Origin of the sequence: Vibrio sp. MMH1-50, assembly GCF_022347645.1 — a bacterium.
GTDB classification, from domain to species: domain Bacteria; phylum Pseudomonadota; class Gammaproteobacteria; order Enterobacterales; family Vibrionaceae; genus Vibrio; species Vibrio harveyi.
In genome coordinates, this window is the sequence record NZ_JAKRGG010000003.1 from 1 (window position 1) to 57,671 (window position 57,671).

Below are 57,671 nucleotides of genomic sequence, written 5' to 3' on the forward strand. Positions count from 1 at the left end.
AATCGGGTCAATGACACGCTCCCAAAGGGCGAGCTGCCTTGGCTTGTATACTTTGTTGCCGATTCTTGATTTAGACCCACTAAACCTTTAAATCGCCGCTGCGTCTACAAACCAAGTCAGTCTCGCTGAACCTAGCATCTTGAGGTTACTTGGGTATATACCACCCCTCCTATCTTTCGACTTAATAAAGATAGCCGTTTTATCTTACCAAAGATTCATCCCATGCAAATCGAGCAAACAACTGCTGCCAAGTCTCATCGATATTGGCTTTCATCACGATTTCTTCATCAGTGAACGGATGCACAAAGCGCAGCGCTGATGCATGCAACAATAAGCGATGGGAATCAAATTCCGTGCGATAAAGTTTGTTGTGTTTACCGTCACCATGCGTCGTATCCCCAACAATTGGATGACGCAGGTGCGCCATGTGGCGACGCAATTGATGCTTACGCCCTGTCTTTGGCTTCATCTCCATCAAACAGTAGCGTGTAGTTGGAAACTTACCCGTAGAGTATGGCACTTCCACTTTCGCTAACGGTTTGTATGCCGTTACGGCGTCTTGCGCTTCTTTCTCTTGTGAAGCGAACTTATCAGCGATCTTATCCAGCTCAACTTTCAAGGCGTAATCAAGAACACCTTCTTCTTCAATCCAGCCTCGAACAATTGCATGATAGGTTTTCTCCATCTTATGCTCAGCAAACATAGGCATCACTTGCGATGCGACTTCACTGGATAAAGCAAAAACCAGTACACCTGAAGTTGGGCGGTCCAACCGGTGCAATGGAAAAACATGCTGACCAATTTGATCACGCAATGTTTGCATCACAAACTGAGTTTCGTGCTTATCCAACCAACTTCGGTGTACCAACATACCCGCAGGTTTATTAACCGCGACAAAATACTCGTCCTGATAAACGATCTCTAGTACCACTGGCTCAACCGATGGTGATATTTCTTGTTCTGACATTGAGGTTACTTACATAGTTCGTCGATGGTTCGAATGGTTACCAGTAGCTCGGCGTAATGCGGCTCTTGTTTCCATACTTCTGCAAAATACGGCTCGATAGAAAAGCCTCGAGGTAAAGGTTGATTATCTTCAACTAACGCACGCATACGGGCAATAAAGATCCATTGTAACCACTCATGTGGATGCAGCGTGTCAATCGCGAAAGGTTCTGTACTCTGTAGCGCGTCTGCAGAGGGCATAGTTTGTTGCCACAACTCATGATGCTGCAGTTGTGCCTCAAGTTGTTGAAGTAAGTCGACCAATTGGATGTTTGTTGCCATTAATTCCGTCTCGAACCTTGAATTAGCCAAGAATGATACCATTTCTTGTGAAAAGAACATTAGGATGTCGTATTTAATGGAAAACATTCAAACCCTCACTCAGTTGCTAAGCAACAGTCAGTGTGAGTATCAAATCTTCGACCTTGGTCGTCGTATCAAGACCATCGAGCCACAAGTATTTGCTGACGTGGAAAAAGGTCAATGCCCATACCCATTCCCAATGCAGCGAAAAGCACACTTGGCGATCGCATACTGGAATGAGCAAAAGCAACCTTGGATTTGGTTCTTAAAGTTCGAGCTGGATGAGCGAGGTCTGCTAAAGCAAGCGGATATTGGCAACTTCATTAAATACGTCGTAGAAGCGATGGGTACTCGCCTAAGTGAAGAAATGACAGAAGAGCAGCAACAAAAGCTCTCTAACAACCCATACACCTTCAAACCCGCAGAAGAAAAGATGGCAGTCTTCCATAGCCAAGTTCGCGCAAACTTGGACTTACCCACCAGCCAATACTACGAGCATACTCAGCACTACTTTACGGGCGGTTTAGGCTGGGAAAACTGGCAAACAGTTGGTCTGCAAGGTATTACTGATATGGCAGCTCGTCTGGGTAAAGAGCAAAATGCCGTGACTTTGCGTAAAGCCCTTAACTACTTACCCAATGAACCGCTATACGCCCTACTTGGTGCGTTAGAGCATGTTGATTTGCAAGAACGTTTGGCTAAGCGCATTGCAGAGAAAGCGCAGCAAGAGATCGAAAGTAACGAGCCCGATCTGTTCTTACTCTCAGCTTTAATCCGCTCTTTAGCAGGCGCACCAACCGAGATTTCCTTGTCAATCTTGAAGGCAATTTTACAAAGCCCACGCTTAAGCCATCAAGAAGTACTAATCGGTATTGCAGGTCGTACGTGGCACCTACTGGCTGATGCTAGTATTGCTGAACAATTTTTATTGCGCCTCGCACAAACTGGTAATCAGGCTTTATTTAATCAGCTATTTGCCGATTTAGTTATGCTGCCAGAGCTAAGAATGGTATTGCTGCCTTTGCTGCACTCTAGCCCATCGGAAGAGCTAGCGACTGCATTGGTGAAACTGCAGCAAGCAACAAAGGGATAATGAAGGATTAGGGATGATCGGTGACCTATTAGCCATTTTAGGACTGTGCTTTTTCTGCTTTTTGTTTTGGCAACAACGACGTCAATCAGAGTTGGCAAAAGCGGCGATTACGCGTAAATGTGAGCAGTTAGATCTTCAACTGGTAAGCATCGCTTTTGGTGCCCATAAACTGAAAACGCCAGACGGAATCTGGCGTTGGCATACAGTGTATCAATTTGAGTTTTCATCTCTTGGTGATGATTGCTACCAAGGTGAATTGACGATGATCGGGTTTAGGCCGCTGAACTTTCACCTACCGCCACATCGCTTGTAAATTCCATTTCAAAGTAAGGGCCGTAAAGGTCCTTGCTCTCTCTCGTCTTTATAAATCCTAGTTTTTCCAGTACTGCCATGGATGCTTTGTGATGGCTATTCACATTTGCTTTGACTTTGTGTAGCCCAAGCTCACGGCATGCTTTCGGGAAAAACGCCTTTAGCGCTTCTGTCGCTAACCCTTTACCCCAATAAGCTTTATCAAAGATAAACCCTAGCTCAGGTTCATGATCTAGGTTTGAAATGAACACGTGTCCCATATAATCACGGCTGGTACTTTCAAGCACCGCCATACTGTGGACATTCTCGTCATCCAGAATCTTCTCAAACAGTTGTTTGGCAGAAGACACCGTATGAGGTCCATTCATCTCTGCGCGATTTTTAGCACAGCAATTCAACATCACGAACTCTAGTTGCAACGACTCATTGTAGGGTAGAAGAAGCATTCTTCTGGTTACTATGGTCACATCTGTTCCTTGATTACAGCAAACTTAATTTATCCACATAACAAAAGTTCAATAGCTTTGAACATGTTATGCGGCACATAACGCCTTTTTGAGAAGCCGAAAGTTAAACCAACTGATTGGAAAGGATATTGATCTGGATTGTTTTTTATTCAGTGTTATGAGGAATTTATAAATAATGTGATATTGCCACTTTCAATCATCCCAAAATATGAAAGGGCTTAAATAAGAAAGACCCCGACACAAGCGTATCGGGGTCATAGTCTTACTCGCAGCAGTCCGGCTACTAATTAGTGCTCCATGCATCATCCATAATAGTGGCTGATTCCGTCAGCTTAGTCCTTACGTCGCCGTCCTAGCGGTGTCCTTATCATCCTGATAGCTAACATTCCCCGTTAGCGCACATCACTTGTTCCTTGAGCGGTGTCCCTTGCATCATCCTGATGCTGTCCCTACCTCAATCCTATGAGGGGTCCATTGTCTATCCTTAGTCATCAACATCCTATTGATGATTGTGTCCTTACAATGTCCTACGCTCCTTGCTTGACCATTCATCCTGAATAACCAAATCGTCTTCCTGACGATAACCAAATCCTTGGTGCTTTCCTGTTCCATGTCTGCTTCCTGCCGACAAGGTTTAATTTACGCTTTTCCCTTCAAATCACAATCTACCCTAGAAAATCTTTTGGCAAAAAACTTAGTTAAAAACATGTTAAAACCACATTTTTCAATAACTTAGCTTAAATATTTTCTATTTAACTGATGACGAAATCGTTTTCTCTCACAACCACTGTGAGAGATCTCGCACAAGGCTCTGCCGAAATTGCTATTCGCTAAAATCGACCGTGCAAAGTATGATGATAGAAGTCATTTTAGTATGGATAAATTATGTTAACTCAAGACGTCACTAAAGAGCTTGAAGCCGTGATGGAGCAACTGCAACAGCAGGGTAAAGAACCCACTGTAGCTCTGGTAAAAGCTCGCATGAAAACACCTGTGCCTATGCCAGCACTGATTGCGACTATTAAAAGTTGGAAGAGCGCAAACCGCATTCCGAAAGTTGAAGTCGCAGTCCAAGAACCAAAAGAAGAGGATCGCATTGCTGCACTTGAAGAGACAGTAGCCAAATTGACTGCTCGTGTTGAAGAACTCGAAGCGAAATTGAGTGAGAAAACATCATGAAATTATGGGTAGATGCGGATGCCTGTCCGAAAGTTATTCGCGAAACAATCGTACGCGCGGCTGAACGTACTGGTGTTGAATGTACATTTGTGGCAAACCATGTAGTGCCAGTACCCAAGCGTGCCAATATTCACTCTCTGCAAGTACCAGCGGGCTTTGATATTGCCGACAATGAAATCGTTCGTCGTGTAGAAGCCAATGACTTGGTGATTACCTCTGATATTCCATTGGCAGACGAAGTGATCAGCAAAGGAGCTCAAGCATTAAGTTCACGAGGCGAGTTATATACTAAAGACACCATCAAAGCGCGTTTGAACATTCGTGATTTCATGGACACCATGCGCTCAAGCGGTATTCAAACAGGCGGTCCTGCGGCTCTGTCTCAAACTGAACGCAGAGAGTTTGCTAACCATTTGGATCGTATTTTAGCCAAATTTAAGAAGTAAAACTCTCACCTTTTAAATTGAGCCAGTTGATCAACACCTGGCTCATTAGTGAATATTTTGTACTCAGTCTTGCATACAAAGCGTGTTATCGCTCCCATTCGCATTGTCTCACTTATTTTTTAACCTTTTCGATATAGACCCAATATGCAACTTAAATTATTTTGAACGGCGTTTTTAATAACTTTGTAGAAAATAATGGGCTTTAATATCCTTTCCAGTGGAAGCTATCTGCCAGTCAATCAATGGTCAGATCGGGAGATGGATCGCTTCCTAAAATTACCCTCAGGGACTTGTCGAAACAAATTTGATGTTGAATATCGTCATGTAGCCAGCACGAAAGAAACCGCTGTATATATGGCAATGCAAGCGATAATGCAATGTCTCGGCAACACACACTCGCTAAGTTCTGTTGACCTCCTTATTTATGCCAGTGGCACACATCATCAGGCTTTACCTTATGATGCTTCAGCAGTTTTAGCTGCATTAGACGCCCCGACATCGCTAGAAAGTTTTGATTTAAACAGTACCTGTTTGTCTTTTCTCTCAGCTCTCAATCTTGCTCAGAACCTTTTCATAGCAAAACGCTACCAACGTATTATTATTGTCACCAGTGAGCTCGCTACGGGCATCACACTGAATCGCAGCTTCACACTCAAACCTGAAGTTGCGACCTTATTTGCCGATGGTGCAGCAGCGTTTTTACTAGAGCAAACAGAGAATGAAGGGCTGATCACAAGCCACTTTGAAACGTATCACGCTGGGTATTCATTCTGTCAAATTAAGGGGGGAGGCAGTCATATCAACCCGCATACTTCAGAGCATCAAGCCTATTTGAAAAACTGCCAATTTGAGATGGAAGGCAAAGCACTGTTTAAACATGTGCGCAAAACTTTGCCAGCGTTTCTTGAAAAAGGCTTTGGCTCCTCTCCAGTCACTCTTCGCGATATTGACTACTTTCTTCCACACCAAGCAAGTGCTCACGGTTTAAAGAAGTTACCCTCACTTGTCGGTTTACCAAAAGAAAAAACCGTTAATCACTTTTCTACTTTGGGTAACCAAGTCGCTGCGTCACTGCCGATAAATTTGCACTGGCTACGCAACCAACCAGGCACACAAGGGAAACATGTGTTATTGGCGGGCACTGCTGCTGGGCTCTCGTTGGGGATGGGCGTACTTAAATTATGAGAATATTAGTCACAGGTGGCAGTGGTATGCTGGGCAGTGCGATTCTACGAATGTTTCACCAGCAACATGAACTGCACTTTACTGCGCGAAATACTGTCATCGCAAAACAACTCACAGACCAATTCAATGTCACACCGCATTTAATCAATTTAGAGGATAAATCAGCGGTTCATGAAGTGTGCCAAGGTATGGATGGGATCATCCATTGCGCTGCACTCTCAAGCCCTTGGGGTAAGTGGGAAGCATTTTATCAATCCAATGTAGATGCCACAAAAAACCTTATCTGCGCAGCGAATGCACATCAGGTACCACGTTTTATCCATATCTCCTCCACCAGCGTCTATTTTGACCACAAAGACAGGTGGAACATCCGAGAAACAGACGATATTGCTTCGCGTTGGTGTAATGATTACGCGCACACTAAATACTTATCTGAACTTGAAGCCATACAAGGGCACAGCAAAACAATCATTTTAAGACCTCGTGGTATTTTCGGTCCGAACGATCGCGCGATTATCCCAAGGGTACTTAAAGCGATAAAAAACGACACACTACTTCTGCCATCCGGGCGAAATCCAGTTGTTGATCTGACTTATGTCGATAATGTTGCCCATGCTGCCATGCTTGCTTGTACTCAAGCGGAACAACTTCAACATGGTGACATCTTCAATATATCCAATAATGAGCCAATGCCGATTGAGACCGTGCTAAGAGCTTTATGTGAAGCATTGGACATAAACGTTAAATTAACATCACTCCCATACCGCTTTGTGTTGCCGTTATTAAAACTCAGTGAGCAAATACGGATGCGCTTACCACACCAACCGGAGCCAAAGCTCACTTCATACAGCGCAGGGCTATTTAACTATCACCAAACTCTAGATATCAGTAAGGCGCAACAAAAGCTGAATTACCAACCACTTTTTTCAGTTCAAGAAGGAATCCAACAGTATGCAGACTGGTCTAAAAATAAAAATCTTTGAGGCTGGGCACTGCGTACACCCTGGTTTTGTCGTCAAGCCCGGCTCTGGGTTAAAACCAAGATCGTTTCCAGCGGCTGTCGCGTTAATTCAACACCCAACTCAAGGTAACATTCTGTTTGACACGGGGTATCACGAGCATTTTTTTCGTGCCACTCGCCCCTTCCCTGAACGCTTTTATGCTTGGACAACCCCATGTCACTATCAAAAAGAGCACGGAATTGTGGCTCAGTTAGCAAAAGAGAAAATCGGACCTCATGAGATTGAACACTTGGTTCTTTCTCATTTCCATGCCGATCACATCGCTGCCGTGTCTGAGTTTGCGCACTCTCAACTACATTGCCAACAAAAAGGAGTGGACGCCCTAACTAAGAGTGGTCGAGTGGGAGGCGTAAGAAAAGGATACCTAAAAGCGCTACTCCCTCAACAACTCGAATCCAACTTGGTCATGCACCGTGATTTTTCCATACCAATTGGTGAAATCCTTCCCCATTGCCAAGGCGTTGATCTGCTTTGTAAAGATATGTTCAACGACGGCTTAATTTATATGGTGAGTTTACCCGGGCATGCAGCTGGTCAAGTAGGGCTTTTAGCGAAGAGAGAGCAAGGTTGGCTGTTCTTATTAGCAGATGCCTGTTGGTTAATCGAGAGCTTGAGTGAAAACATCGATCAACATTGGCTCGCGAACATGCTTTGCGATGATACCCAAGCTTACAAACAAACACTCTCTGAGTTGAGAAATTGCTACCAGAATACCCATCACTTTGTGCGCTTTGTGCCTTCTCATTGCCAAGCGACAATCCAGCAGTTAATTACAGAAGGATGGATAGTGTGAGAACTTTTCTCTCTGAGTTTTGGCGTACACGCTACCGCCCTTTTAGCTCAAGAACACATGTTGAAAAGTGGCAACAAAAACAGATAACACAACATCTGGATTGGGTGTGTCGTCATTCTCCTTATTATCATTCATTTCAAGGAGCGTCACTCTGTGATTTCCCAATCATGAATAAGCAAACCATGATGGAAAATCTTTCTGAGTTAAACACAAAAGGTTTGGATGCAAACTCATTAATGCAACAGGCGTTAGAGGTAGAACAATCACGTAATTTCGCAGCTTCAAAAGTTGACTATGTAACTGTTGGATTGTCTTCGGGCACCTCTGGTATGCGTGGATTGTTCCTCGCGGATAAACAAGAAACACAACTCTGGGCAGGCAACATTTTGGGTCGCCTCTTACCCGGCTTGTGGGGAAAACATCGAATTGCTCTTGCCCTGCGAGCCAACAGCCCGTTGTATAAATCCGTAGCAAAAGGTCCCGTTACGTTCTTTTATGCTGATTTAAACAAACCTTACCAAGAGTGGATAAAGGAACTAGATGAGTTTCAACCCACGCTTTTGGTTGGTAGCGCTCAAGCCCTTCAACTCTGTGCTCAATTCAGTGGTCAGTTTGGTCAGCCAGCGATCCAGCCAAAGCGGATCATTTCTGGAGCAGAGGTGCTAACCGAGAGCGACCGTCACTATATTTCTCAAAAATTCGATAGTGAATTGCATGAAGTCTATCAATGTACTGAAGGTTTTCTTGCGTGCACGGACCAACAAGGACAAATGCGATGGAATCAAGATATTGTCTATATTGAAAAACATTGGCTAAACGCTGAACGCACTCATTACAGCCCTATAATCACTGATTTTCGTCGTAAAACTCAGCCAATTATTCGCTACCAGCTTGACGATATCATTGAGAGCAAACAGGACGACGGCGTATTTGAACCACTCGGAGCCATTGCCGGGCGATGTGGCGACTGCCTAACATTGAACGCAAGCCAAGTACCAGTGTCGGTGCTGCCTGATCTTATTTACCGATCCATCACTTTAGAAATTCAGGATCGTGTCGATTACCGAATCACCCAAACCGGAGCGCAGGCTATTCAAATCGAGGCGGATGTTTACCACCACCCGAGCATTTATCGAGCCCTAGTAAAACTGTTTGATCAACTAAAGCTTGATCCAGTCACATTCAATTATCGCCCCGCTCCGATTTGGACTCCGATGAACAAACAACGACGAGTGGTGAATACATGCGGATTTTAATCACTGGCGCCCGAGCTCCCGTCGCATTAGAGTGGGCAGCAATGTGTATGAACCATGGACACGATGTCGTTCTCACTGATTCATTAGCACAACCTCTGGGGGCGTTTTTACGAGGCATTGAGCATTACGTAAAAACGGCTTCACCTCGATTTTCGTTTCCTACTTACCAGCAACAGATCCTCAATTTACTAACTCAGCAGCGCATTGATATGGTGATACCGACTTGTGAAGAAGTGTACTATTTGGCACACATCGCCCAACAGTGTCCGAGAGTCCATTTTTTTCTACCCAATTCGACATTACTGCGCTTACTGCACAACAAGTTTACCGTCTTTGACCAACTTCGAGATTTACCCGAGATTTCCCTACCTAAAACTCGTTTGGTTACCGATAAACATGACATTGAGATTGATGCTGGCTCAGTACTCAAACCAGTTTACTCTCGATTCGGCGGTGAAGTGATACGAGATATTACCCGTCAGTCTATTTCCACTCTCACGATGTCGACTCAACACCCTTGGGTACAACAAGAAAAAATCCACGGAGCACCTATTTGCAACTACGCGATTTTTGAACATGGTCAAATGAGAGCGCACCAAGCTTATTTACCCAAAAACTGCGTAAATGGCTCTGCCGCTAGTGCATTTCAACCAGTATTTGATGATCGATTAGATGTATTTATGACTGCTTTTGGACACCGGCATCGCTACCATGGTCAAGTTTCATTCGATTTTATCCAGACAAACAATGAGCTATATATAATCGAGTGCAACCCAAGAGCCACTAGTGGTTTACACCTGCTCTCACCGCAATGTATTCAATTGTTTCCCGAACTTGCGTTCTCTTTTCCTACAAAACCGCAGTTACACCATCTAGGTGCGGTTTCGCTTATCGCACAAGGCTTATTATCTCTCTTTAAAACAAATACTTGGCGGGATTGGCTATCTGGCGTCAACGTAATGCAGCAACACAACTTACCGATCAGGAGCCAAATGTTGAGCGTTTTTGAACTGCTTCAATTAGCAAGGAAGAACAAAGTGAAATTGGCTGCGGCTTCGACTGTTGATATAGAGTGGAATGGTGAAGAATTGCCTTCATAATGCCTTTCCATCAAAACAGGTTATCAAGTGAGGAAATGGTCTCGTCAGTTAGCTCCTTATCAAACGTAAAGCGACGCCTACTTCTCCGTTGTAATAATTCACCAATGAAATATAAATCCGAAAACTCCGTTCTCTGTAGTTATAACAAGAATGGAGTTTTATTTATGAATGCACGGATCGTCCTTCCCCTATCATTACTTTTTGTCTCTGCCACTTCACTTGCCAATCAAGAATCTTTTGGCATTGTGGGAGGCAGCGTTACCTATGGCGAAAACGTCTTTTCCGTCAAAGACAAACCTCAGTTTGGTGCCACCCCTAACTTGTTCTATTCCGGTCCTATCGGTTTTGTCGATGGTAGCTTAGCAAACTGGCAAGCGTTACCTTATGTGGGGCTATCAGCAAACTGGCGTTTCGCGGAAGTCTCCGATACGTTTGCCGATCTGCCAAACGGTATTGACGATCGTGGTGGGAATGGTGAGCTTGGTATTACTTTAGGCACTGTTGGCGCGAGATTGACTTATCTGCATGATGTCACCTCAGAACATAATGGCTACGAAGTTCAACTGCATCTCGGTCGGACGCTAGAAACTTGGTTACCACCGTTTACCCTCACCCCCTTTCTAGAAGTCGATTACCGAGATAAAAAACTCTCTAACCATCTGTACAGTGTTTCAGCACAAGAAGCGGCAGCATCAGGACTAAAAGAATTTAAGGCCGATTCTACTTTTGTTTATCAAGCCGGAGTTATTGGTTTGTATGAGTTCACACCATCTTGGATAGGCATTACAAAGGCTGAATTCATTCATCATGATAGTGAGAGTCCTTTGATTCAGCGTGATGTCGGTTGGTCATTGGAAGTCGGGCTGACGTATCGTTTTGCAGGGCTATAAGTAGACAAAAGCCTGCGATAAACGCAGGCTTTGATTGAGCTGAGTGAAGCTTCTAGTTAAGGCGTGTAATACGTTGCTGCACCTGGACCTACTGGTAGACCGAATACGAATACCCATAGGTAGAATAGAACGCTCCAGCCAACAATGAAGACAATTGAGTAAGGTAGCATGGTCGCAATCAGCGTACCGATACCTAAGTTCTTCATGTAGCGTGTTGCTACCGCAAGGATAAGACCGAAGTAGCTCATCATCGGTGTAATGATGTTCGTTGTTGAGTCACCAATACGGTAAGCCGCTTGAATAGTTTCAGGTGCGTAGCCCACCAGCATCAACATAGGTACGAAGATTGGCGCTGTTACTGCCCACTGTGCTGATGCCGAACCAATCATCAAGTTGATGAAGCCACACATTAGGATGAAGGCGAAGAACAGCATTGGACCAGTTAGACCAATTTCCTGCAGGAAGCTTGCGCCCGCAACCGCAAATACCTGACCAAAGTTTGTCCACTTGAAGAAAGCAACAAATTGAGCGGCGAAGAATACCAAAACAATGTACATGCCCATTGAAGACATTGACTTCGACATTGCATCAATCACATCGCGATCATTCTTCATGGTGCCTACAACGCGACCATAAACAAAGCCTGGTACTGCAAAGAAAACAAAGATAAACGCAACAATACTCTTTAGAAATGGAGAGCCCGCAACCGTACCTGCATCAGAACGCAGAACACCATCAGCCGGAACGATAGTCCATGCCAATAGTGCAGAAACGACCAGTACTGCGATACCCGCCAGCTTAAGACCTTTCTTCTCGACGTCAGTCAAACCACCCATTTTATCTTGAGATAGGTCTTCTGCCGCTTCTTCATCATTGTATTGGCCAAGTTTTGGCTCAACGATTTTTTCAGTTACAAATGCGCCTGTAATCGCGATGAAGAAGGTAGAAACAAACATGAAGTACCAGTTTACTTCTGGACCAACGGTGTAAGTTGGGTCAATCATCTGTGCTGCTGTTTCAGTAATACCAGACAACAGAGGGTCAACCGTACCGATAAGTAGGTTGGCAGAATAGCCGCCAGATACACCAGCAAACGCAGCGGCTAGGCCAGCAAGTGGATGACGACCTAAAGAGTGGAACAGCATCGCCGCTAGTGGAATCAGTACCACGTAGCCAAGCTCAGAAGCCGTGTTTGAAATGATACCAGCGAAAACAACCGTTACTGTAACCATGCGCTGAGATGCGCCCATTACAAGACCGCGCATTGCAGCAGAAAGTAGACCAGAATGTTCTGCAATGGCAACACCAAGCATCGCAACCAGTACGGTACCTAACGGTGCGAAGCCTACGAAGTTTTTCACTAGGTTAGTTACAATCAGTTGTAAACCTTCAGCATTTAGCAAACTTACAACTTGGATCATGCCATCTGCAGCGCGACCCGGAGCACCTTCAGGGCGAGGGTCAACAACGGAAACTTCAAAGTAACCAGCAATGCCGGACATAACTAGGATTGCGAGACAGAAAATGGCGAAAAGTGTGATTGGGTGGGGTAATAGGTTCCCCAAATATTCAACTGTATCTAAGAAGCGCGTAAATAGTGGCTTCTTTGGCGAGTTTTGTTTCATTGAAGCAGATGAACTCATCTGTTCCCTCCTTGTATTTATTCCTGCGCGTTTGTGACAAAAATGTCACAAAGCTTGCGCAGGGTACTCGACACAAGGGTTAAGTGAAAGTTCAAAACGTTACAGAATGTAACGAACAGTCGAACTTATGACCTATAATCGATAAAAATATAGTTATATCACCCACATATAGATCATAAATCAGAATTATAACTCATCGCATTCCATAAATTACCACCATATTTATGGTTATTTCTGCACCGCCTTAAAACGTGGATTCGTTTTGCAAATCACGTATAAACGCCCTCTTCTTTTGACGATTTGACAATCAGGATGGCGGTTTTTTGCACTCTTTAATGACTTAACGACTTTCATCTCTTAATCCTTATCTTTGCCAAATTGCCCAAAACGACGATTGAAGTTCGCAATACGACCTTCTGCTTGTACTACACGTTGCTTCCCGGTATAGAACGGATGAGACGCAGACGATACATCGAGTGTGAAATATGGGTAAGTTTTGCCATCTTTCCATTCAATCGTTCGGTCGGTTTGCAACGTTGAACCCACAACAAAATATTCATCTACGCTAGTATCATGAAATACCACAGGTCGATATTCAGGATGGATACCTGGTTTCATATAACTTGTCCTTTTGATTAACTGTTATGTTATAACATTTTAATTAATAATCATTCTCAACAATAAAAGCAAGCAAAATTTGTGATACTTTGCTCCTTAAACCCCAGTTAAAGATCCTACTCATGTATTCCATTGAGCCGATTGGCATTATCGAAAGCCCTTATAAAGAGAAATTCGCCGTTCCTCGCCAGCCTCGTTTGGTACCCGCAGCACGCTCGCGCGTTAAACTACAAGGTGCGGCAAATAGCCCCGAAGCCGTGCGTGGATTAGAGCAATTTTCTCACGTATGGTTACTGTTTTTGTTTGATCAGAATTTAGAAGCAGGATGGAAACCGACGGTACGTCCCCCTCGTTTGGGCGGAAACGAACGTATTGGCGTGTTTGCTTCACGTTCTACCTTCAGACCCAACGGTATCGGCATGTCCGCAGTGGAGGTCAAAGGTATCAGTAAGAAAGGCGACCAGATCTATTTAGATCTTGGTAACGTAGACCTAGTCGATGGCACACCAATTATCGATATTAAGCCATATATCCCTTACTCGGATTCGATTACAGAAGCACAGGGTGGTTACGCAGAAGAAGAGCCTGAAACATCTCAGGTAGACTTCTCTTCCATTGCACTGGAAACACTCGAAAAGCGTAACGATACTGGGTATGTGAAAACAGTTCTCGAGCAAGTTCTGGCACAAGATCCTCGTCCGGCTTACAAGAAAAACAAGCCTGACAGCAAGGAATATGCGGTAAATTTGTTCGATTTAAACGTCAAGTTCACGGTTAGCGATAACTTAATAACAGTTACTGCGATTGAAAGCTTTTGACAAAGGCATTTGGCTGATATTATAGGCGGCTAACAATTTTCCCCTCGTGGGACCTTCATACTCCTGCCCATTCTGGCTTGAGTATCTAACTTTAATAAACGGATAAATTTAATGCGTACCAGTAATTATCTTCTTTCTACTCTGAAGGAGACTCCAAACGACGCAGAAGTAGTGAGCCACCAGCTCATGCTACGCGCGGGTATGATCCGTAAGCTGGCTTCAGGTCTTTACACCTGGCTGCCTACTGGTCTACGTGTGCTGCGTAAAGTCGAAAACATCGTTCGTCAAGAAATCGACAATGCAGGTGCAGTCGAAACTTTGATGCCCGTTGTTCAGCCGTTTGAACTATGGGAAGAGACAGGTCGTTCTGAGAAGATGGGTCCTGAGCTACTTCGCTTTACTGACCGTCATACTCGTCCGTTTGTTCTTAGCCCTACAGCTGAAGAAGTGATCACTAGCCTTGTGCGTAACGAAGTGAGCTCTTACAAACAGCTTCCGCTAAACCTGTACCAAATCCAGACTAAATTCCGTGATGAACGTCGTCCACGTTTCGGCGTAATGCGTGCACGTGAATTCTGCATGATGGATGCATACAGCTTCGACATCGACAAAGAAGGTCTAGAGAAATCTTACCAAGCGATGCACGATGCTTACTGTAAAGCATTCGATCGCATGGGTCTTGAGTACCGTCCAGTACTTGCTGACTCTGGCGCTATCGGAGGTAGCGGCTCTCAAGAGTTCCACGTACTTGCTGAAAGTGGCGAAGACCTAATCGCATTCTCTACTGAGTCTGATTACGCAGCGAACATTGAAAAAGCAGAAGCAGCAGCGCCTGCAGGTGATCGCGCAGAGCCAACTCAAGAGATGACACTGGTTGATACACCAAACGCAAAAACAATCGCGGAACTTGTAGAGCAGCACGGTCTACCAATCGAGAAGACGGTTAAAACTCTATTCGTGAAAGCGTCTGACGAAGTTGATGCTGACATCATCGCTCTTATCGTTCGTGGTGACCACGAGCTAAACGAAGTAAAAGCAGAAAACCTACCTCAAGTTGCTTCTCCACTAGAGATGGCATCAGAAGAGGAAATGCGTGCACTTATCGGTGCTGGTGCTGGTTCTCTAGGCCCTGTAGGTCTTAAGCTGCCATTCATCGTTGACCGCTCTGTTGCTGTAATGAGCGACTTCGGCGCGGGTGCAAACATCGACGACAAACACTACTTCGGTATCAACTGGGGTCGTGACGTTGAACTAGGTCAAGTTGAAGATCTACGTAACGTAGTAGAAGGCGATCCAAGCCCATGTGGTCAAGGTACGCTAATGCTTAAGCGTGGTATCGAAGTTGGTCACATCTTCCAACTAGGTAATGTTTACTCAGAAGCAATGAACTGTGGTGTTCTTGGTCCTGACGGTAAAAACGTAATCCTAGAAATGGGTTGCTATGGTATCGGTGTTTCACGTGTTGTTGCTTCTGCAATTGAGCAAAACCACGACAAATACGGCATCATTTGGCCAGACGCACTAGCGCCTTTCCAAGTAGCTATCGTTCCTATGAACATGCACAAGTCTGAAGAAGTGAAAGAAGCGGCTGAGAAGCTGTACGCTGAACTGACGGCTATGGGTATCGAAGTACTATTCGATGACCGTAAAGAGCGCCCAGGCGTAATGTTCTCTGATATGGAACTTATCGGTATTCCTCACACTATCGTGATCGGCGATCGTTCAATGAAAGAAGGCAACTTCGAGTATAAGAACCGCCGCACTGGTGAGAAAACCGCAGTTGCAATGGCAGACATCGTTGAGCACGTTAAAGCTCAACTTCAATAAGCTGCACTAAGCACATTGTGCTGAATACATAGCGATGAAAAGGGTTGGCTTCGGTCAGCCCTTTTTTACGTCTGTTTTTATGGGTATAGACCCTCTCTGATATTTGCGTTGTTAATCTTTGGTTCAGATTCATCACCTTACACTGGATTTAATCTAGTAAGGAGGTCACTCATGGATCTAAAAAGTCTTCTTAACCAAGCGCTCAAATCAGACCTACTCAAGCAAGGCGCCGATGCTCTTGGTAAACAAACTAACAATGTCAAATCTTCATCGAGCTCTAACCAACTGAAAACACTTGGTGTGGGTGCAATTGGTGGCGGTCTTATCGGCATGCTAATGGGCTCTAAGAAAAGCAAAAAGATGGCGAAGAAAGTGGGCACTGGAGCTCTAAAAGTCGGTGGCGCAGCGGCGTTAGGTGCTCTGGCTTACAAAGTCTACAACGATTGGCAAGCGAAGCAGGATACGCAAGGCGTCAACGAAACCTTCGATCCTGATGACAACAAACACGCGAAACTGATCCTTAAAGCCATGATTGGTGCAGCCAAAGCTGATGGTCATGTCGATGAACAAGAAATGGCTCGTATCGAACAAGCCCTGACAGAGATGGGCGCGGACGAACACGTAAGACAACTGGTTCATCGAGAACTTCACAAGCCTCTTGATCCTGCAGAAATTGCGCGCTTGGCAACATCACCGCAACAAGCATCAGAAATTTATCTCGCGTCATTGATTGTGGCAGATGAACAAAACTTTATGGAAAAAGCCTACTTACAAGAGCTTGCGAAACAGCTCAATCTTTCTCCAGAAGTCACACTTCAATTGGAAGCACAATTACAGTGATGAATGTTTGCTCAAGTTGTCTGTGAATTTGAGCCAAAACAATTCTCTGCTTTGAGTTTCAAAACGGCTATGTGTATATTTGAGAGCAGTTATCATTTATTAAGGATTTAGCCATGCAAGTATACGGCTGTTGTGATTTGGTTCGTGAGCTTTACGCTCAAATTGGTAGTGGCGATCAAGCTTACGTTCCTCAAGCAATCTCATGTGCAGTAAGAGCACTAAATGATGTTGCTGCTGACGAGTCTTTACCAAAAGACGTTCGTGATAAAGCAGCATTTGCTGCAGCAAACCTACTGATCTCTGATTTCGAGGATAAGTAATGAATCTAACGAACTTCGAATCCATGGATCCAATCATGCTGATGAGCATCGTCAACATGAAGCTGCGTGATGACTTTGGTGGTGATCTGGATAAGTTGGTTGCATTCTTTGATATCGACCGAGCAGCACTTGAAGCAAAACTAGCTACGGCGGGCTTTGACTTTCTGCCTGACGCTGGTCAGTTCCGTTAATCGCTAACCAATACGGACAACGTAAGCAACGAATAGAAAAAAGGGCTTGATGCATTCATCAAGCCCTTTTCTTTTGTGCTTTGCGTAAGCTGATTAGCCGAACGAAGCCCAGATAACTGTCGCGACCAGAATCGGACAAACAAACTTCACGTATGCCGGCCACAGCTTACCGAACCAACCTTGAGTGAACTCCGGACAGCCTTGCTCAAGTTCTTTAATCTTCGAGTGACGGTTCCATACCCAACCACCAAATAAACAGAACAATAGCGCCGCCATAGGCTGTAAGTATTGCGTTGCGATAGTCGCAACCATGCCAAACAGAGCACCAAAGTTAAATACGATAACCACACTAAATAGCGCAATCAGACCACCTAAAACCCAACTCGTCGTGCTACGTTTGGTGTTAAATCGCTCACCCACCAATGCCACTGGGCATTCAAGCATCGAGATAGATGATGTCAGTGCCGCAATCGTCAGTAGTAAGAAGAAGACGATTGAGAACAGTTGACCAAGCAAACCTAAGCTATCAAACATCAATGGCAGAACAGTAAATACCAGCGTATCAGAACTCAATAGCGAACCATCTTCTGCGTAGATTTGAACGCCTTTTTGCATCGCAACGAACATCGCAGGCATCACCACTAGACCCGCAATAAAGGCAACTGCGGTGTCTACCATGGTTACGTTCATTGCCATCTTCGGTAGGTTCTCTTTCTTGCTTAAGTAAGAGCCGTAAATAAGCATCGAGCAGCCACCAATGGTCAGAGAGAAGAAACCTTGTCCCATTGCTGCAAGAATAAGCTTGCGATCCCATACTTTCTCGAAATCAGGCACTAGGTAATGCTTCAAACCTTCCATCGCACCGTTTTGCGTCATGATGTAGATGAACAGCAGACCAAATAGAACAAACAGTGCAGGCATTAGTCGTGTAGACCATTTCTCAATGCCTTGCTTCACGCCGCCTTGTACGATCAAAATGGTTAATACATAAAATGTAATCGTACCAAACAAATTGCGCTCAACACTGAAGCCTTTCAACCATTGTGTTGCTGCCTCCATGCCCATAATGTCGGTAATAGCCCCCAACATAAAGCAAATCAACCAGCCGCCAACAATCGAGTAAAATGCCAAAACGGCACTTGGCACACTCAGACCAATCCAACCAACAAGACCACCAAGCTTTTTGCCTATTGGGTTGCCTGTTAGAGAGCGCATACTATCAACTGGGTTGGCTTGACCATGACGACCGATCGCCATTTCAACCACCAGCATTGGAAATGCAACGATAAGAATCATCACCAAGTAAACCAACAAGAAGGCACCACCGCCGTTACTTGCTGCTTGAGTAGGAAAACCCCAAATGTTACCTAGACCTACCGCAGCACCAGCTGCCGCTAAGATGAATCCAAGACGAGAGCCAAAATGCTCACGAGGCTGAGAAGAAGTTTGTTGTGTCATACCACTCACACAAAATATCAATGAACTAGCTGACTAGTACACTATAGCAATATCGTCTACTCAACAAGAGTGATTAGGTTAATTACTCGACAATCGGATCAATTAGCAGACATTCAGTTTGTAAATTTCCACGTACATCTCATATTCACCACGTATCCGTTTTTGTCCTTTTGATGAATTTATAAATCAGCGTGAAGTGAGCCGAAAAATAATGAGTCGGCTTGTAAAGCATGAATAGTTCAGCGTGATTTCGTGTTGAAAAGTGAAACATAACGCTTCGATTTTCTCTCCTGAGGTCTATTTATCAACTAGTTATCTAACTATATCTGTTCATGTTCTTGCGAACATCGAGTAACTCAAGGAGAGAAAAATGAAGTTCACTCTACTGCATGGTGCAGTGATAGCGACCCTTAGTGTTAGCTATCAAGCTCAAGCCTACAATTGCCAAACTTTACCTGTATGGGATAACACAACGGTTTATAACTCCGGTGACCAAGTGCAAACCAAAGGGGCTGCGTATGAAGCGGCGTACTGGACACAAGGTAATGATCCGGTAAACAATTCAGGTCCATGGGAGGCTTGGAAAGGTCTTGGTCAATGTGATGGTGGCAGTACAAACCTACCTCCTACGGTGTCCTTCTCTTCTCCCGCGAATAATGCGCAAATCCCAGAAGGCAGCGTGATCACTTTATTAGCCAATGCCGCAGATGAAGATGGTCAAGTCGCTCAAGTTGAATTTCTTGCCGGGAACCAAACCGTGGCTATTGTAACCCAATCCCCGTTTCAAGCTGACTGGACAGCATTGGAGGGGGTCTCTCAGTTAACGGCGATCGCAACCGACAATGAAGGTGCCGTAACCACAACCAATGTGTCTATCTTCGTTCAACCACAAACCGAACTACCACCGCCAGTCGTTTCTCTAACGAACCCAACAGGCACAGAAACACCAAGTGTAGGTGACACTATTTCGGTAACCGCCGATGCAGCAGACAGCGATGGTTTAGTCACCCAAGTTGAGTTCTTCATAAACAACCAATCGGTTGCCGTCGATACCACTGCACCGTACGAATACGTCTGGACTGCAGCAGTTGGAACTCATACCTTTAAAGCGCAAGCAACCGACGATTCAAACCTATCGACCATGAGTCAAGAAGTCTCACTCGTCGTGAGTGACTCCAACTCTGGTGGTTGTGCAGACGCCGTGCCTTATGTTGCCGGTAACCGCTATGAAGTCGGTACACTAGTCTCTAACCTCAACCAGAAATACCGTTGTGATGTTGCAGGTTGGTGTTCTTCTGATGCAGCCTGGGCTTATGAACCGGGTGAAGGTTTGTACTGGCAAGATGCGTGGACTGGCTTAGGAGCCTGCTCAACGCCGCCTCAAGTTGCTATTACCGCACCAAGTGAAGGTCAAGTCTTACTTGCTGGTAGCAATGTTGAGATCTCAGCAGATGCCAGTGATGCAGATGGTAACGTGAGTCAAGTTGAGTTCTTTGCTAATAGCACCAGCTTAGGCGTGGTCGCTCAAGCGCCATATTCCGTTTTATGGAATGCAACGCTAGTTGGCACAAATCAACTTAAAGCCGTTGCAACAGACAACGATAATAATATTTCCGAGTCTGTTGTTAACGTGACAGTGAGTGACCAAGACTTGGTGATTTCATTGACGTCACCGAGTGCAGGTCAAACCGTAGGTTTAGGTAAAAATCTCGTCCTAAGCGCGGATGCAACCTCATTAACCTCTGGCGTTAAACACGTCGACTTTATGGTGAACGGAACAATTGTCGCAACAGACACGACAGCACCTTACTCGACGAACTGGACACCAGCCGCGATAGGCAACTTTACGGTAAGCGCTCAAGCCACCGACCTTTCAGGCACAACAGCACTTTCTGATGCCGCTTCTATTGCCGTGGTCGAGAAAACCGAGAAACGCCACAAGTTGATTGGCTACTGGCACAACTTCGTGAACGGCGCAGGCTGCCCTATCCGCTTAGCTTATATGTCTGATGCATGGGATGTGATTGATATTGCCTTTGCAGAAAATGACCGCAACAGCGATGGTACCGTACATTTCAACTTGTACTCTGGAGACATCTATAGTGATTGTCCTGCATTAGATCCAACCCAGTTCAAACAAGACATGGCTGCATTGCAAGCCAAAGGTAAGAAGTTTGTTCTATCTCTTGGTGGCGCTGAAGGTACGATTACACTGAACACCGACCAAGATGAAGCAAACTTTGTATCGAGCCTGACCGCACTGATTGCCGAATGGGGCTTCGATGGTTTGGATGTGGATCTAGAAAGTGGCTCTAACCTACTGCATGGTTCGCAAATCCAAGCGCGTTTAGGTCGAGCTTTGTTGCAAATTGAACAGAACATGGGCGGCGATATGTACCTCACCATGGCACCAGAACACCCTTACGTGCAAGGTGGCTATGTGGCTTACAGCGGCATCTGGGGCGCATACATTCCAGTGATCAATGAGACGCGCAGCACGCTCGACCTACTACACGTACAGTTGTACAACAATGGTGGTTTGCCAAACCCTTACTTACCAGGATCGGCACCAGAAGGCTCAGTGGATATGATGGTGGCGCAATCTAAGATGTTGATTGAGGGCTTTGAATTAGCAGATGGCACCATGTTTGAGCCACTACGTGATGACCAAGTCGCGATTGGCTTGCCATCGGGACCGAGCTCAGCTAACTCTGGTCAAGCACCAACACAGAACATCCTTGATGCGTTAGATTGCTTAACCAAGGGCACTTCATGTGGCACAGTGAAACCAGCGTTCAACTACCCGAACTACGCTGGTGTGATGACATGGTCAATCAATTGGGATGAGCACGATGGCTTTAACTTCTCAAAACCAGTGGGTGACAAGTTAACTCAAATGAATGCTGAATAACTCGAATAGATACTGAATAGTACCCATGTAAAAAGAGCGCCGATAATAGGCGCTCTTTGTTGTTTCTGCTTCGCAAATTAAATCGTGAAGACTTGATAGTCTTTTAGCTCTGGAATTTTCTTCAGCAGATCCTGTTCTTCACCAGCCATATCATCCAGTGATTCACACAAATCTTCCGCTTGTTTCTCTACGTCTTTCGAGTGCTCTGCTAGGCGTTCTTGTACCTTAGCTTGCAGTTCTGTCATGCTTTCAGACAGTGCAGTTAAATTCAAACCACCATCTTCTTTCATCTTGGCAGACAACGCATCAAAAGCGCTGGCTAGGAATTCTTTGTTGAAAATTTCTTGTGCCTTCTCGAAGTCCTTTGACCACGATTCTGTCATCGACTCAAAGCTGTCAGCAGGCAGAATAAAATCACCATCTTTGTAGTAACGCGCTTCCACATCTGCGAAGAAGTCCTTTATCGCGACTTTAACATTATCAAACGAGTCTGGCGCATCAAGACTGACCGCAATGTCATCAATAATGTCGTTCGCTAATGCTAAGCCATCACTTGCCAGTTGTTTTGCTTGGGGAATATAAGCATTCATCTTTTCGCGGTAATTCTCGATTGCCGCTTTCTGATCATCATCAAGCTCAATCAGTTCGCCTTTAATGAACAGGTTATTGTCTTCATCGACAACCGCTTTTTCACCATTGGTATGTACGATTTCTAAGTTCTGACCATCCATACGAACTTCGTTGTTAATATCGACGCGACACTGGGCTGCATAGCCACTGGCGCTGATGGTCAACAATGAGAGTGTGAGCAGTTTCTTCATTACTTTCTCTTTTTTCATGATTATTCCGCTTAACTATAACAACCAACTATGGATACGATGTCAGCAAATCGTCACGACTTCATAACAATTTGTTTTATCACCAATTTTCACATCAATCTCTTCCCCTTCTTCTCTGCCAATCAAAGCACGACCAAGGGGAGATTTTGGAGTAAGTACAAATACCTCTTTGCCTTGCCATTTAACAGTCAGTCCACCAGAGCAAGGACCGATAAAAAAGGTTTTTTCAACATCGTTCTCGTCGACTAATTCCACATAAGCACCAACCGCGATACGAGCATCGACAAAGTCACGTAGGACAAGAGCACGGTACTGACGAAGCTCTTCTTCACTTTCTTGCACACGCATCGCTTGCCCGTGCGCCAGATACGAAGCTTCAAGTGCTAGGGTGTCGTACTTGTGCTCTGGCACTGTTTCTTCATCGGTCGCGGCGTCAATGGCTCTTTGTGTCGAGGCGTGAGCAACGTGCAATTTATCTTCAAGTTGTTGAATGATTATTTGGACTAAATCAGCTTTGTTCATACTTTTAGGGCGCGCGTTAGGCACTCAGGGTGTGTTAATGTAACCCAGTTTATCATCAAACCAAGGTTTCCCTATTATGCAAAGTGCCTCGCTTCAGCAAACGCTTCAATCTGTGTTCGGATTTGACTCATTAAGACCCGGTCAACAGCCGGTGATTGAAGCAGTAATGAACGGACACTCGGCAGCAGCCATCTTTCCGACTGGTTCGGGGAAATCACTTTGCTACCAACTTCCTGCAACCCAGTTACCACACCTAACACTGGTGATTTCACCACTTCTTGCTCTGATGAAAGATCAGCTCGGTTTCCTGCAAAGTAAAGGCATAGCTGCGGCATCTATCGACAGTAGCCAAAGCCGAGAAGAAGCGCAGCAAGTTATGGCTGGCGTGAAGAATGGGCAGATTAAGATTTTGATGATTTCGGTAGAGCGGCTCAAGAACGAGCGTTTTCGTGAATTCATTCGTCAGATTCCGCTCTCTTTGATGGTGGTCGATGAAGCACACTGTATCTCGGAATGGGGTCATAACTTCCGTCCTGACTACCTTAAACTGCCACAATACCAACGTGAACTGAATATCCCTCAAACGCTCTTGCTAACCGCAACGGCAACGCCAGCGGTTATCGAGGACATGCAAAACAAGTTTAATATCGCTGGTGAGTACATTACGGTTACTGGCTTCTATCGTCCTAATCTCGATATTTCTGTGGTGCCTTGCGACGAAGAAAATAAGCAAACGCAACTGAATGACATCATTGCTGCAACACCTAAACTACCGAGCATCGTGTATGTCACTCAGCAACAGACCGCTGAGCAAGTTGCCAGCTCTCTTATCCGTTTAGGCATCAATGCTCACGCTTATCATGCGGGTATGAAGAGCGACATTCGTGAAAAAATTCAACAACAGTTTATGGACTCGCAAATCGACTGCATTGTCGCAACAATCGCATTTGGGATGGGGGTAGATAAATCTGATATTCGCCGTGTTATTCACTTCGATTTACCAAAATCTATCGAAAACTACGCACAAGAAATTGGGCGCGCCGGACGTGATGGACAGCGTTCGGAGTGTATTCTTTTGGGCAATACCTCCGGCTTAACGGTATTAGAGAACTTTGTTTACGGTGACACGCCAGAGCCAAGCTCAATCAATTATGTACTGGAGCAAATTCGCGAGAACACTCCGCAGTGGGAGGTGATGGCATTGCGATTGTCTCGCGACAGCAACATTCGCCAACTTCCGCTAAAAACCTTATTAGTTTACCTAGAGCTGGCAAAAGTAATTGAAGCCAAATACAGTTATTTCGCAGAATATCGCTTCAAGTTTTTACAAGAACAAAGTTTCATCCTCAATCAGTTCCAAGGCGAGAGACGTCAGTTTGTTGAAGCCATTTTTGCTTGTTCAACCAAAGCCAAAGTATGGTGCCAAGTGGATTTAGAAGCATTATGGATGAACTATCAGTCTGAGCGCAGCCGTGTAGTTGCGGCTCTAGATTACTTCCACCAAAATGGCTGGATTGAATTAGAAAGCAAACAGCTTACGGATGTGTACTCGGTTCTCCCTGCCACTCAAAGCCAAGAAGCTATCTCTCAGCATTTAATTGAGTTGTTCCAATCCAAAGAACACAAGGACATTGAACGAATTCATACTATGTTGAGTCTGTTCCAATCGTCAGACTGTTTAAGTCACCAACTGGCGCAGTACTTTGCCGATCACGATGCTCCAACTCAATGTGGTCACTGTTCAGTGTGTCGTGGACAAGTCGCATCTTTTCCTCAACCACAACAAACACAACCTGAATTGGCACACCTATCCACTTGGGTTGATGAATTTGTCCAGCTTTCACCAACGGCGATTAGCAATGCAGCTGTCGCACGCTTCTTATGTGGAATTAGCACACCAATTATCACGCAACTGAAAGCGAGCAAGTTACGCGGTTATGGGTCAATGGCAAATGTTTCTTTTGAACAAGTACTAAAGCAGGTTGAATTAGCGCGAGCTTAGAAGAAACTCAATTGACGCGCTTGTTGCTCAGGCTTGAGCATCACACTTAAGCCTAATAAGCGTATCTCTCGACCATTTTGGCGCTTGAGTATATCTCTTAACAGTTCTTTAAAGTCATCGAGCTCTAACTGAGGGTGGATGTGCTCAATTGTCGTGAGTTGAAAATCGGCAAATTTGAGTTTAATACCCTGTTTGATAATAGACTTATCTGGACTGGCTTTTTCCAAACGTTTCTCTAGTTCAGGGTAGAGCTTGTCTTCAATCACCTGCCAGCATTCATCGTAAGTCACAATGTTTTCGCTAAAGGTGCGCTCGACCCCAACCGACTTACGTTCACGCTCAACCACCACTTCACGATCGTCGATGCCATGACTACGTTTCCAAAGCGAAGCACCTTGGCGTCCAAATTGACGTAGCAGCTCACGATAGTCGCTGTTTTTGATGTCCTCACATAGGTAAAAGCCCGCTTGATGTAGCTTCTCCAAGCTCACTTTACCAACTCCTGGAATCTTTTCTAACGGCAGTTTGTCTACGACTTCTTGAACCTTTTCTGGCGGAATAACAAATTGCCCATTGGGTTTATTCATGTCTGAAGCCACTTTGGCAAGAAACTTAATCGGAGCAATACCTGCCGACGCAGTAAGTCCAAGCTCATTCCAGATATCATTGCGGATCGATTCTGCGATTAAGGTTGCAGAACCCCGACAAGCAGTCGAGTCAGTCACATCAAGATACGCCTCATCAAGTGATAGTGGCTCGATAAGTGGCGTGTATCGCTCGAAAATGGTACGGATCTGTTGGGACACTTGTTTGTATACGTGCATTCGTCCCGGGACGACGAGCAAATGGGGGCAAAGTTGAAGCGCTCTGGCTGTTGGCATCGCACTGCGCACACCGAATTTACGCGCTTCATAGTTACAGGTGCTGATCACGCCGCGTTGTTTCTCATGACCGCCAACGGCAAGCGCAATACCACGATAACTGGGGTTGTCACGCATCTCGACCGCTGCATAAAAGCAATCCATATCAACGTGAATTATTTTTCTGACTCGCTCAATCACGTTCCGCACACAAATAAACACTGTTTAAAAAAACAGTATAGCTCTAAATACACGTATTGGAAATAGTGTTATCTGGAGTCAGGTAGCAACAATTTTTCATGGCATTAAAGTGACATTTCATTATTATTGACTTCTATAACACTAAAGTTGATTTATATACGAAAGTAGGGAAACTTTTTGAGTAATAAAATACTGGTCGTCGAAGACAGTCGCGCCTTTAATAACTACTTACAACAAATCTTAAATCAGGCGGGTTATGAAGTACTTGCTGCCGAAAGCTATGCGGAAGCACAATCTATTTTAACGTCTCAGCCTGAGCTTCTCTGTGCAGTTTTAGATTACTGCTTACCGGATGCGCAGGACGGTGAGATCATCGATTTAGTCCTTTCTCACCAACAAAAAGTCATCGTGCTTACGGCGATGTTGCAAGATGATGCTCGTGAAAAGATGCTGGCAAAAGGCGTACTCGATTACATCTTAAAAGACAGCATGGCCTCCGTTTCTTACCTTCTTCCTCTGATTAAACGCCTGACCAACAACCAGCAACACAAATGTCTGGTTGTTGATGACTCAATGACGGTTCGCCGCCATGTCGTACAATTACTTGAGCATCAATACATCCAGACATTGCAAGCCGAGAATGGTCAACAAGCAATCGAAGTTATTGAACAAAATCCAGATATTACCTTGGTTCTGACCGACCATGATATGCCAATCAAAGATGGCATCACTATGATCCGAGAGCTTCGCCAAAAGCTCGATAAAAACCAATTGGCGATCCTTGGGATCTCTGGAAGTGATGACCACTCAATGACAGCGCGCTTTCTAAAAGCGGGAGCAAACGACTTTCTGTACAAGCCTTTTAATCAAGAAGAGTTCTTTTGTCGGGTCCATCAAATCTTGGATATGAAAGAAGCCACAACAGATTTATTTAGAATGGCGAACCAAGATTCACTCACTGGCTTATGGAACCGTCGCTTTCTATTTGGGCAAACATGTGACAGCGATGAGCAACGCAATATTGCTATGCTAGATATCGATTTCTTTAAGAAAGTGAATGATAACTATGGTCATGATGGGGGCGATGCTGCACTTGTTATGGTCGCCAATATATTAAAAATCTATTTTCCTGATGATGTGATTGCACGATTCGGGGGCGAAGAGTTTTGCATCCAAGCCTACGGCAGCTACGACGACTTTGTGACACGTTTAGAGCAAATGCGTCAACGCGTAGAGAAAACTCCGATTCCTTATCAAGATGACCAGATTCAAGTAACCATCAGCGTCGGTGTTTCAAACATCAAGGGCAATTTAGATCAGCAAATTAAAGTCGCGGATGACCGTTTGTATCAAGCGAAAGGAAACGGGCGGAATCAAACCGTATCTCAGTAGACGGCACTTAATGTCACCAACCTAATTCAATATTCAAACGGAAACCAAAGCCGAAAAAACAAAACCCAGCCATTGGCTGGGTTTTATCATTCTTATTATCGCATATTAAGCAATGCGATCTTTTTCCCATGCAGCAAGCTTCTCTGCGCGGGCTGCTTCACGTGCTTCGCGCTTCTTACGTGCATCACATGGTTCTGGGCAGTTACATACTTTCTCAATACCAACCGCACCTAGACCGCCACAGCTGCCTTTCACGACCTTCTTTTGGAAGATGTAACCAACTGCCATCGCTGCAATTACCGCAACAAAGACAGCAAAAGTAATTAGAAATGTACTCATAAGGACATGCTCACTTCTGTTGTTATTTCTTCATGAACGGCTTGTATGCTTCCGAAGCCAGCTCTTTAAAACCATCATCCGTTTTCACAATCATGAAAACAGGAATATTATTCTCATTTGCGATTTCCATGCCTTTGTCTTCACCTAGCACCATAAGACCAGTTGCAAGACCATCAGCTGTCATCGACGATTTATCCAGTACCGTTACAGACACCACCTTATGATGGATTGGTTTGCCCGTATGCGGGTTAATGATATGAGAGTATCGCACACCATTGCTCTCAAAGTAATTACGATAGTCACCGCTTGTTGCAATTGCCATGTCACCTGGTTCAATAATCTCTTGAATTGAACGCTCATCAACGGTTGGTTTTTCAATCGCAATACGCCATGGCACACCTTCACGGTTTATGCCTTTCAAACGCATTTCACCGCCAACTTCCACCATGTAGTTATGAATGCCTTCTGATTGCAGGTAATCTGCCACAACATCCACACCCCAACCTTTGGCAATCGTCGATAAGTCAACGTACAAGTTTGAAATATCTTTCGACAGCTTGTTACCTTCAACAGAAAGGTGATGGATACCAGTATTCGCTTTACGAGCTGCTAGCTCTTCATCTGTTGGAACCACATCCGGGCGCGCTTCTGGACCAAAGCCCCATAGGTTCACTAGTGGACCTACGGTTACGTCTAATGCACCTAGAGTAAGACCGTTCAAGCGAATCGCTTCTTTCACTACCGTTGCTGTTTGTGGCGATACTTCAAATGGCTCGCTAGTTTTATGTTGATTAAAACGGCTAAGCTCTGAATCTTCACGGTAAGTCGACATTTGATCGTTCACTTCTTCTAGCAATCGATCGATTTCAGTCTGAAGCGCTTCTGGTGAAGGTAAACCATCTTGCTCGATGTATTTAATGTTGTAAGTAGTCCCCATCGTTGGACCACTTAAATGAATTTGATCCGCAGGCTGCTCACAGCCAGCCAAAACCAATAGAGAAGCGAATGCAACAAGCCACTTTTTCACTTGTTTACTCCTATTATCGTTAAATTGATATGGAAAATGGGTTCTCTTGAGATAAACCGATTTCCTATATCAACTGTTGAATATCATTTTTTTGTTACAAAAAATAATGGCTAGCCCTTATAGAGCTAGCCATAGATTCAATCACTTGGGAGGATTAACCACCGAAGTCATCTAGAAGGATGTTCTCATCCTCTACACCTAGATCTTTTAGCATGCCGATTACAGCAGCGTTCATCATAGGTGGACCACACATGTAGTATTCACAGTCTTCTGGCGCTTCATGATCACGTAGGTAGTTCTCGTAAAGAACATTGTGAATGAAGCCAGTGTAACCATCCCAGTTATCTTCTGGCATAGGGTCAGACAGTGCACAGTGCCATACGAAGTTATCGTTCTCAGCCGCTAGGCCATCGAAGTCTTCTACGTAGAACATTTCACGCTTAGAACGTGCACCGTACCAGAATGACATCTTACGCTTAGAGTGCAGACGTTTTAGCTGGTCGAAGATATGAGAACGCATTGGAGCCATACCTGCACCACCACCAACGAATACCATTTCAGCATCAGTGTCTTTCGCGAAGAACTCACCGAACGGACCTGAAATCGTACACTTGTCGCCTTCTTTTAGAGACCAGATGAACGATGACATGATACCAGGTGGTACATCAGGATTATTAGGCGGCGGCGTAGCGATACGCACGTTCAGCATAATAATACCTTCTTCTTCTGGGTAGTTAGCCATTGAGTAAGCACGGATAGTATCTTCGTTTACCTTAGACTCGTAACGGAACAAGTTAAATTTGTCCCAATCTTCACGGTACTCTTCAGGTACATCGAAGTCAGCGTACTTAACGTGGTGAGCTGGTGCTTCAATCTGGATGTAACCACCAGCACGGAAAGGTACTGATTCGCCATCTGGAATTTGTAGCTTAAGCTCTTTGATGAATGTCGCTTTGTTATCGTTAGAGATAACTGTACATTCCCACTTCTTAACGCCGAAGATCTCTTCAGGAAGCTCGATGTCCATGTCAGTTTTCATTGCAACCTGACACGCTAGACGCTCACCTTCACGTGCTTCACCTTTAGTAATATGGTCAAGCTCGGTAGGTAGGATGTCACCACCACCTGATTTAACTTTTACGCGACACTGACCACAAGAGCCACCGCCACCACAAGCAGAAGATACGAATACGCCAGCACCAGCTAACGCAGATAGTAGCTTACCACCTGGTTGTGTAACGATCGCCAGTGAAGGGTCATCGTTCACAGAAATTGTAATGTCACCTGTTGGTACAAGCTTAGACTTAGCGAAAAGAATCACTAGTACTAGCGCAAGTACGATCAGAGTAAACATCACTACACCAAGAATAATGTCCATTGACTATTCCTTAATTGTTGCGGTTTACCCGACTTACAGTTGAACACCAGAGAAAGACATAAAGCCTAACGCCATAAGACCTACAGTGATAAACGTGATGCCTAGACCACGTAGACCTGGAGGTACATCTGAGTACTTCATCTTCTCACGGATACCTGCAAGAGCGACGATCGCTAGCATCCAGCCCACACCAGAACCGAAACCGTAAACAACAGATTCAGCAAAGTTGTAGTCACGTTGTACCATGAAAGATACACCACCGAAGATCGCACAGTTTACTGTGATCAGCGGTAGGAAGATGCCTAGCGCGTTGTACAAAGGTGGGAAGAAACGGTCAAGAACCATCTCTAGGATCTGTACAAGTGCTGCGATTACACCGATGAAGGTGATGAAGTTTAGGAAGCTAAGGTCTACGCCCTCAACTAACGCGTTCTCTTTCAGAACTAGGTTGTAAACTAGGTTGTTCACAGGAACCGCGATAGTTAGTACTACCACTACTGCAACACCTAGACCGAAAGAGGTCTTAACTTTCTTAGATACGGCAAGGAAAGTACACATACCTAGGAAGAAAGACAGTGCCATGTTTTCGATGAAAATCGATTTAACTAGCAGACTGATGTAATGTTCCATGACGCCCTTACTCCTTCGCTTCTACTTGTTCTGGTTTCAGAATACGGATTACCCAGATTAGGAAGCCGATTAGGAAGAATGCAGATGGTGCTAGTAGCATCAGACCGTTTGGCTGGTACCAACCACCGTTGCTCACTAGAGGTAGAACTTCCATGCCGAATAGCTTGCCTGAACCGAATAGTTCACGGAAGAAACCTACAGTGATAAGAACGAAGCCGTAACCTAGACCGTTACCGATACCATCAATTAGCGATGGGATTGGCGCAGATTTCATTGCGAATGCTTCAGCACGACCCATTACGATACAGTTCGTGATGATAAGACCTACGAATACAGATAGCTGTTTAGAGATATCGTATAGGTAAGCTTTAAGCACTTGGTCTACCACGATTACTAGCGATGCGATGATTGCCATCTGAACGATGATACGCACACTGTTAGGAATGTGGTTACGGATCAGAGAAACAGAGAAGTTAGACAATGCAGTTACGAAAGTTACCGCTAGTGTCATTACAAATGCTGTTTCTAGTTTAGTTGTTACTGCAAGAGCAGAACATACACCAAGAACCTGCAGCGCGATCGGGTTGTTGTCCAACACCGGCGCCATAATGCTCTTTTTAATGTTTTGTGCGCTAGACATTAGTTCAGACCTCCGTCACGAACTTTTGCTAGGAAAGGACCAAAGCCCATGTCACCTAACCAGAAGTCAAATGTACCTTGAACACCGTTACCAGTTAGTGTCGCACCAGATAGGCCATCAACGCCGTGTTCAGAACCTTCTGGAGCACCACCTTTAACAATCTTGATTGCTGGTTTGTGGTTCTCGTCGAATAGTTTCTTACCAACGAATTGAGCACGCCATGCTGGGTTTTCTACTTCACCACCAAGTCCAGGAGTTTCACCTTGCTCGTAGTAAGTAATACCAGACACAGTGTTACCGTCAGTTTCAACCGCAACGAATGCGTACATCATAGACCATAGACCGTTACCGTGAACTGGAATGATAACTTTAGAAATGTCATCACCACTTTTCACTAGGTAAACGATACCTGTGTTAGCACGACGTAGGATCTTAGCTTTGTCTTCATCAGCCGTTAGCTTGATAGACTCAGCAGGATCTTTAGCTGCTTTACGTTGGTCGTAGTTAGCTGCTGTAGAGCCGTCTTCAGCTTTCTCTACAAAATCACCAGTTTTGAAGTCAACTAGACGAGGTTCGATGTACTCAGCAAATAGCTCAGGAACTTTCTTACCTTCAGCGTCGATACCCGCAACTTCGATGATCTTAGATTGCTTATCTAGTACAGCGTTAGCTTTTTGCTGGTCACGCAGACCCACTGCTGCTGTTGATACGATGATTGAACAAACAAGGCTCAACCCGACAACAACACCCAGCGTCTTTTTAATGCTGTCGTTATTACTTGCCATAGCGTGCTAGTCTCCGCTTGATGTTCTTCTCGATAACTACATGGTCGAACAGAGGTGCGAACAGGTTCGCGAATAGAATCGCCAGCATCATACCCTCTGGGTAAGCCGGGTTAACTACACGGATCATCACACACATTGCACCGATTAGGATGCCGTACCACCATTTACCACCGTTAGTAAATGAAGCTGATACTGGGTCAGTTGCCATGAAGAACATACCGAATGCAAAACCACCTAGAACTAGGTGCCAGTGCCATGGCATGTTGAACATTGGGTTGGTGTCAGAACCGATCACGTTGAATAGTGTCGATACTGCGATCATACCGATCATTACACCTGCGATGATGCGCCATGAAGCGATTCGCATGTAAACGATCATCGCTGCACCGATCATTAGAGCAAGCGTTGATACTTCACCAATTGAGCCTGGGATGTTACCGATGAATGCATCCATCCAAGTGATAGGAGCGCCAGTGATGTTGTTGATCAATGCGCCGCTACCGCCGTGAGCCCATTGGCTAAGAGCAGTTGCACCAGAGAAGCCGTCAGCCGCAGTCCATACTACGTCACCCGAGATTTGCGCTGGGTAAGCGAAGAATAGGAAAGCACGACCTGCAAGAGCAGGGTTCAGGAAGTTACGACCTGTACCACCGAAGATCTCTTTAGCAACAACAACACCAAATGTGATACCTAGTGCCGCTTGCCATAAAGGTAGCGTTGGTGGAACGATAAGTGCGAACAGGATAGAAGTTACAAAGAAACCTTCGTTAACTTCGTGCTTACGCACCATACAGAAAAGCACTTCCCAGAAACCACCAACAATAAATACTGTTGCGTAGATTGGTAGGAAGTAAGTCGCACCTAGTAGCATCTTACTGCCAACGCCAGCTTCCGCACCGATGGTGCCACCAAGCATTTCTGTTAGCCAGTAGTGCCAGTTACCTGCGATAACTGTCGCTAGTTGGTCACCAGCGTACATGTGGTTAAGTGCTGCGATAGCTTGGCCACCCGCATTGTACATACCCCAGAACATTGCTGGGAATACTGCGAACCAAACCATGATCATGATACGTTTTAAGTCAACGCTATCACGAACGTGCGAGCTACGTTTTGTTACTAGACCTGGCGTGTAGAATAGTGTTGCTGCTGCTTCGTACAGTGCAAACCACTTTTCGTGCTTACCGCCTGGTTCAAAATGATGCTCGATATCCTCAATGAATTTCTTAAGCATGGATTACCCTTCCTTCACGATGGTATCTAGGCATTCACGAAGTAACAGACCGTACTCGTATTTACCAGGACATACAAAGGTACACAATGCTAGATCTTCTTCATCCAGTTCAAGCGCACCAAGTGCTTGAGCACTATCAGTATCGCCTGCACATAGATCACGAAGTAGCAGTGTCGGTTCCATATCAAGCGGCATTACGCGCTCGTAGTTGCCGATTGGAACCATTGCACGGTCACTACCGTTAGTCGTTGTTGTCATGTTGAACAACTGACCTTTGAAGATGTGACCAAGGAAAGATTTCGTGATTGAGAACTTGTTTTTACCAGGTACAGCCCACCCAAACAGTTCTTTGTCACGACCTTCGCGTAACACAGAAACTTGTTGGTGGTAACGACCTAGGTAGGCATGTGGACCAGACGCTTGAGTACCAGAAAGTACCGAGCCTGAAATCACACGAACTTCACCAGGCATCAACTCGCTGTCAGTTAGGTCTTCAAGAGAAGCACCAACAACTGTACGAAGAAGACGTGGGTTGTTCACAACAGGACCAGCTAGAGACACAACACGATCAGTGTAAAGCTCACCCGTTAGGAAAAGCTGACCGAACGCGATAACGTCTTGGTAGTTGATGCTCCATGCCACATTTTCTGCATTCACTGGGTATAGGAAATGCATGTGGGTGCCAGCAAGACCTGCTGGGTGAGGGCCATCGAAGACGTGTTCTTCTACGTTTGACTGAGAAGAGCGTGGCAAGCTAGTGCCAGACTTACATACGTAAACCTTGCCTTCTGTCAGGGCTGAAAGAATGTCTAGACCGGCAACGAATGCTTCTTGTTGTTCATTGATGATCAACTCAGGCTGTGCTGCTAGTGGATTAGTATCCATTGCAGTTACGAAAATAGCCTTAGTAGCAGACTCGATTGCTGGAACCTTGCTAAACGGACGAGTACGTAAAGCGGTCCAAAGACCAGATTCAACCAATTGAGTCTTGATCACTTCGCGATCTAGACCTGCTAGTTGAGCTGCTTCGAACTTATCAAATGTAACCTGCTCTTCGCCTGCTACTTCAATCACTACTGATTGAAGTACACGCTTAGCGCCACGGTTAATTTCGATCACTTTACCGGCTGCTGGAGCAGTGAACTTCACGCCAGGGTTCTTTTTGTCTTCAAAAAGAACTTGCGCTTTTTTCACTTCATCGCCAACGCGGACATGCATGGTAGGACGCATGCCAACGTACTCTTCGCCAAGCAAGGCGACTTTTTTGATGGTCTTACCATCATTAATCACCTGGGATGGAGCTCCTGCGATAGGAAGATCCAAGCCCTTCTTTATTGTAATCATACGCACTTGCACTACTTTTATCGGGAAAAAGATTCTTTTGATTGCGTAACTTTTAGACACGACATCAGTGTCCGGTTTTGATGTTGTTTAAAACATCAAAATCGCAACATCCTATTAATTATCTCGTCACAAATATTAGGCGAGATTTATCAGGTGCCGTAGTCTAGCATTTTTTAGGAACTTGATGCCATGACCAATCTTAGGAAAGGAGGGTTTATTTCGGTAGAACAAGGTCTAAAAGGTTAAAGAATAGTCATAAGTTTGACCGAACGCACAAATGCCAATTCCCATATATTTGATATGGAATAAAAACATTCATGCTTTGAAACATGCATTAATTTTCATTCATTTGTTGAAACACTGTTAACACTTTTTATAACCTTTATTTGTGCCACATTTTTGTCCCGAAAAGATGTAAAACAAAAAAAGATGGCCGAAACCATCTTTTTAAATCAGAGTTTTAATCGCGCTCTAGCGACCGCCACCCATACACATAGGACTATCTGGTGCCCCATCTTGTTCAAGCTTCCACTCTTCGTTGGTGTATGTGTGGATCGCTAATGCATGAATGTGATTATCGAGCTCATCAGCCAATACAGTATGTACCTGACGGTGACGTCCAATAAGGCGCTGACCCGCAAATGCATCACTCACCACAATCACTTTGAAGTGACTTTCAGAACCCGGCGGAACGTTATGCATATAGCTCTCATTGATCACTTTCAAATAATTAGGTTGCAGCTCACTGTGCAGTTTCTTTTCTATGATTTCTTGGATCATATTCAGTCCTCATTGATGCCAATTCGGTAAGTATATACTCTAGTTTACTAAATGAAATCAACGAAACGCCCCGCTGCGAGTTCTTCAACGCCAGGTAGTTCGCTAAAAGCCTGTGAAAATCAGTAAATTTGACAGCTTTTTGTATCTTGAATCTTCATCATTTGCGACAATAATCGCTAATTTCCGAATCTACTTACGTTTAGTTATGAAAACCGAATTGAATCTTCATGATCGTAGCCTGACCCTACATCGTTTCCCAATGCGCTCTAACGAGACTCTTCAAGCATGGGACGCAGGTGATGAATACCTCATCAATCACGTGGAAGAACTTGCACTGCCTGACAATCAAAATATCGTGGTTATTAACGATAACTTTGGTGCGTTGGCTTGCTGGTTTTCAGACAAACACAATGTCACTTTAGTCAGTGATTCTTTTATCTCCCACAAGGGAGCACAACAAAACCTAGAGCAAAATGGTGGCAACAAGGTCGCATTTCTCACCACCATGGATGAGATTCCTGCGAATGCAGACTTGGTTTTGTTACAGCTACCTAAAAGCAATCGACATCTTGTTTGGCTGTTGAGTCAATTGCGTAAAACGTTGCCCGCGACCTGCCCTATTATTGCGGTCAATAAAGCGAAAGAGATCCATACTTCGACACTGAAATTATTCGAAAAATACTTAGGCGAGACAAAAACCTCTCTAGCATGGAAAAAACACCGTCTAGTCTTCTCACACGCAAATGCGCAACCTGTTATGGAAGTAGACCCAATGACAGTATGGGGAGTTGACGGCGAAAACATCGAACTCAAAAACCTGCCAAATGTTTACTCTGGTGAAAGCCTGGATTTGGGGGCACGCTTTATGCTTCAACACCTCCCTCAAGATTCGGAGCTAAAACACGTCATCGATCTTGGTTGTGGTAATGGTGTTCTATCCGTAAAGATGGGGCAATTGAATCCCCAAGCACGCCTGACTTGTGTCGATGAGAGCTTTATGGCTGTCGAGTCTGCGAAACAAAACTTATTGGCGAATTTAGGAGAAGAGCGTGATATTCAGTGCATTGCCAACAACTGTTTGGATGGATTTAAATCAAGCAGTACTTGTATGGTGATGTGTAACCCGCCTTTCCACCAGCAGCAAGCGATTACTGATCACATTGCATGGCAAATGTTCTGCGATGCCAAACAAATACTGAACCAAGATGGCAAACTATTGGTCATAGGAAACCGTCACCTTGGTTACGATGCGAAGCTAAAACGTCTATTTGGCGACAAAAATGTGAAATTAGTCGCTTCTAACAATAAGTTCGTGATTTTACAGGCAACGAAAAATCCTGCTAAATTAGGCGCAAAGCAATAAAGTCCTGACTTTAGCAAAATGTTTAAAAGGAATAATAAGATGAAAAAACTGGTACTCGCGGCTTCGGTTGCTTTGCTTGCTGCATGTTCAGCGCCACAACAACCTCAACTGAATCTGATGCCTGAAACGACATTAAGCACAAACCCTATCGTACAAGGTAAGAGCTATAGCCTAACCAGTAAAGATGTACGCGCAGCACAATACGTTGCACTTGTTGACAACGGTCGTTCAAACATTTTGCCTCTTCATGCAAAGCAAAACCTACGCATTTCTCTTGAAGAAGCGCTAGAGAAGCAGTTCTCTTCTCAGGGCTTCCACTCTGATCTAAACAGCGACAATTCGATTGAGCTGCAAGTTCAAGAAGCGTTGGTGAACGTGAAGCATTCTGTGATGGAAAATCAAATGGATGCAAAAGTGGTACTAGAGATCACGGCGGAAACTCCGCAAGGCAAGCTTGTTAAGACCTATACTGGTACAGCTAAACGTTCGGGAACATTAAGCGCTTCAGATGCAGATATTGAGCAAACATTAAATGATGTTGTTGCTTTAACATTGAAAGAAATCGCGAATGACCCTGAGCTTCGTCAATACATGCAGGAGCGATTCTAATGCTACGCAAAGTTATTCTTTCTCTCGCGCTATTGAGCGGCAGTGTTTTCGCCGGTCCGAAAGTTGCGTTTGAAACAACACTGGGTAACTTCACCGTTGAGTTAAATGAGGAAAAAGCGCCAATTACTGTCGCTAATTTCCTTAAATATGTCGAAGACGGTAGCTACGAGGGCACCATTTTCCATCGAGTGATCCCTGGCTTTATGGCACAAGGCGGCGGCTTCAACCAAGATATGCAAATGGTGAAGACATACGCTCCAATTAAAAACGAAGGTAACAATGGTTTAAACAATGACCGTGCTACCATCGCGATGGCTCGTACCAACGCTCCAGACTCTGCTACTCGCCAATTTTTCATTAACCTAGTAGATAACGACTTCTTGAACTATGGCGCTCGTCCACCGGGTTACGCTGTGTTTGGCGAAGTCACTGAAGGCTTTGATGTCATTCAAAAGATGGCACAACAGCCAACCAAATCTGTCGGTCGCATGCGCGATGTCCCTGATACGCAAATCGTCATCACCAAAGCAACACTGCTCAAATAGCCAAACTCATAAGCCCTTTGAATATTCGAAGGGCTTTCTCTTTTAGTGGCTCAATTTTAACGGATTGATTTATGTCTTCATTGCCTTCCATCACTTGGTTGGAAACGGTAAAAAGTTACCTTGATAAACGCCTGCTTTGGGTTTTCATGTTGGGTTGCTCCAGTGGCTTCCCATGGGTACTTATTGGTTCAAATATGTCGGGTTGGCTGAAAGATGCAGGCCTCACTCTGTCTGCTATTGGCTACTTCGGCAGTGTATTTGCGGTGTACGCAATCAACTTTATGTGGGCTCCTTTGGTCGATCGCGTCAAGCTGCCTGTATTACATCGCTTGCTAGGGCAGCGTCGTAGCTGGATCTTTCTATGCCAAAGTGTCGTGCTGGTCGCGACTCTATTTATTGCAGGTGTAAACCCAGCGGAAAACCTAGTTTTCACCTCACTGCTCGCACTGTGCATTGCCACCGCGTCAGCAACACAAGACATTGCGATTGATGCATTCCGTATTGATAGCTTTCCAAAATCAGAAGATTCGAAATTACCGCAAGCCTCCGCAATGGCAGTAATTGGTTGGTGGACTGGCTACTCTTTACCTGGTTATTTGGCATTCATCAATGCAGACAGTGTCGGTTGGAATGGCGTGTATTACGGCATGGCTTTTATTGTCATCATTTTGATGCTCTTCACTTTGCTGGTAGGTGAACCGAAAACACAGCGTGAACAACTTCAATCGGAAGCAGAGCAGCGCCATAAAGAAGTAGTTGGCTCTAAATTAGTCGCTTGGTTTACCGTTACCGTTGTAGAACCTTTCTTAGATTTCTTCAATCGAAATGGTGTTCGTGTTGCCATCACGCTTTTATTGTTTGTTTTCCTATTCAAGATTGGGGAAGCATTCTTAGGTCGTATGTCCATCGCTTTCTATAAAGAGATAGGTTTTAGCAACGAGCAAATCGGTTACTACTCGAAACTCATTGGCTGGGGCGCGACCATGCTGTTCACCTTTGTCGGCAGTATGTTCAACGTTAAGTTTGGTATTGTACGTGGCTTGATGATTGGTGGTATTGCAATGGCAGCAAGCAACCTGATGTTTGCTTGGATCGCGAAAGTCGGACCAAATGAACACTTGTTCTTGGCGACGATCATTGTTGATAACTTCACGACGGCATTCTCGACAGTGGCGTTTGTATCATTCTTGACGATATTGACCGGTCAAGCTTTCTCGGCGACTCAATACGCATTGTTGGCGTCGCTAGGTAACTTTGGGCGAACAACATTGGCGTCATTCAGTGGCGAACTGGTCGATTATCTGAATGATTGGACCACATTCTTCGTTATTACTGCCGTAATGGTTGTACCAAGCTTGATCATGCTCTATTCATTGCGACACTACTTTACTGAGTTGCTGGAAAAGGCAAGACAAAGAAATTAAAGAAAAGATGATGAAGAAAGCCACCGAGATAAGGTGGCTTTTTGTTTGAGTTCCTAGCTTATGGATACATGCCTTTACCAAACAGATTGAAGATTCTCGCGACACCCTGTGTGAATATCATTGGCTCGGTCAGTACCGTTAAACATAAGCAGTCTTCACCAGGCTTAGTAAAAGGGCTATGTTTTACTGACGCATCTCTTACCAGCATATCTCCCACTTCGTAGTGACCATCTTCATCACTGAATCCACCATGGAGTACAAGTGTCGATTCTTGTCCTTTGTGCGTGTGCTGTGGAATACGAACATCTTCACTTATATACATAAGGTTAACGCGCGCATCTTCCCCTAAATCCAATTGAGCGCTATAAACTTTTCCACCGTAACTCTTCCACTCCCCCACTAAATCTGAAAAGCGACTGAGCGTTTTCGGAAGCTTGAAATCTTTACCCGCAACTGCCACCTTCGCTACATCTTTAATAATAATGCTATCTGGTTTGGGTTCTGCCGTAATAATGTCGTTAAACATACTGTCAAACTCTGCATCGTATTCTGGTGAAATGTCACCAACGACAACATTCGCCTGTGCAGCTTCTAACTGATTTACATACGCTCGGCATTTGGAACAGTTTTCTAGATGTGTGGCAACCACCAGACCAGAAACTGCATCAATACTTCCGGAAGCGTAAGCTTCTAACAAGTTGTTATCTGGATGTTTGTTCATAATTGCTCCGTATGCATTGAATGCCTCAACTTCTCTACCGCGAGTCTCAATCGTGATTTCACGGTCCCCAAAGGTATGTCGAACAACTCAGCGACTTGTTGGTGTGGCAACTCTTCGAGGTATACTGCCTGCAAAACGTCTCTTTGATTCTTCGGCAGGATGTCTAAAAACTTCACCACCTGATCTTTGAGCATGTCTTGCTCTGGCGAATAATGGTCCACCAAATCAGGCGGATAATAATCTGATGGCCAAATGTCGTCAGAATGGATGTGTAGGTCCTTACCCTTTTGCTTTCTTAGTAAATCAAAACAAAGGTTACGGATAATGGTGTAAATCCATGTCGACAAAGCACTCTTGGTACCATCGTATAAATGAGCCTTTTGCCATACCGTTGCCATGGTTTCTTGCACCATCTCCATCGCAACTTGCTCGTTACCGACATGTTTGTAGGCGAACTGCTTAAGCTTTGGTGCATAGAAACGAAATACGAAAGCAAAAGCGTCTTTATCACGCGCTTTCACTTTATTCATGTATTCATTCCATTCGCTTCGCCCCAATTTTTGTGGGCTTTCACTCATCATAATCAGCCTTAATTGTTGGGAGGAGTTGCCCCCTCCCATCCTATGTTACTTGGTAATGTCACCAACAAGCAGACCAAAACCACCATTGTCATCAATTGCAATCGCCTGATATACCATGCCATTTTCTAGTGTAGGCAAAGGCGCAGGACCAATGACCGGAGTTTTATCACCTGGCGCTGTTACGGTTACAAAGTAATCGCCAGCAGTGACGTAAACATTTTGAGCACTATCTTTATACGCAAAGTTAGCTAATGCTGGATCACTTTGAGAAATATCTTGCGACGGTGTTAGATAAACATCCACACTTGCGGCTGCTGGATTTGCTGCTGCGTGAGTGACATTCAGTACCGCGCTTGTCGCAATCGATCTTCTGTTGTCCGATACCACAAGAGGCTCTACCGCAAGTGGTACCGCTGTACCCACAGCGTAAACACTGTAAGACATGCCACTATCCAAAGTTACATCAGCATCGATAATAGGGTCAGCTAGCCCCGCATCAACTGTTGCATTGTAGGTACCTGCATCAACCGAAAGGTAATTAGAGATATCTTTAAACATCACGTCGTTAAGTACGACATTGCCATCCAGCGCGACGTCCACATTTGGTGCACCATCGACAAGATGCCCTACTCTCAACTCAGATTTACTGCCTGTATTTAAAATAATAGACGACCCCATACCATCTAGCACTAGTAGCTTGACTGGTGAGCCCGAGATCGTACCGCCGGTTTTAATGGCAGCAATAGTCAAATCTGCGTTTGCAGGGAGCGGTATGGTACCGGAGTCAAAAGCAACGTTACCACCTGCAACAAGACGAACTTGGTAATCACCTGCAGCAATATTGAGGACGTCTGTCGAGTCTTTATACCCAAGAGTGGTAATAGGCGAAGAAGAAGCAAGGTCTGCGCCCGGGGCTGTTACATACAAGTCAACATCACCTACACCAGCAGCCGCATGCACAACTTGTACATCCAAACTGTTTTCATCAGCCATCGACATTGCGCTTCTTGTCACAATCAATGGCTCCACTGGATTAGCCGACCCCATTGCAGCATCACCAACAACAAATGCGGTGTATTTAAGGTCTGAGTCTAAATCCAACGACGTCTTATCAACCACGGTTGCAACTTCACCACCTGGCAGTTGTACGTCAACTTGAACCGAGTTTGTACCCTCGCGCAGTTTTACGTAGCCTGAACCCACACCGTAATCTACCCCAGTTAACGCTGCTTGGTCGTTAATCCAAACATTTGCTAAAGGGGCATCTGCCGAAGCGTGTACCGCTTGTAAATTCGAATATTCAATCGAGTCGCTGTCTGAACCACACGCAGCAATCCCTAGCACAGCAACCAAAGTTACTGCGGTTTTAGTTAGTCCTTTCATATCCTAGTCTCTCTTTTCGGTGGGGCGTCTATGGCTTGATTGAGAAATTCCAATGCTGGCAGGCAATCTTTTGCACCAACCAGCTTCTCAAACAACGCACTGTCGAGCGGCAGTAATTCAAGCCAACGTTGGGTGACCCACGAAGCATCATCATAAAAACGATGCTGGTAGAGCCTGCCCACCTGAGGAAACTGTTCGTATATATGATCGAGCTGCTTGCTCAAATAAAGAAAGTTGGGAGTGGGCGTTGGTTCGCACCAATTTTCAATCCACTCAACCTCAGCATGACGAAGACCATCTGAATCTGCTCGTACGCGCGTGACAGTAAAACGCTTTTCACCAACAACGGTGATACCAAGAAGCCCATCACTCAGTGTTTCGAAATCAACGATGGTGACCAAAGTACCAATAGACGACACATTCCCTACTGCTTTTGGATCCTCTCCACTACCAACAAGGCAAACGCCGAACCCGACATTTTGAACGCTGCATTCTTTCACCATGCGTTGATACCGTGGCTCAAAAATGCGCAAATTCATTTTTCCTTCTGGCAGTACAACCGAGGTTAAAGGGAATAACATGACTTCTTTCATTAAATCGTCCTCTTTGATTCCCAAACTCATACGAACGGTGTATTGGAGAGATCACTAACGATTTATGTTGGTTAATCGACTGGCTTAAAAAGTCATAAAAACGTTTACGCAAACGACATGCATCACATATTTATTGCAAAACGATGCAACAAACAAAAAGTTCCGTGAAATAAACTTATTTCGTGACGAGCTTCACTAAAAACCTTCATTTTTGCATCCTTTATCACTTTCATTTGGGATTTTTATCGCTATTATTCCCGCCAATTGGAAAGCGCAGCAAAGATTGCGTGTTCTGAATCATTACAAACATAGAGAGTCCCCTTATGCGTAAATCACTTTTAGCTCTTAGCCTTCTAGCGGCTACTTCAGCTCCTGTAATGGCTGCTGACTACTCAGACGGCGACATCCACAAGAACGATTACAAGTGGATGCAATTCAACCTAATGGGTGCATTTGACGAACTTCCAGGTGAGTCTTCACACGACTACCTAGAAATGGAATTTGGCGGTCGCTCTGGTATCTTCGACCTATACGGTTACGTTGACGTATTCAACCTAGCGTCAGACAAAGGCAGCGACAAAGTTGGCGATCCTAAGATCTTCATGAAGTTTGCTCCACGTATGTCTATCGACGGTCTAACTGGTAAAGACTTGTCTTTCGGTCCAGTTCAAGAACTTTACGTTGCAACACTATTTGAGTGGGATGGTACTGATTACAAAACTAACCCATTCTCAGTAAACAACCAAAAAGTTGGTATCGGTTCTGACGTAATGGTTCCATGGTTTGGTAAAGTAGGTGTTAACCTATACGGTACTTACCAAGGTAACCAAAAAGATTGGAACGGTTTCCAAATCTCGACTAACTGGTTCAAACCATTCTACTTCTTCGAGAACGGTTCTTTCATTTCTTACCAAGGTTACATCGATTACCAATTTGGTATGAAAGAGAAATACTCAAGTGCTAGCAACGGTGGCGCAATGTTCAACGGTATCTACTGGCACTCTGACCGCTTCGCAGTGGGTTACGGTCTAAAAGGCTACAAAGACGTTTACGGTATCAAAGACTCTGACGCACTTAAGTCAACTGGCTTTGGTCACTACGTAGCTGTAACTTACAAGTTCTAATAGAACCCATAAGTTCCCCAAAAATGGCGCCTTCTGGCGCCATTTTTATTTGCTTTCCTTTTTTCCCTCATTATCCTTGCAGCAAACCTTTTTAATGAGAGCGTTTGGTGAATATTCTTATCCTTGGACCTGGAGCCATTGGCTCACTCTGGGCGACCAAATTCCAACTTGCCGGACACAACGTCTCCTTGTGGGGAAGAACCTCAGATAGTAAGCAACTGCTTCAACTTGATGACTCTCCTGCAATTAATTTTGCTAATCAACACCTTCCTTCTGTACAAGCCGCAGACCTGATTGTTGTGACAGTAAAAGCATGGCAAGTAGACGAAGCGATAACCCCTCTTTTGCCGTATATCAACACTGATACCATTGTAATGCTGATGCACAATGGCATGGGAACAGCACCACTTTTGGAAACAAAGCTCACTGATAACCCTATCGTGATTGCAACCACCACACACGGTGCCTATAAACCAAGCAAAGCACAGGTTCTTCATACTGGTCACGGTCACACCCAATTAGGTGGTTTTAATACCAAAGGCAATCAATGCGAATTTCTTGCGCAAGTGATGAACCACGCTTTACCAGAAGTCAGTTGGAACCCAAACATCAATGCTGCGCTATGGACCAAGCTTGCGATCAATTGTGCAATCAACCCCCTGACAGCCATCCATCAATGCAAAAATGGTGATCTTGCTGCTCCTGAGTTTGCAGTGACATTAAAAAGCATCACTTATGAGTTGGTAGCAGTCATGAACAAAGAAGAGATAAAGATCGATTTTGACTCTTTACATGCCACAATTATGCAGGTGGTTAACGCTACAGCTGCAAACTACTCTTCTATGAGACAAGATGTCTTTCACCAACGTCGTACCGAGATAGACTTTATTACTGGTTATTTGCTGCAAGCTGCCGAAAAACACCAAATTAGTACGCCAGAGAACGCAAAACTCTATCAACACATCAAACAGATTGAACAAAGCTGGACAGAACAATGAACAAAAAGATCTTAGTACCTATCGCTCCGGGCACAGAGGAAATGGAAGCGGTAACCGTTATCGATATGATGGTTCGTGCTGGTTATGACGTGACGGTAGCAAGCGCAGACTTCGATGGTGCTCTTATAATGAAAGCCTCTCGCGGTGTAACACTGACAGCGGATTGTAAATTGGTTGATATTGCTGACGATGAGTTTGATGCAATTGTTCTGTCTGGTGGTGTTGGCGGCGCAGAAACCTTCCGTGATAGCACCATCATGATTGAGATTCTGAAACAGCATATGTACGAAGGAAAACTGGTTGCCGCGATTTGTGCAGCGCCAGCTTTGGTTCTGCAACATCATAACCTTTACCCTGAAGCCCTGATGACATGTCATCCAAGCTTCCAATCTCATATTCCTAAAGACAAATGGCGAGCTAAACGTGTCACCATGGATGTGAATCACAACCTACTGACAAGTCAGGGACCAGGAACTGCACTTGAGTTCGCGATGGAAATCATTATCAAACTTTCCGGTAAAGAACATGGATGGATGGTTGCTGAGCCGTTAGTCACTATCCCAACACTGCATTATCACGAACTCGGTGACGAATAATGTTTGACGTAAACGCTGTACGCGAACAGTTCCCAGCCCTAAATCAAGACGTCAACCAATCGCCTTTGGTTTACCTTGATAGCGCAGCAACAACACAAAAGCCACAGTGCGTGATCGATGTGATTAGCCGTTACTACAGTGCACAAAATGCTAACGTGCACCGTGGCAGTCACAGCTTAACAGCCAACGCGACCAGTCAATTTGAAGCGGCTCGTGAAACCGTTGCGAAGTTCATAGGAGCAAGCAGTTCAAAAGAAATCATTTGGACTAGAGGCGCAACCGAAGCACTAAACCTAATCGCACAAACTTATGCTCGCAGCACACTCCAAGCCGGTGATGAAATCCTGATCAGTGAAATGGAACACCACGCGAACATCGTGCCTTGGCAAATTGTCGCGGAACAAACGGGCGCGAAAATCGTTAAAGTTCCGATGACCTCCGATTGCCAATTCGATATCAATGCGTTTGAAGCACTATTGTCGGAGCGCTGTAAAATCGTGGCGTGTGCACAAATCACCAATGTCACTGGCTCTCGTCAACCTATCGAGAAAATCATCGCAACGGCACATGCAGCAGGTGCGGTTGTTGTTGTTGATGGTGCTCAAGGTATCGTTCATGAACCGTTGAACTTGGCAGAGCTTGATGTTGATTTTTATGTCTTCTCCGGTCACAAACTGTATGCACCCGCTGGGATTGGCGTACTGTATGGCAAACTTGAACTTTTAGAAGCAATGCCACCATGGCATGGCGGCGGCAAAATGGTCGAAAGAGTCTCGTTTGAGAAAACCACCTTCTCTGCCTTGCCGGGTAAGTTTGAGGCAGGCACACCAAACGTCGCCGGCGCGATTGCTCTAGCGAAAGCCATCGATTGGTACCAAAGCTTCGACCAAGCCGCAGTAGAGGCACATCTGCATTCTCTGCAGGACAAAGCTTACCAAGCACTAAGCCAGTTGGACGACATTCAAATCCTCGGTTACCAACCGAGCGCTTCAGTACTTACCTTTGTGATGGATGGCGTTCACCACCAAGACATTGCCACGCTGCTTGATCAACAAGGTATCGCTGTTCGTGCCGGGCATCACTGTGCGCACCCTCTGATGGATGCGCTCAACGTTAAAGGCACGGTGCGCGTTTCTTTTGGTATCTACAATACGTTAGAAGATGTTGAAAAGCTGATTGCAGCAGTCGAGAAAGCGGTCGATATGCTTTAACAGTAAAAATACCACTGTAGATTTATAGAAAAAGGGTTGAAACCGTTTGGCTTCAACCCTTTTCTTTATTCTGTTCTTTGTGCGGTTTTAACTAACCCCAACTACTGAGCCTGTGTTTTGATCTGCTCAACAATCGCTTTCAAACCATTACCACGCGATGGGCTTAGGTGAGCAATTAAACCGAGTTTTTCAAAGTAAGCATCAATATCAAACGCTTGGATTTGCTCTGCCGTTTTGCCATCGTAAGCCGCCATCACCAAGGCAATCAGACCACGAACGATACGCGCATCAGAATCAGCGCAGAAGTGCCATACGCCTTCTTGCTCTTTGCTCACCAACCACACTAGGCTTTCACAACCAGATACCGTAACTTGCTCTGATTTAAGCTCTTCAGGCATTTGAGGCAACTTTTTACCCCATTGAATTACCTGACGGTAACGGTCTTCCCAACCTTTAAATTGCTGCATGGTTGCAGCGATGTCTTCACTGGTAATGTCAGTGCCAAACGGTGAAACAGGAAAATCAGTCATGATGCGCTCTCTTCTCTGAATTACTTCTTATGCTTTTGGATCAGCTTTTCAACGATACGAGATACCGCAACAAAACCAAACGTTGCTGTTACAACCGTCGCTGCGCCAAAACCACTCGCACAGTCCATACGTTTTGGGCCTTCTGCTGTCGATTTCACGCCACATACTGAACCATCGGCTTGTGGGTACTTCAATTGCTCGGTAGAGAACACACAATCGATACCAAACTTACGTGCTGGATTTTTCGGGAAGTTATGATGACGACGCAATGTGTCTTTGATCTTCTTAGCCAGTGGATCTTGGATTGTCTTGGTCAGATCTGCCACCATGATTTGGGTTGGATCGATTTGACCACCAGCACCGCCGGTTGTGATCACTTTAATCTTGTTACTACGACAGTAAGCCAATAGTGACGCTTTTGCTTTTACGCTATCGATCGCATCCAACACGTAATCGAACTCTTTGCTCAAGTACTCGTGCTGGTTATCTGGCGTGATGAAATCGTCAATCAGATTGACCTTACACTCAGGGTTAATCAGCTTAACGCGCTCTGCCATTACTTCAATTTTGCTTTGACCAACCGTGCCAGTCATCGCATGAATTTGACGGTTAATGTTAGTCACACACACGTCATCCATATCGATAAGCGTCAACTCACCAATACCAGTACGTGCCAGCGCTTCTACCGCCCATGAACCAACACCGCCAATACCAATCACACACACGTGTGCAGCACGAAGAATTTCTACTTCGCTGTTGCCGTAGAGACGACGAGTGCCACCAAAACGTTGGTTGTAGCTGTCAGATGCCGGAGTATCGAGTTCACGCATATTGAAGTTCCAGATGATCGATAGAAAAACAAAGAGTGCGATTTATACGCACTCTTTGAGGAAATGTCTAGATGATGAGAGGTGATTCCTCTCACTAGGCGCTTATTGTAACTTCTCTGGTGGTAAAGCCCAAGGCGCTTGCGTTGGTGTGTTTTCCAAACCCAACTTCCATACTCGACCAAAGTGCTTGTAATGACCCGCTTCGGTACCTGCACGTGGCCCCATACCATGGTACAGGTCGAGATGGTTTTGTTTTACCGCTCCGCCAGTGTCCAGCACAATGAGAAGGCGGAGTTGGTGCGCACCACTCCATGTACCGTCTTTATTAAGTAACGGTACTTCTGCCAAAATTGGCGTACCCATAGGAAGAATCGAGCGATCGCCCGCCACCGATGCCATTGGTAATAGAGGGATACCTGCAGAACCCGTTACCGGCGCATCCGCTTGTGGCGCGAAGAAGACATAAGACGGATTTTGCTCAAGCAACTCACGAACCGTTGCTTCATCGTTTGCCATTACCCACTCTTTGATTGCTTTTAATGACATCTTTTCACGTGGTACTTCTCCACGTTCAATCAAAATTCGACCAATGCTCACATAGGCTTTGTTGTTCTTGCCTGCATAAGCAAAATATTCCAACGTGTCATCATCTTCAAAATGAACAAAACCGCTGCCCTGCACTTCCATCATAAATGGGTCGATCATATTTGGCGCGTAACCCAACTCAAGCCCTTGCCCTTCTAGTGCACCGTTGTAGATTTCGGCACGAGTCGGACAATCTGAGCTACACGTCGGCTTGCCATACACTGGATATTTAAACTTTTCATTTGGCTCATGGCGTAATTCCATCACCGGAGAGAAATATCCAGTAAACAACACGTTGCCCTTTTTATCCCCACCACCAAGCTGCGCAGCCTGAATGCCATATGCACTCAAAGCTGTCGTATCGCCACTTTGCAATGCCCACTCGCTCAATTTTTCATACAACGGTTGGTACATTTTTGCCATTGAAGGAGAGTTAATCACCACCTGCTCTGCTTGCTTATTGAATTCAGTAAAGTCTTGCGGTTTGTTTGATTCCACCACATCCGTTTTATTTAGGATGTTTGGAAACTCGCCATCTAAATATTGTTGAGCGCGATCGTTTTGATCGGCGGCACAACCAAATAGCAAAGCTAAAGAGACGATAGGAAGGAGTTTTTTAAGCACGTGTTTTTTCCATAAAAGAAGATAGCAAAAGGATGGCAAACAAATGCACACGACGCAATTGAAAAGCTGCGACAAAGTGTATCAGCGCTAAGGCAAATGCTCTGTTTGCTGTCAATTTATCCATTTAAACTGGGTTGAGAATAATAACAGCAATGGAATCAAACGATTGTCCGGAAAATGTTTGTGAAAAGTCGCAAGAACATAAAGATGTGACAAAACGCGACGCCCTGCCATCATGCAACGAATCGCGCTTTAAAAGAGTGGGTTATCGAACCGCTAAGTTAGAGTGTCCTTCTAAATGAAAAACGGGCAGATAATGGGCATTCGCATCTAATTTCATCTCGGCATAGTGCTGCCCGACAAACTCAAAAGTGCGAACAGTTGAACCCACTTTATAAGACAAGCTATCACCATCGAACTCAAAGTCAGTAGCGACCGTGGAGCCACGAACCATCACCCCTCGTTCACTCAGGATGAACTCTTCGCGGGCATAAGGTGCAACATCTTGCTCCACCCACTTGCCATAAACGGTAGATTTAGGAATCGGCGGATTTACATAGCGCGTAATTAAGTCGCCGTACATCAAAAGAACGGCAATTGTCCCAACAAGCGCAGTTAACATCAGAGAACGTTCTGTCCACTTGCGTAATGTCGATTTGGTTGATGAATTTTGCTCGGTTTGAGCAGTGATCGCAGCATTCTTATTTACAACTGAAGACATGAGGCTCACGTAATTAAACTAGACCGGAGCATTGTACCCTCTTCGCCCAAACAGAACCAAGTATCATACTCTCGATGTTTGGACTCTATTCCAAAAAATTGCCTTGCCAACAATTGAATAAAAAGACAATATTAGAGCATAAATAAACACAAGGAATGGCTGTAGTGAAAATTCGTAGTACTGCTCTGGTTAAAGGATTCCGTCAATCCACGCCCTATGTAAACGCACACCGTGGAAAAACCATGGTGCTGATGTTAGGCGGCGAAGCGGTTGCTGATAAGAACTTTGGCAACATTATCAATGACATTGCATTGATGCACAGCCTTGGCATCAAAGTCGTCATCGTCTATGGCGCTAGACCACAGATCAATCAACTGCTGGAAAAACAAGACCTTACTACGCCATATCATAAGAATATCAGGATCACCGACGAAGCCGCACTTTCGGTAGTTATGCAAGCAGCGGGACAACTTCAGCTAGCCATTACCGCACGCTTGTCTATGAGCCTTAACAACACACCAATGGCAGGCACGCAACTCAACGTTGTAAGCGGTAACTTTGTCATCGCTCAACCTCTTGGTGTTGATGATGGCGTCGACTATTGCCATAGCGGTCGCATCCGTCGAATCGATACCGATGCTATTCACCGTACACTCGATCAAGGTTCGATTGTGTTACTCGGTCCTATTGCCAGCTCAGTAACTGGTGAATGTTTTAATCTGCTTTCTGAGGAAGTGGCGACTCAACTTGCGATCAAGTTGGGAGCAGATAAACTGATTGGGTTCTGTTCAGAACAAGGGGTCATTGATGACAATGGCAATGCGGTGGCGGAATTATTCCCTATCGAAGCCGAACATGTCATTAAAAAACTCACTGAAAATACATCCCCAGACAGCGATTACCACTCTGGAACTCTGCGTTTTCTTAACGGTTCGATTGCAGCTTGCCGAGCTGGAGTACCTCGAAGCCACCTTATTAGTTACAAGGTGGATGGCGCACTTATCCAAGAATTGTTCTCTTTTGATGGTATCGGTACACAAGTCGTCATGGCAAGTGCAGAGCAAGTGCGCGGAGCCAATATTGATGATATCGGTGGTATCTTAGAATTGATTCGACCTTTGGAAGAACAAGGCGTGTTGGTGAGACGTTCCCGAGAACAATTGGAGCAAGAAATTGGTAAATTTACTATTATCGAAAAAGACGGTCTGATTATCGGATGCGCCGCCTTGTATCCCTATGTCGAAGAACGCAAAGCAGAAATGGCGTGTGTCGCCATCCATCAAGACTATCGCGATGGCAATCGAGGATTGTTATTGCTGAATTATATGAAGCATCGCTCTAAGTCTGACGACATCAACCAAATCTTTGTACTCACTACGCACAGCTTACATTGGTTCAGAGAACAAGGCTTTTATGAAGTAGGCGTCGATTACTTACCAGGAGCAAAGCAAGGTTTGTATAACTTCCAGCGCAAGTCAAAAATCTTAGCTTTAGATCTGTAGAAACAACGAGCAAGGGCACGAAAACTACATATCTTATTATGCAAAGCATTACATTGACACTGGTCGCAATTTAACCTTTTCAATATACATACTGTTGGTTATACTCTGTTCAATGTTTGATTGAGTTTTAATCAATCAACAGTATGGATCTAGGTGAACGTTCTTCACCCTAAAGTGCTGAGAGCTTTGACAACTCAGCACGATACATCAAGGACAGCTGTTACTCTTAAAATGAATAAGATGAGCACTGTTATGAGAACCATTATTTGCAATTCGCTTCAAAGCTTTTGGGATATGGCAGACAACCAGTTTTTGGAAGGGCTTGATGTCCATTGCGTGTTCCCCGTCAATGATGCCATCAGAGATTTTATCTTGGCTTATCAGCAGCAGTACAAAATTCGCAGCGTGTCATTTACCAATGCGTTTACACAAAATTAAAAAAGACCGAGCATCGTGCTCGGTCTTTTTGTTTTAACTAGATAAACGAGATACTAACCCACTCGATCGGGTAGTTTTCACCTTAATACCACGCTTGAGGACATTCATCTCAGCGTACATCGCAAGGCGTTTCTTCGCGCGAGTAATTCCTGTGTAGATCAGCTCGCGAGTGAGGATTGGACTGAAATCTGGCGGCAAAATCATTAGCGTGTATTCAAACTCACTGCCCTGTGATTTATGAATGGTCATCGCATATGCGGTTTCATGCTCAGGGACTCGGCTTGGTAGTACCGACTTCACGCTACCATCCGGCAATTCGAAGAACACTTTAAGACGCGATTCACCTTCGCTGTCATCTCGCATACAAATGCCGATGTCACCGTTATACAACCCTAAACCATGATCGTTACGCGTGACCATTACTGGTCTACCGTGATACCAAAGTTCATCTTGGGTTTGAATCAACTTACGTGCCGCGAGTGCTTTTTCAATGCGTTGGTTTAAACCCGTCACACCAAAGTCACCTTCACGAACGGCACACAATAATCGGCATTGATTAAAGGTATCCAACACGGCTTTGGCTTTGTGGGTCAGTGTTTCTGGCTCCCCAGTCTTCTGGTCAATCTCTTGCTGTCCGATGCGTTTTAAATAACGACCATATTCGGCAACCAAAGTCTGCATCATCTGATTGTAGTTTTGGCTGCTCAGTGCGAAATGCTCGATATCAGCAAAATCACGATTCCAAACGTCGTCTACTTTTGCGGCTGAGCCTGCATTGACCGCTTTCGCTAGCTGACCGATACCAGAACGGGCATCGAATCGGTAACTCTTTTGCAGCATACACAAACTATCGGCAATCGAAGCATTACTGTTGGTGCTGTACGCCAAGGTGTCAAAGCCTGTTAACTTCGCGACTGCAGACGCCTGCTCTTTGCCGAAGCCAAATGCGTGGAACGAACAGATATCACCTAGCACCGCACCTGCCTCTACCGATGCTAACTGGTCTTTATCTCCCAGTAGAATCAAACGCGCATGCTTTGGCAGCGCATCGACGACTTTGTACATCATCGGCAGATCGACCATGGAGGCTTCATCCACCACTAAAATATCGAGGTGCAGCGGGTTTTGTTTGTTGTGACGAAACTCTGCACTATTCGGGATCGCGCCCAACAGGCGATGCAAAGTGCTCGATTCGGTTGGAATTTTCGCTTTAAGCTCTGGCTCCACTGGCAACTCTTGAATCGCTTTACCAATAGATTCCGTCAAACGCGCTGCCGCTTTACCTGTTGGCGCCACCAGCTTGATGGTGAGGTTTTTCTCTTGTCCTGCTTGCTCAATCAATGCGGCAAGCAGTTTGGTTACCGTAGTGGTTTTACCCGTACCCGGACCACCTGAAATCACCGCAAAACGACGCGTCAGTGCTACCGCTGCAGCGACCTTCTGCCAGTTAACACAAGCCGATAATGGTACAAGCTTGTCCAGTACTTGCAATTCATGAACTTGTTTCGCTTGGCAGACTGTCGCATCAATGGCTGCCCAATCGAGACTGTCTACAGTGACCACATCCAAATGGTCACAGACTAATTGCTGGCGTAGCACCTGGTTACTGGTTCCTGCCTCTGTCGCTTTGGCTAATGCATTGAACAGAAAGTGGTACTGACGAGCGAATAAATGATGCAGCAACTCAGACAAACGTGTGAACTCTTGAGGCTGTAGATTTACAGCCGCACTGAGTTGATTGAGCTTGTCCGCCAACGTCACTTCATAGTGCCAGTAACGATGCAAGTAGAGACGCTCACCATCAAACATCATTGGCAAGGCTTCACCTTGAACACCAACCAAAGGCGACGCTTGCAGAAGCTCAACCCAGTTAACGCCTTGCAGCTGAGTATTAAGCGCTAACGCAGACTCTCCAAACAGACCAAGCTTACTGGCAAGGTCCGCTGGTTGCCCTTGGCTATCAAACAGAGGCAAACAGATGTGTCCTTTGCCTAATTCACTGCTGACCACACCAGCAATAAAAGCCAGTTCTTGGCTGTTCTCTTGTTGCTCAACTTGCGAATAGATAAAGCGTGCGAACTGGAAATCCAACTGGCGAATCGCCCCTTTATTTGCTAGCGATTCTAACGTTGCCAATAGATCTGGTGTTGCCGCTAGATCTCGTGTTGCCACTGGGCTGCTTTGCTCAGAAAGAAGATCATTGGTTTTCATCAAATTAACTCCATCTGACCAGATTCGCTGGATCGCGTGTCAGGTGCTTGACCATCAATCAAATGATCCATCTCTTGTAAAAATTCAAAGGTTGGCTTGGCAGAAAAAACACCATGATCACTTTGCTCATCCATACCACGCAAGAACAGGTAATAAACGCCGCCAAAGTGCTGTTCATAATCATAATTTGGCAATCTGCTACGCAAGAAACGATGCAGCGCCAAAGCGTAGATTTGGTATTGCAGATCGTAGCGATGATCCGCCATCGCCGACTTCAACGCATCGCCATGGTAATGGAGTACATCATCACCTAAGTGGTTCGATTTCCAGTCGAGGACGTAGTATTTGCCTTGGTGCTCAAACACCAAGTCAATAAAGCCTTTCAACATGCCTTGCACGGTTTGGAAACCCAAATCGCCCGCTTTGGCAGAGAGCGGATCATGACGTTGAATCACGCGGTTCAATGCAGTTGCAGACAACACTTCAATCGGCAATAAGAATTCCATCTCAACCAAACGTTGCGCCGGACCTTTTTGATTGAGCAGCAGGGCTTTGCTATCCAAAGGCGTTGCCAGCACGGTATCAATCAACTGTTGCAGGATTGGCAGCCACTCTTCATCAAGCTGTTCACTTTCCATCAAGCCGAGGATGATTTGGGTGTTCTCTTCCGTTGTCGCGGGCTGAGTAAACTCAATTTCCTCAAATAAGCTGTGCAGAAAAGTACCCGGACGTGCGCCACGCGGGAAGTTGAAGATAGAGCGTTCTGGCTCAACCAATTCCGCCTCATCTTGCTCTTCTGAAGAATCGATATCAAAGCCGGTAATTTCAATCGTCGCGTCATGCTCAGCATGATGAGAACCTTGTTTAACCAAGCCCGAGTAACTGGTGATTCGCCAGTTTCTATCAATTGGGTTTTGCAGCTCTTTAGCTGTCAACGCTTCTAACTCGGTTTGCTCCGCAACATACATCTCGTCATGTTGCTTTGGAGGATCACAAATCACGACGTTATTGAGATTTTCTTGTTGCTTCTTCAACCCTACGAACAGATCGTTGATGCCACCCTCTTGACCATTTTGCACCAAGTAACCAATCGCACTGTGATGCACGCCGGTTGGCTCTTTGGTTGAGCGACCATTGCGCAGCGGCGAAGCGCCAATAAAGCAGGCATACACGGCTCGCGTTAGCGCTACGTATATAAGACGCAAGTCTTCAGCAAGGCGCTCTTTATCTGCTTGTTTTAACGACGCATCATTGCCAGTGATATCGAGTACGGTGCGATCGTTCTCTGCGTCGTAGTATTTGGCTTCACTTGCTTCTCGGTAACCAAACACAAATGGCAAGAAGACCAAGTCATATTCCAGACCTTTAGATTTGTGAATGGTGACGATTTGCACCAAGTTACGCTCTGATTCCAGACGCTGAATTTGGTCATCACTGCCACCTAGCCCATGTTCTGCATCGCTGATGGATTGCGCTAACCAACGCAGCAAACCGTGGTCGCTGTCTAATTCGTTGCTCGCTTGCTGCAATAGTTCACCAATGTGCATCAGATCGGTAAGTACTCGCTCACCGTTCTCACTTTGCGAGCTCGCCCCTTCTTCTAGCAAACGCTCAGCAATATGACGCTTACTGATCACTGCTCGCAGCATAGGAAGCACACCACGTTGCCCCCAAAGCTTACGGTATTCTTTGAACTCGTTAACCGCGTTTTCCCACACGGTTTCATCGTTGTTGAGGGCGTCTAAGCTGGCTGCATCTAGAGCAAATAATTCTGATGCTAGGCTGGCACGCAATGCTCTGTCATTTTCTGGCGTTAACACCGCTTGCAGCAAACGCTGTAAGTCTTGTGCGACGGAACTGGTAAACACGCTATCGCGGTTAGAAAGATACACGCTGGCAATGCCTTGGTCTGCTAACGTCTGTTTGACCATGCGACCTTCGCTACCCGTTCGTACCAGCACCGCAATGTCGCCCGCTTTGACTGGTTTCTGCTTTTCGCCATTAACCAGACACGCTTGACCCTGTTGCGCTGCGGTCAAAATGGTTTGAATTTGGCTCGCTGTCGCCTCTGCCATAGCGGTGAGGTATTCACCTTTTGGCAAAGGTTTGTCCTCCGCTTCTTGCAGCCAATAAGTCAGTGCAGGCTGTTTTTGACCACCCATGGTCCAAACGCGTTTGTCGGCACTTGGGCTGTAATCCACAGAATGGAATGGAATGTCAGAGTCATAAATAAACGGGCTATCTGGCAGAGCAAAAATCTGGTTCACTGCCAATACCATATCGGCACTTGAGCGCCAGTTGGTGCCAAGTGTGTAGTGAGCACTAACTTGGTTACGTGCCTTGATGTAGGTAAAGATATCCGCCCCACGGAAGCCGTAAATCGCCTGCTTCGGGTCACCGATCATAAACAAACCGCACTCAGGGTTATCCAAATAAATGCGGCTGAAAATACTGTATTGCAGTGGGTCGGTATCTTGGAATTCATCGATCATCGCAACTGGATAAAGCGTGCGAATGCGCTCTGTCAGTAGTGCGGTTTCATCGGTATCAATCGAGGCAGAAAGCTGAGTTAGCAAGTCATCAAATGACAACCATTGCTTCTGATTTTTTGCTTTTGCCAGCATCACACGACAATGCTCAATCGCATGAACTAACAATGGCGCTTTTAAGCTGATTGGGTTGGCAAGGAAGGCTTCTATCGCCTCAAACACCGGGTGTTGTGGCGCAGTGCCTTTCGGGGTTTTCTCAAGTAACACATTCTGGGCGAACTTCTCCAGTTTATCTGGATAGTCATAACCAGTGGTTTCTGTCGAAGCCCATACGTTGACCGCTTCTAACCATGTCGGTAAGGACTTTTTGGTGTAGCTGCGTTTGTTGACGTCGGAATCAGAAATCAGTGCGAGGAAATCCTCTTGGCTATCACACCATTGGGCTTTCAAAGCATCAATTTGCTTTAAATTTTGCTCATGCAAATCGGCAAGGCTACCTTGCATTGCAGGAACAGAGAGACTTAGCGGCGCACCCGTGAGGTAGTTACTGATGTCATACAGTAGATCCGATGGCGAGCCCCATAGTTGACGCACTTCTCCTGCCAAAGCGAATGGCAGAGGATAGAAGTTACGACGCCAGTAATCGGCAACCACTTGCGCTTTAAGATGGCTTTCGTCTGTCACAAACTCATTATTGAAACGACTACCAGATTCAAATGCGTTTTGCGTCAGCATGCGTTGGCAGAAACCGTGAATGGTGTACACCGCGGCTTCATCCATTTGGCGCTCTGCTTGCAATAGGATCTCAGCGGCTTGCTTATGATCCTCGACTTCTTCCAGCAAAGGTTGAATCACAGGATCTGAGCTTTGTCCGCGAGCGAATGCGATCCTCGCGTCGTGAATACGCGCACGAATACGATCACGTAACTCTGCAGTTGCGGCTTCG

At 45.2% G+C, this 57,671-nt stretch carries 57 protein-coding genes (1 of these 57 running past the window's edge); 28 read left to right on the forward strand and 29 right to left on the reverse strand.

Annotation, left to right across the window (positions count from 1 at the left end; all coding sequences use genetic code 11):
- Positions 1 to 199: 199 nt before the first annotated feature.
- Positions 200 to 967, reverse strand: coding sequence for a tRNA pseudouridine(65) synthase TruC (truC, locus tag MHO32_RS03365; protein WP_187992752.1), 768 nt, complete (start codon positions 965 to 967; stop codon positions 200 to 202).
- Between the two features lie 5 nt (positions 968 to 972).
- The gene (locus MHO32_RS03370; protein WP_239210648.1) at positions 973 to 1,287 is read right to left on the reverse strand and encodes a YqcC family protein; all 315 of its coding nucleotides are present in this window, start codon (positions 1,285 to 1,287) and stop codon (positions 973 to 975) included.
- Positions 1,288 to 1,363: 76 nt separating this feature from the next.
- On the opposite strand from MHO32_RS03370, the gene MHO32_RS03375 reads away from it, so the two are divergent.
- Both MHO32_RS03375 and MHO32_RS03380 read left to right on the forward strand, forming a co-directional pair.
- Entirely contained in the window at positions 1,364 to 2,401 is a 1,038-nt protein-coding gene (locus tag MHO32_RS03375; protein WP_009698644.1) for a DUF3549 family protein, read from the forward strand.
- Between the two features lie 13 nt (positions 2,402 to 2,414).
- Complete coding sequence (locus MHO32_RS03380; RefSeq protein WP_005446190.1) at positions 2,415 to 2,714, forward strand: DUF3301 domain-containing protein; 300 nt, start codon at positions 2,415 to 2,417, stop codon at positions 2,712 to 2,714.
- On the opposite strand, the gene MHO32_RS03385 is transcribed toward MHO32_RS03380, so the two are convergent.
- Positions 2,674 to 3,159 (reverse strand): GNAT family N-acetyltransferase, encoded by a 486-nt coding sequence (locus tag MHO32_RS03385; RefSeq protein ID WP_005446192.1) that lies wholly within the window; start codon positions 3,157 to 3,159, stop codon positions 2,674 to 2,676. The genes MHO32_RS03380 and MHO32_RS03385 overlap by 41 nt on opposite strands.
- Positions 3,160 to 4,065: 906 nt before the next feature.
- On the opposite strand from MHO32_RS03385, the gene MHO32_RS03390 reads away from it, so the two are divergent.
- The 8 genes from MHO32_RS03390 to MHO32_RS03425 all read left to right on the forward strand — a co-directional run bounded on the left by MHO32_RS03390 (position 4,066) and on the right by MHO32_RS03425 (position 11,051).
- Positions 4,066 to 4,359 carry a hypothetical protein gene (locus MHO32_RS03390; RefSeq protein WP_154203453.1) on the forward strand — a complete coding sequence of 98 codons (294 nt, stop codon included), beginning with the start codon at positions 4,066 to 4,068 and terminating at the stop codon, positions 4,357 to 4,359.
- On the forward strand, positions 4,356 to 4,805 hold the full coding sequence (locus MHO32_RS03395) for a YaiI/YqxD family protein (protein ID WP_005446198.1): 450 nt from the start codon (positions 4,356 to 4,358) through the stop codon (positions 4,803 to 4,805). The genes MHO32_RS03390 and MHO32_RS03395 overlap by 4 nt, the downstream gene beginning before the upstream one ends.
- A 195-nt stretch (positions 4,806 to 5,000) precedes the next feature.
- The gene (locus MHO32_RS03400; protein ID WP_239210649.1) at positions 5,001 to 5,990 is read left to right on the forward strand and encodes a ketoacyl-ACP synthase III; all 990 of its coding nucleotides are present in this window, start codon (positions 5,001 to 5,003) and stop codon (positions 5,988 to 5,990) included.
- The gene (locus MHO32_RS03405) at positions 5,987 to 6,973 is read left to right on the forward strand and encodes an NAD-dependent epimerase/dehydratase family protein (protein WP_101904550.1); all 987 of its coding nucleotides are present in this window, start codon (positions 5,987 to 5,989) and stop codon (positions 6,971 to 6,973) included. Before MHO32_RS03400 ends, MHO32_RS03405 begins: the two co-directional genes overlap by 4 nt.
- Positions 6,942 to 7,805 (forward strand): MBL fold metallo-hydrolase, encoded by an 864-nt coding sequence (locus MHO32_RS03410; RefSeq protein ID WP_009698648.1) that lies wholly within the window; start codon positions 6,942 to 6,944, stop codon positions 7,803 to 7,805. Before MHO32_RS03405 ends, MHO32_RS03410 begins: the two co-directional genes overlap by 32 nt.
- Positions 7,793 to 9,061: a F390 synthetase-related protein gene (locus tag MHO32_RS03415; RefSeq protein WP_239210650.1), complete on the forward strand. Its 1,269-nt coding sequence runs from the start codon at positions 7,793 to 7,795 to the stop codon at positions 9,059 to 9,061. The genes MHO32_RS03410 and MHO32_RS03415 overlap by 13 nt, the downstream gene beginning before the upstream one ends.
- Positions 9,049 to 10,161 (forward strand): ATP-grasp domain-containing protein, encoded by a 1,113-nt coding sequence (locus MHO32_RS03420; RefSeq protein WP_239210651.1) that lies wholly within the window; start codon positions 9,049 to 9,051, stop codon positions 10,159 to 10,161. The genes MHO32_RS03415 and MHO32_RS03420 overlap by 13 nt, the downstream gene beginning before the upstream one ends.
- A gap of 164 nt (positions 10,162 to 10,325) precedes the next feature.
- On the forward strand, positions 10,326 to 11,051 hold the full coding sequence (locus tag MHO32_RS03425; protein ID WP_239210652.1) for a MipA/OmpV family protein: 726 nt from the start codon (positions 10,326 to 10,328) through the stop codon (positions 11,049 to 11,051).
- Positions 11,052 to 11,107: 56 nt separating this feature from the next.
- Here MHO32_RS03425 and MHO32_RS03430 read toward each other — a convergent pair whose 3' ends face one another.
- The 3 genes from MHO32_RS03430 to MHO32_RS03440 all read right to left on the reverse strand — a co-directional run bounded on the left by MHO32_RS03430 (position 11,108) and on the right by MHO32_RS03440 (position 13,312).
- Positions 11,108 to 12,694, reverse strand: a complete 1,587-nt coding sequence (locus tag MHO32_RS03430) for an AbgT family transporter (RefSeq protein WP_239210653.1) — start codon at positions 12,692 to 12,694, stop codon at positions 11,108 to 11,110.
- 228 nt (positions 12,695 to 12,922) lie between these two features.
- Positions 12,923 to 13,048, reverse strand: coding sequence for a type B 50S ribosomal protein L36 (gene ykgO / locus MHO32_RS03435; RefSeq protein WP_004744821.1), 126 nt, complete (start codon positions 13,046 to 13,048; stop codon positions 12,923 to 12,925).
- Positions 13,049 to 13,051: 3 nt separating this feature from the next.
- The gene (locus MHO32_RS03440; RefSeq protein ID WP_005446212.1) at positions 13,052 to 13,312 is read right to left on the reverse strand and encodes a type B 50S ribosomal protein L31; all 261 of its coding nucleotides are present in this window, start codon (positions 13,310 to 13,312) and stop codon (positions 13,052 to 13,054) included.
- 122 nt (positions 13,313 to 13,434) lie between these two features.
- On the opposite strand from MHO32_RS03440, the gene tsaA reads away from it, so the two are divergent.
- The 5 genes from tsaA (at position 13,435) to MHO32_RS03465 (ending at position 17,308) form a co-directional block, all read left to right on the forward strand.
- Entirely contained in the window at positions 13,435 to 14,130 is a 696-nt protein-coding gene (gene tsaA, locus MHO32_RS03445) for a tRNA (N6-threonylcarbamoyladenosine(37)-N6)-methyltransferase TrmO (protein WP_009698652.1), read from the forward strand.
- 111 nt (positions 14,131 to 14,241) lie between these two features.
- Positions 14,242 to 15,957, forward strand: coding sequence for a proline--tRNA ligase (locus MHO32_RS03450; protein ID WP_239210654.1), 1,716 nt, complete (start codon positions 14,242 to 14,244; stop codon positions 15,955 to 15,957).
- A gap of 171 nt (positions 15,958 to 16,128) precedes the next feature.
- Positions 16,129 to 16,797 (forward strand): tellurite resistance TerB family protein, encoded by a 669-nt coding sequence (locus tag MHO32_RS03455; RefSeq protein ID WP_239210655.1) that lies wholly within the window; start codon positions 16,129 to 16,131, stop codon positions 16,795 to 16,797.
- Between the two features lie 113 nt (positions 16,798 to 16,910).
- Positions 16,911 to 17,117: a YaeP family protein gene (locus MHO32_RS03460; protein ID WP_005446221.1), complete on the forward strand. Its 207-nt coding sequence runs from the start codon at positions 16,911 to 16,913 to the stop codon at positions 17,115 to 17,117.
- Positions 17,117 to 17,308, forward strand: coding sequence for a DUF4250 domain-containing protein (locus MHO32_RS03465; protein ID WP_009698654.1), 192 nt, complete (start codon positions 17,117 to 17,119; stop codon positions 17,306 to 17,308). The genes MHO32_RS03460 and MHO32_RS03465 overlap by 1 nt, the downstream gene beginning before the upstream one ends.
- Positions 17,309 to 17,401: 93 nt before the next feature.
- Here the strand turns inward: MHO32_RS03465 and MHO32_RS03470 are convergent, their stop codons facing one another.
- A complete protein-coding gene (locus MHO32_RS03470) occupies positions 17,402 to 18,766 on the reverse strand; it encodes a sodium-dependent transporter (protein WP_005446225.1) in 1,365 nt (454 codons plus the stop codon).
- A gap of 370 nt (positions 18,767 to 19,136) precedes the next feature.
- Here MHO32_RS03470 and MHO32_RS03475 point away from each other — a divergent pair, with 370 nt between their 5' ends.
- Positions 19,137 to 21,677, forward strand: a complete 2,541-nt coding sequence (locus tag MHO32_RS03475; protein WP_239210656.1) for an Ig-like domain-containing protein — start codon at positions 19,137 to 19,139, stop codon at positions 21,675 to 21,677.
- Between the two features lie 77 nt (positions 21,678 to 21,754).
- On the opposite strand, the gene MHO32_RS03480 is transcribed toward MHO32_RS03475, so the two are convergent.
- Positions 21,755 to 22,498, reverse strand: a complete 744-nt coding sequence (locus MHO32_RS03480) for a YggN family protein (protein ID WP_026000226.1) — start codon at positions 22,496 to 22,498, stop codon at positions 21,755 to 21,757.
- 60 nt (positions 22,499 to 22,558) lie between these two features.
- A complete protein-coding gene (locus tag MHO32_RS03485) occupies positions 22,559 to 23,038 on the reverse strand; it encodes a GreA/GreB family elongation factor (protein WP_005446230.1) in 480 nt (159 codons plus the stop codon).
- Between the two features lie 76 nt (positions 23,039 to 23,114).
- On the opposite strand from MHO32_RS03485, the gene MHO32_RS03490 reads away from it, so the two are divergent.
- Positions 23,115 to 25,040 (forward strand): RecQ family ATP-dependent DNA helicase, encoded by a 1,926-nt coding sequence (locus MHO32_RS03490; protein ID WP_239210658.1) that lies wholly within the window; start codon positions 23,115 to 23,117, stop codon positions 25,038 to 25,040.
- Here the strand turns inward: MHO32_RS03490 and dinB are convergent.
- On the reverse strand, positions 25,037 to 26,101 hold the full coding sequence (gene dinB, locus MHO32_RS03495) for a DNA polymerase IV (protein ID WP_029790427.1): 1,065 nt from the start codon (positions 26,099 to 26,101) through the stop codon (positions 25,037 to 25,039). The two genes, MHO32_RS03490 and dinB, sit on opposite strands and share 4 nt — an antisense overlap.
- A 177-nt stretch (positions 26,102 to 26,278) precedes the next feature.
- Between dinB and MHO32_RS03500 the strand changes: the two genes are divergently transcribed.
- On the forward strand, positions 26,279 to 27,493 hold the full coding sequence (locus MHO32_RS03500) for a diguanylate cyclase (protein ID WP_038898376.1): 1,215 nt from the start codon (positions 26,279 to 26,281) through the stop codon (positions 27,491 to 27,493).
- 105 nt (positions 27,494 to 27,598) lie between these two features.
- Here MHO32_RS03500 and nqrM read toward each other — a convergent pair whose 3' ends face one another.
- From nqrM to bolA, 9 genes are all read right to left on the reverse strand, one after another.
- Positions 27,599 to 27,832, reverse strand: coding sequence for a (Na+)-NQR maturation NqrM (gene nqrM, locus MHO32_RS03505; protein WP_005436655.1), 234 nt, complete (start codon positions 27,830 to 27,832; stop codon positions 27,599 to 27,601).
- A 22-nt stretch (positions 27,833 to 27,854) separates the two neighbouring features.
- Positions 27,855 to 28,859 (reverse strand): FAD:protein FMN transferase, encoded by a 1,005-nt coding sequence (locus MHO32_RS03510; protein WP_050932816.1) that lies wholly within the window; start codon positions 28,857 to 28,859, stop codon positions 27,855 to 27,857.
- Between the two features lie 154 nt (positions 28,860 to 29,013).
- Positions 29,014 to 30,237, reverse strand: a complete 1,224-nt coding sequence (gene nqrF, locus MHO32_RS03515) for an NADH:ubiquinone reductase (Na(+)-transporting) subunit F (RefSeq protein ID WP_005450955.1) — start codon at positions 30,235 to 30,237, stop codon at positions 29,014 to 29,016.
- Positions 30,238 to 30,270: 33 nt separating this feature from the next.
- Complete coding sequence (gene nqrE / locus MHO32_RS03520) at positions 30,271 to 30,867, reverse strand: NADH:ubiquinone reductase (Na(+)-transporting) subunit E (RefSeq protein ID WP_005436652.1); 597 nt, start codon at positions 30,865 to 30,867, stop codon at positions 30,271 to 30,273.
- Positions 30,868 to 30,874: 7 nt separating this feature from the next.
- Positions 30,875 to 31,507, reverse strand: coding sequence for an NADH:ubiquinone reductase (Na(+)-transporting) subunit D (locus MHO32_RS03525; protein ID WP_005450954.1), 633 nt, complete (start codon positions 31,505 to 31,507; stop codon positions 30,875 to 30,877).
- A complete protein-coding gene (locus tag MHO32_RS03530; protein ID WP_005450952.1) occupies positions 31,507 to 32,292 on the reverse strand; it encodes a Na(+)-translocating NADH-quinone reductase subunit C in 786 nt (261 codons plus the stop codon). Before MHO32_RS03530 ends, MHO32_RS03525 begins: the two co-directional genes overlap by 1 nt.
- A complete protein-coding gene (locus MHO32_RS03535; RefSeq protein WP_005427308.1) occupies positions 32,282 to 33,523 on the reverse strand; it encodes an NADH:ubiquinone reductase (Na(+)-transporting) subunit B in 1,242 nt (413 codons plus the stop codon). The genes MHO32_RS03530 and MHO32_RS03535 overlap by 11 nt, the downstream gene beginning before the upstream one ends.
- A gap of 3 nt (positions 33,524 to 33,526) precedes the next feature.
- Positions 33,527 to 34,867, reverse strand: a complete 1,341-nt coding sequence (locus MHO32_RS03540; protein WP_005450950.1) for a Na(+)-translocating NADH-quinone reductase subunit A — start codon at positions 34,865 to 34,867, stop codon at positions 33,527 to 33,529.
- Between the two features lie 471 nt (positions 34,868 to 35,338).
- Entirely contained in the window at positions 35,339 to 35,647 is a 309-nt protein-coding gene (gene bolA / locus MHO32_RS03545) for a transcriptional regulator BolA (protein WP_005436644.1), read from the reverse strand.
- A 205-nt stretch (positions 35,648 to 35,852) separates the two neighbouring features.
- Here bolA and MHO32_RS03550 point away from each other — a divergent pair, with 205 nt between their 5' ends.
- The 4 genes from MHO32_RS03550 (at position 35,853) to MHO32_RS03565 (ending at position 39,588) form a co-directional block, all read left to right on the forward strand.
- Positions 35,853 to 37,010, forward strand: coding sequence for a methyltransferase (locus MHO32_RS03550; protein ID WP_029790424.1), 1,158 nt, complete (start codon positions 35,853 to 35,855; stop codon positions 37,008 to 37,010).
- Positions 37,011 to 37,049: 39 nt separating this feature from the next.
- The gene (locus MHO32_RS03555; protein WP_047512771.1) at positions 37,050 to 37,619 is read left to right on the forward strand and encodes a YajG family lipoprotein; all 570 of its coding nucleotides are present in this window, start codon (positions 37,050 to 37,052) and stop codon (positions 37,617 to 37,619) included.
- On the forward strand, positions 37,619 to 38,164 hold the full coding sequence (locus MHO32_RS03560; protein WP_239210660.1) for a peptidylprolyl isomerase: 546 nt from the start codon (positions 37,619 to 37,621) through the stop codon (positions 38,162 to 38,164). The genes MHO32_RS03555 and MHO32_RS03560 overlap by 1 nt, the downstream gene beginning before the upstream one ends.
- Positions 38,165 to 38,235: 71 nt before the next feature.
- The gene (locus tag MHO32_RS03565; RefSeq protein ID WP_009698664.1) at positions 38,236 to 39,588 is read left to right on the forward strand and encodes an AmpG family muropeptide MFS transporter; all 1,353 of its coding nucleotides are present in this window, start codon (positions 38,236 to 38,238) and stop codon (positions 39,586 to 39,588) included.
- Between the two features lie 58 nt (positions 39,589 to 39,646).
- On the opposite strand, the gene MHO32_RS03570 is transcribed toward MHO32_RS03565, so the two are convergent.
- Genes MHO32_RS03570 through MHO32_RS03585 form a run of 4 tightly spaced genes read right to left on the reverse strand, consistent with a single transcriptional unit; the run spans position 39,647 to position 42,866 of the window.
- A complete protein-coding gene (locus MHO32_RS03570) occupies positions 39,647 to 40,309 on the reverse strand; it encodes a ChrR family anti-sigma-E factor (protein ID WP_038898372.1) in 663 nt (220 codons plus the stop codon).
- Positions 40,306 to 40,890 (reverse strand): RNA polymerase sigma factor, encoded by a 585-nt coding sequence (locus MHO32_RS03575; protein ID WP_005450938.1) that lies wholly within the window; start codon positions 40,888 to 40,890, stop codon positions 40,306 to 40,308. The genes MHO32_RS03570 and MHO32_RS03575 overlap by 4 nt, the downstream gene beginning before the upstream one ends.
- Before the next feature lie 45 nt (positions 40,891 to 40,935).
- Positions 40,936 to 42,273 (reverse strand): DUF4397 domain-containing protein, encoded by a 1,338-nt coding sequence (locus MHO32_RS03580; protein ID WP_038898371.1) that lies wholly within the window; start codon positions 42,271 to 42,273, stop codon positions 40,936 to 40,938.
- Complete coding sequence (locus MHO32_RS03585; protein WP_005450933.1) at positions 42,270 to 42,866, reverse strand: LON peptidase substrate-binding domain-containing protein; 597 nt, start codon at positions 42,864 to 42,866, stop codon at positions 42,270 to 42,272. Before MHO32_RS03585 ends, MHO32_RS03580 begins: the two co-directional genes overlap by 4 nt.
- Positions 42,867 to 43,189: 323 nt before the next feature.
- Between MHO32_RS03585 and MHO32_RS03590 the strand changes: the two genes are divergently transcribed.
- From MHO32_RS03590 to csdA, 4 genes are all read left to right on the forward strand, one after another.
- Positions 43,190 to 43,990: a nucleoside-specific channel-forming Tsx family protein gene (locus MHO32_RS03590; RefSeq protein WP_015297182.1), complete on the forward strand. Its 801-nt coding sequence runs from the start codon at positions 43,190 to 43,192 to the stop codon at positions 43,988 to 43,990.
- Positions 43,991 to 44,097: 107 nt separating this feature from the next.
- Positions 44,098 to 44,988: a 2-dehydropantoate 2-reductase gene (panE, locus tag MHO32_RS03595; protein WP_038898370.1), complete on the forward strand. Its 891-nt coding sequence runs from the start codon at positions 44,098 to 44,100 to the stop codon at positions 44,986 to 44,988.
- Positions 44,985 to 45,584 (forward strand): DJ-1 family glyoxalase III, encoded by a 600-nt coding sequence (locus MHO32_RS03600; protein WP_239210663.1) that lies wholly within the window; start codon positions 44,985 to 44,987, stop codon positions 45,582 to 45,584. The genes panE and MHO32_RS03600 overlap by 4 nt, the downstream gene beginning before the upstream one ends.
- A complete protein-coding gene (gene csdA / locus MHO32_RS03605; protein ID WP_017189206.1) occupies positions 45,584 to 46,795 on the forward strand; it encodes a cysteine desulfurase CsdA in 1,212 nt (403 codons plus the stop codon). The genes MHO32_RS03600 and csdA overlap by 1 nt, the downstream gene beginning before the upstream one ends.
- 101 nt (positions 46,796 to 46,896) lie before the next feature.
- On the opposite strand, the gene csdE is transcribed toward csdA, so the two are convergent.
- From csdE to MHO32_RS03625, 4 genes are all read right to left on the reverse strand, one after another.
- Positions 46,897 to 47,325 (reverse strand): cysteine desulfurase sulfur acceptor subunit CsdE, encoded by a 429-nt coding sequence (gene csdE / locus MHO32_RS03610; RefSeq protein ID WP_038864626.1) that lies wholly within the window; start codon positions 47,323 to 47,325, stop codon positions 46,897 to 46,899.
- Positions 47,326 to 47,345: 20 nt separating this feature from the next.
- Positions 47,346 to 48,155, reverse strand: a complete 810-nt coding sequence (tcdA, locus tag MHO32_RS03615; protein WP_005427322.1) for a tRNA cyclic N6-threonylcarbamoyladenosine(37) synthase TcdA — start codon at positions 48,153 to 48,155, stop codon at positions 47,346 to 47,348.
- A 102-nt stretch (positions 48,156 to 48,257) separates the two neighbouring features.
- Positions 48,258 to 49,364 carry a murein transglycosylase A gene (gene mltA / locus MHO32_RS03620; protein WP_005450926.1) on the reverse strand — a complete coding sequence of 369 codons (1,107 nt, stop codon included), beginning with the start codon at positions 49,362 to 49,364 and terminating at the stop codon, positions 48,258 to 48,260.
- A gap of 265 nt (positions 49,365 to 49,629) precedes the next feature.
- Positions 49,630 to 50,085 carry a DUF2850 domain-containing protein gene (locus MHO32_RS03625; RefSeq protein WP_005450924.1) on the reverse strand — a complete coding sequence of 152 codons (456 nt, stop codon included), beginning with the start codon at positions 50,083 to 50,085 and terminating at the stop codon, positions 49,630 to 49,632.
- 164 nt (positions 50,086 to 50,249) lie between these two features.
- Here MHO32_RS03625 and argA point away from each other — a divergent pair, with 164 nt between their 5' ends.
- Both argA and MHO32_RS03635 read left to right on the forward strand, forming a co-directional pair.
- Positions 50,250 to 51,587, forward strand: a complete 1,338-nt coding sequence (gene argA / locus MHO32_RS03630; protein ID WP_009698671.1) for an amino-acid N-acetyltransferase — start codon at positions 50,250 to 50,252, stop codon at positions 51,585 to 51,587.
- Positions 51,588 to 51,839: 252 nt separating this feature from the next.
- Positions 51,840 to 52,025, forward strand: a complete 186-nt coding sequence (locus tag MHO32_RS03635; RefSeq protein ID WP_005450921.1) for a hypothetical protein — start codon at positions 51,840 to 51,842, stop codon at positions 52,023 to 52,025.
- A 33-nt stretch (positions 52,026 to 52,058) separates the two neighbouring features.
- Here the strand turns inward: MHO32_RS03635 and recD are convergent, their stop codons facing one another.
- Complete coding sequence (gene recD / locus MHO32_RS03640) at positions 52,059 to 54,236, reverse strand: exodeoxyribonuclease V subunit alpha (protein ID WP_239210666.1); 2,178 nt, start codon at positions 54,234 to 54,236, stop codon at positions 52,059 to 52,061.
- A protein-coding gene (gene recB, locus MHO32_RS03645) for an exodeoxyribonuclease V subunit beta (RefSeq protein WP_239210669.1) crosses the window boundary here: on the reverse strand, positions 54,236 to 57,671 show its 3' portion. It continues 203 nt past the right edge of the window; the window shows 3,436 of its 3,639 coding nt (coding positions 204-3,639); its start codon lies off the right edge, out of view; the stop codon is at positions 54,236 to 54,238. The genes recD and recB overlap by 1 nt, the downstream gene beginning before the upstream one ends.

Excerpts from the sequence above, each read along its gene's own strand:
- truC (WP_187992752.1), bottom strand. The coding sequence starts at position 967 with ATGTCAGAACAAGAAATATCACCATCGGTTGAGCCAGTGGTACTAGAG.
- MHO32_RS03370 (WP_239210648.1), bottom strand. The coding sequence starts at position 1,287 with ATGGCAACAAACATCCAATTGGTCGACTTACTTCAACAACTTGAGGCA.
- MHO32_RS03375 (WP_009698644.1), top strand. The coding sequence starts at position 1,364 with ATGGAAAACATTCAAACCCTCACTCAGTTGCTAAGCAACAGTCAGTGT.
- MHO32_RS03380 (WP_005446190.1), top strand. The coding sequence starts at position 2,415 with ATGATCGGTGACCTATTAGCCATTTTAGGACTGTGCTTTTTCTGCTTT.
- MHO32_RS03385 (WP_005446192.1), bottom strand. The coding sequence starts at position 3,159 with ATGCTTCTTCTACCCTACAATGAGTCGTTGCAACTAGAGTTCGTGATG.
- MHO32_RS03390 (WP_154203453.1), top strand. The coding sequence starts at position 4,066 with ATGTTAACTCAAGACGTCACTAAAGAGCTTGAAGCCGTGATGGAGCAA.
- MHO32_RS03395 (WP_005446198.1), top strand. The coding sequence starts at position 4,356 with ATGAAATTATGGGTAGATGCGGATGCCTGTCCGAAAGTTATTCGCGAA.
- MHO32_RS03400 (WP_239210649.1), top strand. The coding sequence starts at position 5,001 with ATGGGCTTTAATATCCTTTCCAGTGGAAGCTATCTGCCAGTCAATCAA.
- MHO32_RS03405 (WP_101904550.1), top strand. The coding sequence starts at position 5,987 with ATGAGAATATTAGTCACAGGTGGCAGTGGTATGCTGGGCAGTGCGATT.
- MHO32_RS03410 (WP_009698648.1), top strand. The coding sequence starts at position 6,942 with ATGCAGACTGGTCTAAAAATAAAAATCTTTGAGGCTGGGCACTGCGTA.
- MHO32_RS03415 (WP_239210650.1), top strand. The coding sequence starts at position 7,793 with ATGGATAGTGTGAGAACTTTTCTCTCTGAGTTTTGGCGTACACGCTAC.
- MHO32_RS03420 (WP_239210651.1), top strand. The coding sequence starts at position 9,049 with ATGCGGATTTTAATCACTGGCGCCCGAGCTCCCGTCGCATTAGAGTGG.
- MHO32_RS03425 (WP_239210652.1), top strand. The coding sequence starts at position 10,326 with ATGAATGCACGGATCGTCCTTCCCCTATCATTACTTTTTGTCTCTGCC.
- MHO32_RS03430 (WP_239210653.1), bottom strand. The coding sequence starts at position 12,694 with ATGAGTTCATCTGCTTCAATGAAACAAAACTCGCCAAAGAAGCCACTA.
- ykgO (WP_004744821.1), bottom strand. The coding sequence starts at position 13,048 with ATGAAAGTCGTTAAGTCATTAAAGAGTGCAAAAAACCGCCATCCTGAT.
- MHO32_RS03440 (WP_005446212.1), bottom strand. The coding sequence starts at position 13,312 with ATGAAACCAGGTATCCATCCTGAATATCGACCTGTGGTATTTCATGAT.
- tsaA (WP_009698652.1), top strand. The coding sequence starts at position 13,435 with ATGTATTCCATTGAGCCGATTGGCATTATCGAAAGCCCTTATAAAGAG.
- MHO32_RS03450 (WP_239210654.1), top strand. The coding sequence starts at position 14,242 with ATGCGTACCAGTAATTATCTTCTTTCTACTCTGAAGGAGACTCCAAAC.
- MHO32_RS03455 (WP_239210655.1), top strand. The coding sequence starts at position 16,129 with ATGGATCTAAAAAGTCTTCTTAACCAAGCGCTCAAATCAGACCTACTC.
- MHO32_RS03460 (WP_005446221.1), top strand. The coding sequence starts at position 16,911 with ATGCAAGTATACGGCTGTTGTGATTTGGTTCGTGAGCTTTACGCTCAA.
- MHO32_RS03465 (WP_009698654.1), top strand. The coding sequence starts at position 17,117 with ATGAATCTAACGAACTTCGAATCCATGGATCCAATCATGCTGATGAGC.
- MHO32_RS03470 (WP_005446225.1), bottom strand. The coding sequence starts at position 18,766 with ATGACACAACAAACTTCTTCTCAGCCTCGTGAGCATTTTGGCTCTCGT.
- MHO32_RS03475 (WP_239210656.1), top strand. The coding sequence starts at position 19,137 with ATGAAGTTCACTCTACTGCATGGTGCAGTGATAGCGACCCTTAGTGTT.
- MHO32_RS03480 (WP_026000226.1), bottom strand. The coding sequence starts at position 22,498 with ATGAAGAAACTGCTCACACTCTCATTGTTGACCATCAGCGCCAGTGGC.
- MHO32_RS03485 (WP_005446230.1), bottom strand. The coding sequence starts at position 23,038 with ATGAACAAAGCTGATTTAGTCCAAATAATCATTCAACAACTTGAAGAT.
- MHO32_RS03490 (WP_239210658.1), top strand. The coding sequence starts at position 23,115 with ATGCAAAGTGCCTCGCTTCAGCAAACGCTTCAATCTGTGTTCGGATTT.
- nqrM (WP_005436655.1), bottom strand. The coding sequence starts at position 27,832 with ATGAGTACATTTCTAATTACTTTTGCTGTCTTTGTTGCGGTAATTGCA.
- nqrF (WP_005450955.1), bottom strand. The coding sequence starts at position 30,237 with ATGGACATTATTCTTGGTGTAGTGATGTTTACTCTGATCGTACTTGCG.
- nqrE (WP_005436652.1), bottom strand. The coding sequence starts at position 30,867 with ATGGAACATTACATCAGTCTGCTAGTTAAATCGATTTTCATCGAAAAC.
- MHO32_RS03525 (WP_005450954.1), bottom strand. The coding sequence starts at position 31,507 with ATGTCTAGCGCACAAAACATTAAAAAGAGCATTATGGCGCCGGTGTTG.
- MHO32_RS03530 (WP_005450952.1), bottom strand. The coding sequence starts at position 32,292 with ATGGCAAGTAATAACGACAGCATTAAAAAGACGCTGGGTGTTGTTGTC.
- MHO32_RS03535 (WP_005427308.1), bottom strand. The coding sequence starts at position 33,523 with ATGCTTAAGAAATTCATTGAGGATATCGAGCATCATTTTGAACCAGGC.
- MHO32_RS03540 (WP_005450950.1), bottom strand. The coding sequence starts at position 34,867 with ATGATTACAATAAAGAAGGGCTTGGATCTTCCTATCGCAGGAGCTCCA.
- bolA (WP_005436644.1), bottom strand. The coding sequence starts at position 35,647 with ATGATCCAAGAAATCATAGAAAAGAAACTGCACAGTGAGCTGCAACCT.
- MHO32_RS03550 (WP_029790424.1), top strand. The coding sequence starts at position 35,853 with ATGAAAACCGAATTGAATCTTCATGATCGTAGCCTGACCCTACATCGT.
- MHO32_RS03555 (WP_047512771.1), top strand. The coding sequence starts at position 37,050 with ATGAAAAAACTGGTACTCGCGGCTTCGGTTGCTTTGCTTGCTGCATGT.
- MHO32_RS03560 (WP_239210660.1), top strand. The coding sequence starts at position 37,619 with ATGCTACGCAAAGTTATTCTTTCTCTCGCGCTATTGAGCGGCAGTGTT.
- MHO32_RS03565 (WP_009698664.1), top strand. The coding sequence starts at position 38,236 with ATGTCTTCATTGCCTTCCATCACTTGGTTGGAAACGGTAAAAAGTTAC.
- MHO32_RS03570 (WP_038898372.1), bottom strand. The coding sequence starts at position 40,309 with ATGAACAAACATCCAGATAACAACTTGTTAGAAGCTTACGCTTCCGGA.
- MHO32_RS03575 (WP_005450938.1), bottom strand. The coding sequence starts at position 40,890 with ATGATGAGTGAAAGCCCACAAAAATTGGGGCGAAGCGAATGGAATGAA.
- MHO32_RS03580 (WP_038898371.1), bottom strand. The coding sequence starts at position 42,273 with ATGAAAGGACTAACTAAAACCGCAGTAACTTTGGTTGCTGTGCTAGGG.
- MHO32_RS03585 (WP_005450933.1), bottom strand. The coding sequence starts at position 42,866 with ATGAAAGAAGTCATGTTATTCCCTTTAACCTCGGTTGTACTGCCAGAA.
- MHO32_RS03590 (WP_015297182.1), top strand. The coding sequence starts at position 43,190 with ATGCGTAAATCACTTTTAGCTCTTAGCCTTCTAGCGGCTACTTCAGCT.
- MHO32_RS03600 (WP_239210663.1), top strand. The coding sequence starts at position 44,985 with ATGAACAAAAAGATCTTAGTACCTATCGCTCCGGGCACAGAGGAAATG.
- csdA (WP_017189206.1), top strand. The coding sequence starts at position 45,584 with ATGTTTGACGTAAACGCTGTACGCGAACAGTTCCCAGCCCTAAATCAA.
- csdE (WP_038864626.1), bottom strand. The coding sequence starts at position 47,325 with ATGACTGATTTTCCTGTTTCACCGTTTGGCACTGACATTACCAGTGAA.
- tcdA (WP_005427322.1), bottom strand. The coding sequence starts at position 48,155 with ATGCGTGAACTCGATACTCCGGCATCTGACAGCTACAACCAACGTTTT.
- MHO32_RS03625 (WP_005450924.1), bottom strand. The coding sequence starts at position 50,085 with ATGTCTTCAGTTGTAAATAAGAATGCTGCGATCACTGCTCAAACCGAG.
- MHO32_RS03635 (WP_005450921.1), top strand. The coding sequence starts at position 51,840 with ATGAGAACCATTATTTGCAATTCGCTTCAAAGCTTTTGGGATATGGCA.
- recD (WP_239210666.1), bottom strand. The coding sequence starts at position 54,236 with ATGAAAACCAATGATCTTCTTTCTGAGCAAAGCAGCCCAGTGGCAACA.